Origin of the sequence: Bradyrhizobium canariense (assembly GCF_019402665.1) — a bacterium.
Classification (GTDB): Bacteria; Pseudomonadota; Alphaproteobacteria; order Rhizobiales; family Xanthobacteraceae; genus Bradyrhizobium; species Bradyrhizobium canariense.
Genome location: NZ_VSST01000063.1, coordinates 114,339 through 170,445 on the forward strand (window position 1 = coordinate 114,339; position 56,107 = coordinate 170,445).

Sequence of the window (56,107 nt, forward strand, 5' to 3'; positions counted from 1 at the left end):
CAATTCCGCTTGCTGAGGCGGCTGAATAAGTGAAGATGAACTGCTGATTGACGAGTCCTGACAGATGACACTGGTTTCGGAACATATCGAAGGCGACACCCGGGATCGTATTCTCGAGGTGGCCGAGCGGCTGTTCCGCCAGATCGGCTATCTCAAGACCACGGTCGGGGACATCGCCAAGGAGCTCAAGATGAGCCCCGCCAACGTCTATCGCTTCTTCGAATCGAAGAAGGCGATTCATCAGGCGGTGGCCCGCTCGCTGATGGGCGAGGTCGAGCTGGAAGCGCAGCGGATCGTGGCGAGGCCCGGTCCGGTAACGCCGCGCTTCCGCGAGCTGCTCACCACCATCAATCGCATGAACACCGAACGCTATGTCGGCGACAATAAGCTGCACGAGATGGTCGAGATCGCGATGCAGGAGGACTGGGATGTCTGCGTCAACCACATGGAGTGTATTGCCGGGGTCATCGGCCAGATGATCGCGCAAGGCGTGGCGTCCGGCGAGTTCGAGGCGCCGGACCTGCAACTGGCCGCGCTCTGCGCCTGCACCGCGATGATGCGGTTTTTCCACCCCCAGATGATCGCCCAGTGCGCGACCAAGCCGGGCCCGACCATCGACCAGATGATCGATTTCGTCATCGCGGGATTGTCCCCGCGCCACTGACGCGGCGACGGATTTCCTCCTATAAGCAGGCCCACCGCCCCGGAATGACGGCTGGTGGCTGGCAAGGACGGATTAACACACTCCGTCATTGCGAGCGTCGCGAAGCAATCCAGACTGTCTCTGCGGAAGGATTCTGGATTGCTTCGCTGCGTTCGCAATGACGAGAAGGAAACAGCGCGTGACCGACAAAGACCTGCACTTCTACGAGCCCGCCAAGGGCCACGGCCTCAAGCACGATCCCTTCAACGCCATCGTCGCGCCGCGGCCGATCGGCTGGATTTCGTCGCGCGACACCAAGGGCCACGTCAATCTCGCGCCCTACAGCTTCTTCAACGCGTTCTGCTATGTCCCTCCGATCATCGGCTTCTCCTCCACCAATTGGAAGGACACGGTCGCGAACATCCAGCAGACCGGGGAGTTCGTCTGGAATCTGGCCACCATGGACCTGGCCAGGCACATGAACGCGACTGCCGCGCACGTCGGCCCTGAGGTCGACGAGTTCGAGGTTGCCGGCCTCACTGCCGTGCCCGGCAGACTCGTCAACGTGCCGCGCGTCGGCGAGAGTCCCGTCGCCTTCGAGTGCAAGGTGTCCGACATCGTCCGGCTCAAGGGCGCCAACGGCAAGGAAGCCAATGCCTGGCTGACGCTCGGCGAGGTCGTTGCCGTCCACATCGACAAGGCCATGATCAAGGACGGCGTCTACCAGACCGCCGCCGCCCACCCGATTGTCCGCGCCGGCCGCAGCGGTGATTATTTCGAGATCAAGCCGGAAAACATGTTCGAGATGGTGCGGCCGGATTAAGGCCGCTGCTCTCTCTGTCGTCGTTCCGGGGCGCGCCATTAGGCGCGAGCCCGGAATCCATTCATCGACCAATGCTGGCGCACGATGGATTCCGGGCTCACGCTTCGCGTGCCCCGGAATGACGTGAGGACTGGCGCGGCCAACGGCCCCCTCCCGGAACTGCCACCACGCCTCGGCCGTTATGGCCCTTGGGCGGCTGCCCGGCCGCGTCAATTCGCGTCTTTTCGCAGGTGAAGTGTTCACCTCCGCCGGCCACTTTCCGCTAAAATGCCCGATCACCGCGCCGATGCATGAGGTCCGCCATGAGCTTCCGCCGCGACACCCTGACCAAGCCGATCTTCTCCTGGGCGCGCGGCGTGCTGCCGGCGATGTCGGACACCGAGCGCGAGGCGCTGGAGGCCGGCGACGTCTGGTGGGACGCCGATCTCTTCACCGGCAACCCCGATTGGTCGAAACTGCTGAACGTCCCGCCGGCAACGCTGAGCGAAGAGGAGCGGGCCTTCCTCAACGGCCCGGTCGACGAGCTCTGCGCCATGCTCGACGAGTGGAAGATCTTTTGGGAATGGCGCGACCTGCCGCCCGACGTGTGGCACTTCATCAAGCGCGAAAAATTCTTCGGCATGATCATTCCGAAGGAGTTCGGCGGCCTCGGCTTCTCGCCTTATGCGCATTCGGAAGTGGTGCGCAAGATCTCGACCCGCTCGATTGCCGCCGCGGTGACGGTGATGGTGCCGAACTCGCTCGGCCCCGGCGAACTCCTGATGCACTTCGGCACCAAGGAGCAGCAGCAGCGCTGGCTGCCGCGTCTTGCCGACGGCCGCGACATTCCCTGCTTCGGCCTCACCAGCCCGGAGGCCGGCTCCGACGCCGCCTCGATGGTCGACACCGGCATCATCTGCAAGGGCACCTTCGAGGGCCAGGAGGTGCTGGGCCTGAAGCTCAACTGGCACAAGCGCTACATCACGCTCGGTCCCGTCGCGACGCTGCTTGGCCTCGCCTTCAAGGCCTATGACCCCGATCATCTCGTCGGCGATCAGGAAGAGCTCGGCATCAGCGTGGCGCTGATCCCGACCAACCTTCCCGGCGTGGAAATCGGCAAACGCCATCTGCCGTCGATGCAGGTGTTCCAGAACGGCCCGAATTGGGGCCGCGACGTTTTCATTCCGCTCGATTACGTCATCGGGGGCCAGGCGCGGCTGGGGCAGGGCTGGAAGATGCTGATGACGGCGCTCGCCGCCGGCCGCGGCATCTCGTTGCCGTCGCTCTCCGCCGCCGGCGCCGCCTATGCCGCGCGCACCACCGGCGCCTATGCCCGCATCCGCGAGCAGTTCGGCATTTCCATCTCCAAGTTCGAGGGCGTCGAGGAGCCGCTCGCGCGCATCGTCGCGACCGCCTATCAGCTCGACGCGGCGCGACGGCTGACCTGCGCGGCGTTGAATGCCGGCATCCATCCTGCCGTCATCTCGGGCATCATGAAGCTGCACGCGACCGAGCGGATGCGCACCGCGGTCGACGACGCCATGGACATCCATGGCGGCAAGGCCGTGATCGACGGCCCGCAAAACTATCTCGGCAATCTCCACCGTGCCGTTCCTGTCGGCATCACCGTCGAGGGCGCCAATATCCTCACCCGCAATCTCATCGTGTTCGGGCAGGGCGCCATCCGCGCCCATCCCTATTTGCTCGACGAGATGAATGCGCTTGCCGATGCCGATCGCGAGCGCGGGCTCACCGCCTTCGACAAGGTGTTCTGGAAGCATGTCGGCCACAGCTTCGAGACACTCTTGCGCGCGTTCGGCCGGAGCTGGAGCTTTGGTGTCTTCGCGCTTGCACCCGATGCGGGTGACGCCAGGCCCTTCTATCGTCAGCTCTCGCGCTACTCCGCGGCGTTTGCCCTCTGCGCCGATATGGCGCTGCTGACGCTCGGCGGAGCGCTCAAGCGCAAGGAGATGCTGTCGGCGCGCTTCGGGGACATCCTGTCCGAGCTGTATCTGCTCTCGGCCGCGCTCAAACGCTGGCAGGACGAGGGCCGGCAGAAGGAAGATTTTGCCGCGCTCGAATGGTGCATGGCGACGGGCTTTCGGACCATCGAGAACCGGCTTGCCGAGATTCTCGCCAATCTGCCGAACCGTTTCGTCGCAGGCATCCTCAAGTTCGTGGTCCAGCCCTTCGGGGCTCGCGTGCTGGGTCCCTCCGACCGGGTCGTGCATCAATGCGCAAGCCTCGTGCTGGAGCCGTCGGCCGCGCGCGACCGCCTCACGCCCGATCTCGCTTATGTCGATGACGATGGCGGCTTCGCCCGGCTGGAGCGCGCGTTCAACCTGGTCGCGGCCACGGACGCCATCGCCAGGCGCATGCGCGCGGCGCATCTGAGCGACTGGAAGGATGCGGTCGCCAAGGGTGTGATCACGCAGGCCGAGGGCGAGCAGCTGGCCGCGGCCCGCGAAGCGGTGACAAAGGTGATAGAGGTCGACGATTTTGCGCCGGAGGCGCTGTCGCCGATTTACAAGAAAACCGGCGACGTGCATCAGTTCTTCCAAGAACTCGGTGAACAGAGGGCGGCGAGCTGATGGCACGACCGGTTTTCATCGTCGACGGCAGCCGCACGCCGTTTCTGAAGGCGCGCTCGGGGCCGGGGCCGTTCACGCCGGTCGATCTCGCCGTGCAATGCGGCCGGCCGCTGCTGGCGCGCCAGCCGTTTTCGCCTGATACCTTCGACCAGGTCATCCTTGGCTGCGTCAACGTGATCGCTGACGAAATGAACCCGGCCCGCGTCGCAGCACTCCGGCTCGGCATGGGCGAGGACATGGTCGCCTTCACCGTGCAGATCAATTGCGGCTCCGGCATGCAGTCGATCGACACCGCCTATCGCTACATCCGCGAGGGCCATGCCGACATGATCCTCGCCGGCGGCACCGAGGCCTTGAGCCACGCGCCGCTGGTGTGGCCGAATTCCGGCGTGCGCTGGTTTGCCGGGCTCGCCACCGCCAAGGGCGTCGCCGCGAAGCTTGCCGCGGCCTTCAAGCTGCGGCCGCGCTATCTCAAGCCGATCATCGGCCTTGAGCGCGGGCTGACCGATCCCATTACCGACCTGAACATGGGCCAGACCGCCGAAGTCGTCGGCCATCTCTTCGACATCACCCGCGCGCAGTCCGATGCCTATGCCGCCGAGAGCCATCGCCGGCTCGCGCATGCGCAGGCGGAAGGTTTTCTCAAGGGCGAAGTCGAAACGGCGTTCTCCCGCGACGGAAAATTCTTCGACCATGATGATGGCGTGCGTCCGGACTCGACAGCCGAGACGCTCGCGAAACTGAGGCCGGTGTTCGAGCGTCCCTGGGGCCAGGTCACTGCCGGCAATTCCTCGCAGATCACGGACGGCGCGTCCTGGGTGATCCTGGCTTCCGACGACGCGGTCGCCAAGTACAAGCTGACGCCGAAGGCTGTCATCGTCGACAGCAACTGGGCCGCACTTGATCCTGCTATCATGGGTCTTGGTCCTGTGATGTCGGTGACGCCGCTACTGAAGCGCAACGATCTCACCATCCAGGACATCCAGACCTGGGAGCTCAACGAGGCCTTCGCCACCCAAGTGCTCGGCTGTCTCGCCGCCTGGAATGACGACAAATTCTGCCGCGAGATTTTGGGGCTGGACGGCGCCGCCGGCGAGATCGACCGCGAAAAACTCAATGTCGATGGCGGCGCTATCTCGCTTGGGCATCCCGTCGGCACCTCCGGCAATCGCATCGTGCTGCATCTCGTCAACACGATGAAGCGGCTCGGCACGCGGCGCGGCATTGCCACCGAATGCATCGGCGGCGGGCTTGGCGGCGCCATGCTGATCGAGGCGGTGTGACCATGGATTCCAAGATCATGACCGCGCTCGGCGACCGCGTGCTGGAGCTCGGGCCCAAGCCCGCTGCCGATAGTCCCTACAAGCACTTCAAGCTGACGCGCGACGCCGACGGCGTCGCCTGGCTGCTGTTCGATCGTACTGACGCCAGCGCCAATACGCTGTCCTCTGAAGTGATGGAGGAGTTCGATGCCGTGCTCGCCGCGATCGAGACCGAGCGTCCTGCCGGCCTCGTAATCCGCTCCGCAAAGCCGTCCGGCTTCATCGCGGGCGCCGATGTCAACGAATTCCGTGGCGCCGGCGATGCCGGGATGGTGGAGACGCAGATCCGCGCCGCCCATGCGGTGGTCGATCATCTGGAAGCGCTGAAGCTGCCGACCGTCGCGGTGATCCACGGCTTCTGCCTCGGCGGCGGCCTCGAAGTCGCGCTCGCCTGTCAATCGCGTATCGCGATCGACGGCGCGCGCTTCGGCTTCCCCGAGATGATGCTGGGCTTGCATCCCGGTCTCGGCGGTACCGCGCGTTTCACCGCGCTGGTCAATCCGACCCAGTCGATGGCCTTGATGCTGACCGGCCGCACCATCGATGCCCGCCGCGCCAGATCGCTCGGGCTCGTCGACACGGTGACGCAAGAGCGCCACGTTCGCAATGCGGTCAGGGACGCACTGTTCGGCCGGCTCAAGCGGGCGCGGCCGGGTTTTCTGACGCGTGCGGCGAATTTCGGCCCGGTGCGCGGGCTGCTGGCCCGGCGCATGCGCTCGGAGGCGGCGAAGGCCGCGTCCCGCGAGCATTATCCTGCGCCCTATGCCTTGATCGATCTCTGGGAGACCCATGGCGGCAGCAAGGCCGCGATGCTCAGGGCAGAGCAGGCTTCGTTCGCCAAGCTGATGGTGACGCCCACCGCGCAGAACTTGATCCGCGTGTTCTTCCTGCGCGAGCAGATGAAGAAAGCGGCTGGGAGCGGCAATACGATCAAGCATGTCCACGTCATCGGCGCTGGTGCCATGGGCGGCGACATCGCGGCCTGGTGCGCGGGGCAGGGGCTGCGCGTCTCGCTCGCCGACATGAAGGCGGAGCCGATAGCGGGCGCCGTCAAGCGCGCCGCTGATCTTTTTGGCAAGATCATTCGGAAACCTACCGATGTCCGCGACGCGCTCGATCGCCTGATCCCCGACATGGACGGGGAGGGCGTCCGCAACGCCGATCTCATCATCGAGGCTGTCCCGGAGAAGCTCGAACTCAAGCAGAAGGTCTATGCCGGCCTCGAGCCGCGAATGAAGCAGGGCGCGATTCTCGCGACCAACACCTCGAGCATTCCGCTCCGGGATTTGCGCACCATGCTGGCGCGGCCGGAGCGGCTGGTGGGCCTTCACTTCTTCAATCCGGTGTCGCGGTTGCAACTGGTCGAAGTCGTCAGCCATGACGGTAACGATACGCAGGTGCTGAAGGAGGCACTCGCTTTCGTCGGCGCGATCGATCGGCTGCCGTTGTCGGTGAAGAGCTCGCCGGGGTTCCTCGTCAACCGCGCGCTGACGCCCTACATGCTGGAAGCGATGGTGATGCTGGACGAGAAGATCGACCAGCGCCTGATCGACGCCGCCGCGGAGCAGTTCGGCATGCCGATGGGACCGATCGAACTGGCCGACCAGGTCGGGCTCGACATTTGTCTCGACGTCGGCGACATGCTGCGTAGCAAGTTCGGCGATCTGCTGCCGCCGACGCCGGCCTGGCTGCGGGAGAAGGTCGCCAAGGGCGAACTCGGCCGCAAGACCGGCAAGGGTTTTTACGTCTGGCGCGACGGCAAGGCCGAGAAGGCGCCGTTGCCCGAGACCGGTCCGCGCGTCACCGACCAGATGATCGACCGCCTGGTGCTGCCGATGTCCAATGTCTGCGTTGCGGCGCTTCGCGAGGGTATCGTCGATGACGCCGACATGGTCGACGGCGCCATGATCTTCGGCACCGGTTATGCACCGTTCCGTGGCGGTCCGCTGAATTATGCGCGCACGCGTGGCGTCGATCATGTCGTATCCACCTTGCGCGCGCTGGCCGGGAGATTCGGCGAGCGCTTTGCGCCGGATCCGGGCTGGGATAATTTCAAGTGAGCAATCTTCAAGTGAGCAATCTTCAAGTGAGGGCGGCATGAACGAACAAGCCAATGCCGGGCCGGGCGGCGATCTCTGCATCCGTACGCTGGCGATGCCGGCCGACACCAACGCAAACGGCGACATCTTCGGCGGCTGGTTGCTCAGCCAAATGGACGTCGGCGGCGGCGTGTTTGCGTCAAAGGTCGCGAAGTCGCGCACGGTGACCGTCGCCATCGAGGCGATGAATTTCCGCAAGGCGGTCTATGTCGGCGATCTCGTTTCGGTCTATGCCAATCTCGTCCGCGTGGGCCGCACCTCGATGACCGTGCATCTCGAAGCCTGGGCGCTACGGCGCAGGGAGCTCCAGCCGATCCTGGTGACCGACGGCAATTTCACTTACGTCTCGATCGACGAGGACGGCCGTCCGCAAACGATCCAGAGAAACGATCCACCAATCGCGACGTAATCGCGCGCGACTTTGCGTCCCATCTCAAGTGCGGCGCCGCCAAACGCGGCGCGACTGAGTCACGGCGCCGCGGCTTTGCCAAGAACCAGTCATAAAACGGATGAGGTCCCGGCGTACTCGATCCCGTGTCGATCCGGGGTGGAAACGGCGTCAAAATGCCCAGGAACCTTTGGGCAGAACTGCCGTTATTTGCCCGCACTGAGGAATCCACGGACCATGCCGGACAGCTACATCATCGAAGTCGATTCGCAGACCGCAGGTATCGTCGTTCGTTCCCAGGGAGGCTATTGCTTTTTCGCCTCATCCAACCGCTTTAACCGTCTCGAAGGCCAGCTCTTCCGCAACGCCCGCGAAGCCGAGCGCGCCGCGCGCAAGCTGGTTAACGGTGACGTGAAGGAAGCGGCGTAAGCGCAGCTGTCATTCCGGGGCAGGCGTAGCGTGAGCCCGGAATCCATTTTGCCGCAGAGAACGTCGACGAATGGATTCCGGGTCCGCGCCTTTCGGCGCGTCCCGGAATGACACCTTCAATCACAACTTCGTCGCCGCCCGCGAGAGCAGCTTCCAGTCGTCGCCCTGCTTCTGCCAGTTCATCAGGATGTGAAGGTTGGTCGGCACTTTTTTCCCATCGGCCGCCATCTCCTGTTCCGCCACCCAGTGGAAGCGCACGATCGCAGCCGGGCCGACGACCTTGATGGTCGGGTCCTTGTACTCGATCGACAGGAATTTGGACTTGCCGTCGGTGGCGTTGGCGATGAAGGTCGCCTTGTCCTCGACCTTGCCGCTGGAATGGCTGTAGCTCACTTCGTCGGCGCAGAGCGCGCCGAGCGCCTTGGGATCGGCCGCGATCTGGGCGAGACGGAAGGCCTCGACCTTCTTCGCCACGGCTTCCTCGTCCGCCGTGGCCGCCAGCACCGGTGTTGTGAGCGCTGAAACTGCAAGAGTGGAGACGGCAAGAGCTGGGACTGCAAGAGTCGAGAGAGCCAGATCGCGTCGGTTGATCGTCATCGTTTCCTCCTTTTTGATCTTGCATGGAGTGTTGCAGCCGCGCGCGACTTTGTCGAGTGTCGCGTGGTGGTCATGCACGTGCGTCATTGCGCGATTGGCGCTGTATTGATACGGCTTTCGTATTGATGCGTCATATATCGGGAAAGTACGGACATGATCGAGGCTATCGGCAGGGCGTTGCTGTTCGACATCGACGGTACGCTCGCCAACACCGATCCGCTGCACCTGAAGGCCTTCAACCAGGTGCTCGGCCCTCGCGGCCATGTCTTCGATCACGCGCGCTTCTCCAGGGAGCTGCAAGGCTTCGCGAATATAGCGATCGGCGAGCGCTTTCTGCCCGACGAGGCGCCGGAACGGCGTGCCTTGATCCTCGATGAGAAGGAGGAAGTCTTCCGCGAACTCGTCGCCGGGCAGATCGAACCGCTGCCGGGCCTGATGGCGCTGCTCGACAGGGCGGATGCGGCCGGTATTCCCATGGTTGCCGTGACCAACGCCCCGCGACTCAATGCGGAGCTGCTGCTGTCCGGCCTCGGCATCACGCACCGTTTCAAGGCGCTCGTGATCGGCGCCGAGCTGTTGCACGGAAAGCCGCATCCGCTGCCTTATCAGGAAGGGTTGCGCTTTACCGGCGCCAGCGCGATGGCCTCGATCGCGTTCGAGGACTCCCGCACCGGCGTGCAATCGGCCGCGGCGGCCGGCATTCCGACCATCGGCATCCGGACCAGCCTCAGCCATACTGATCTCGTCGCCGCCGGGGCCATCGCTTCCGCCAGCGCCTTCGACGACCCGGACCTGCTCGCGCGCCTCGCCGCTGCGATGGCGTGGTGAAGACCTCGTCCGTTAACCGTGATCGGCGCGCGCATTGACCGAACGCGCGAACCGCCGCACCATGCAGCTTCCTGACTTGAGGCCATCGCCGTGACCGGACTGACCCATCGCCAAGCCGAAATCCTCAACATCGCGCGCGCCTCGGGCCGCGTCATGGTCGAGGAGCTGGCGCGCCGGTTCGAGGTCTCGGCGCAGACCATCCGCAAGGATCTCAACGATCTCTGCGAGCGCCGCTCGCTGACCCGCATCCATGGCGGCGCCATCATCGCCTCCGGCGTGGAAAACCTCGCTTATGAGGCGCGGCGCTTCGTCGCCGCCGACGAGAAGAAGGCGATTGGAGCCGCGGCCGCCTCGCTGATCCCGAACGGCTGCTCGCTCTTCATCAACATCGGCACCACGACCGAGGAGGTGGCGAGCGCGCTGACCTCGCACGAGGACCTCCTCGTCATCACCAACAATCTGAACGTCGCCATGCTGCTCTACCGCCATCCTCGCATTGAGGTGGTGGTCGCCGGCGGCACGGTACGACGCGCCGACGGTGCGGTGGTCGGCTCGACCGCGACGCAGCTGATCGGCCAGTTCAAGGTCGACTACGCCATCATCGGCGCGTCCGCGATCGACGAGGAGGGCGCGCTGCTCGACTTCGACTATCGCGAGGTGCAGGTGGCGCAGGCCATCATCGCCAATGCCCGCAGCGTCATGCTGGTCGCCGATTCAACCAAACTCCGCCGCAGCGCGCCGGTGCGCATCGCCCATATCAGCCAGATCCAGACCTTCGTCACCGACCAGGAATTGCCTGAGCGCCTCGCCACCATCTGCCACGGCAAGGGCATCGAGGTGATGGCGGCGATGCCGAAGGGGGCGGATGTCGATGAGGCTCAGGCCGATGTGCAGGATGCAGCACCTGAATCGGCGCCGGTGGTGCGGCTGAGGTAGGACTATGGGTCGTCCCACGGGTTCAGCAGCGGCACGCCGAATACCGCGAAATCCTTCACTTTGCGTGTGACGAGCATGAGGTTGTTCGCGAGCGCGGTCGCGGCAAAGAAGCCGTCCATGACAGACAATGCGACGCCGCTTCTGCGGCTCTGAGCCATGAGGTCACCCCAGCGTTCCGCCACCGCGTGGTCGATCGGCAGGGTGCGCCCGGCAAAACGCTCCGGCAGATCGTGGGCAAGCCAGGCGGCCAATGCTGCGCGCCGACGGCCGTCCTCCAGCAATGCGATGCCGCGGCGAAGCTCGGCGATCGATGCCACGCTGATGAACGCACGATCCTCGTCGATCGTATCAAGCCATGACAAGACTTTCGGCGAAGGGGCCGGCCTCTGGACCTCCGACAACACGTTGGTGTCGAGCAGTAGATTCACGGCGTCTCGTCGTGCACGCGTTCAAGCTCGAGGTCGGCGCTGCGCAGCGGCGAAGCCAGCAGGAATTCGGCCAAGGTTCCTTTGCGCGCCGTCTTGCGCGCCCATTCCTCGGCGGAAACGATCACCGCATTGGGCTTGCCGTGTCGGGTGATGATTTGCGGGCCGGCTTGGGCACGGTCGATCACCTCGGAGAGCCGGGCCTTGGCGTTGGCAAGCGTCCACGAGTCAGTCGCCGGTGAGTCTGGTGCAGTGCTGTGTTCTGTCATGCAGATAAAGACCAATATGACTATCGTAACTAATAATGGTCGTCGACGACTATTCAAGAGCAATAATGCTGCGCGAATCCCGTCCCGAACTGCCCATTTCCACACCCATATGCCCACTCGAAAGTTCCGCTTTCACTTCCTTTCTCCCCTCTTTCATCTTGCTTTCGTTTTCTGGTGTGATCTAATCAAAAGCGAAAGTAACCGCTCGCTTGAACGGGCGGTCGCCGGGGGATGCGTCTGTTGGAGCGGATTTTCGACCTCGCCATTATTGGAGGCGGTGTTAACGGCTGCGGCATCGCGCGCGACGCGGTGGGCCGCGGCAACACGGTCTTCCTGTGCGAAATGAACGATCTGGCGAGCGGGACGTCGTCCTGGTCGACCAAGCTGGTGCATGGCGGCCTGCGCTATCTCGAATATTACGAGTTCCGGCTGGTCCGCGAGGCGCTGATCGAGCGCGAGATTCTCTGGGGGATCGCGCCTCACATCATTCGCCCCCTGCGTTTCGTTTTGCCGCACCATGCGGGCTTAAGGCCAGCCTGGCTGCTGCGCCTCGGCCTCTTCCTCTATGACCACATCGGCGGCCGTCATCTGCTGCCGGCGACGCGCTCGGTCGACCTTGGGCGCGACGAGGTCGGCCGCCCGCTGATCCCGAACCGCTACCGCCGCGCGTTCGAATATTCCGACTGCTTCGTCGACGACGCCCGTCTCGTCGTACTCAACGCCCGCGATGCCGCCGACAAGGGCGCCGAGATCCGTACCCGGACCCGCGCAACCGATATTAAACAGACCGACGGCATCTGGACCGTCAGCATGATCGACACGCTGACCGGCGCGCGCTCGTCGATCCGGGCCCGTGCGCTGGTCAATGCCGGCGGGCCCTGGGTCGAGGATGTGCTCGGCCGCGGCGCCGGCGTCAACGCGAAAGCCAAGGTGCGCCTGGTGCAGGGCTCGCACATCGTCGTAAAGAAACTCTACGACCATGACCGTGCCTACATGTTCCAGAATGCCGACGGCCGCATCATCTTCGTCATTCCCTATCAGGACGATTTCACGCTGATCGGCACCACCGACCGCGACTATGACGGCGATCCCGCCAAGGTGAAGGCGACGGCCGGGGAGATCCAGTATCTCTGCACGGCGGCAAGCGAATATCTGGCCAAGCCTGTCACGCCCGATGACGTGGTCTGGACCTATTCCGGCGTGCGTCCGCTCTATGACGACGGCGCCAGCGAAGCCAAGGCCGCGACGCGCGACTATGTGTTCGAGCTCGACACGCCCGGCGGCGTGCCGCTGCTGTCGATCTATGGCGGCAAGATCACGACCTACCGCCGTCTCGCCGAGGAGGCGCTGGAGCGGCTCGCGCCCTATCTTCGCAGTGCGAAAGCGCGCGAAGGCTGGACCGGCAAATGGCCGCTGCCCGGCGGCGACATGGGTGTGTCCGATGTCGACGGCCTGATCGCCGAGCTTCAGCGCGGCTATCCTTTCCTCAGCCACGAGCATGCGCGGCGCCTCGCACGCGCCTATGGCACGAGGGCGATCAAGCTGCTTGGCGATGCGAAATCGGCGGCCGATCTCGGCCAGGCCTTCGGTGCGACGCTGAGCGAGCGCGAAGTCCGCTATCTCATGGCCAACGAATGGGCCGTCACCGCCGACGACGTCGTCTGGCGTCGTTCCAAGCTCGGCCTGCGACTAAGTGCCGACGAGATCGCGGCGCTTGATGACTGGATCAGGACCCACGCCGTGCAGCAAAGTCCCCTGCTGGAAGCGGGAGGACGCTCATGACAGTGGCACTCGATCACGTAACCCGGACTGTCGACGGTATCGAGCACATTCGCGACGTCTCGCTGACGCTCGAGAGCGGCACGCTCAACGTGCTGCTCGGGCCGACGCTGTCGGGCAAGACCTCGATCATGCGGCTGCTCGCTGGCCTGGACAAGCCGACATCGGGCAAGCTGCTGGTCAACGGCAAGGACGTCACCGGCGTCGACGTGCGCCAGCGCTCGGTCGCCATGGTCTATCAGCAGTTCATCAACTACCCCTCGCTGTCGGTCTACGAGAACATCGCTTCGCCCTTGCGCGTGCAGGGCAAGCCGCGCGCCGAGATCGAGGCGCGGGTCGCGGAAGCCGCCCGGCTGCTCAGGCTCGAGCCGTTCCTGAAGCGCACGCCGCTCCAGCTTTCCGGCGGCCAGCAGCAGCGAACCGCGATGGCGCGCGCGCTGGTGAAGGGCGCCGACCTCGTGCTGCTCGACGAGCCGCTCGCCAATCTCGACTACAAGCTGCGCGAGGAGCTGCGCACCGAGCTGCCGCGCATCTTCGAGGCGTCCGGTGCGATCTTCGTTTATGCCACCACGGAGCCGACCGAGGCGCTGCTGCTCGGCGGCAACACGGTGTGCATGTGGGAGGGGAAGGCGCTCCAGATCGGCGAGACGCCAAACGTCTACCGGCGGCCGCAGACCTTGCGCGTCGCGCAGGTGTTCTCCGATCCGCCGCTCAATCTCGTCGGCATCGAGAAAAAGAACGGCTCGGTGCAATATGCGGGCGGCATTGCCGCGCCGGCGTCCGGTCTCTATTCCTCGCTCGCGGACGGCGCCTATCGCGTCGGATTTCGTGCCCATCAGCTCGCGCTTGCCAATGGCGAGACCGACCGCCACGCCTTCCATGCCACGGTAACGGTGACCGAGATCACCGGTTCGGAGAGTTTCGTGCATCTGACCCGCGACGGATCGAACTGGGTGGCGGTGTTGCACGGCGTGCACGAGTTCGAGCCCGGGCAGACCATCGATGCCGTGCTTGATCCCAACGACGTTTTCGTGTTCGACGCTGGCGACCGCCTGGTCGCAGCGCCCGGTCCCATAGCGTTTTCAAGCGAAGTGCCGAGCGGTTCGCGTGAAGAAAACGCGTCAAAGAAACAAGCTTGAGGGGGATGCGACATGGCCCGCATTGACCTCGTCGATCTCGCTCACTCCTACGGTGGCAATGATGCGCCGCAGGACAGCTTTGCTCTCAAGCCTGTCACGATGACCTGGCGACAGGGCGGCGCCTACGCGCTGCTCGGGCCGTCCGGCTGCGGCAAGACCACGCTGCTCAACGTCATCTCGGGCATCATCACCCCGTCGCGCGGGAAAATCCTGTTCGACGGCGAGGACATCACACCGCTGTCAACCCAGAAGCGCAACATCGCCCAGGTGTTCCAGTTTCCGGTGATCTACGACACAATGACGGTGGGGCAGAATTTGGCGTTCCCTCTGAAGAACCGCGGTGTACCGAAGGCCGAGATCGACAAGCGCGTCGCCGAGATCGGCCGCCTGCTCGACCTCGATCCCTATCTGAACCGCAAGGCGACGCGGCTCACGGCTGACGCCAAGCAGAAGATCTCGCTCGGTCGCGGCCTGGTCCGCTCGGACGTCGCCGCGGTGCTGTTCGACGAGCCGCTCACCGTGATCGACCCCGAGCTGAAATGGCAGCTCCGCTCCAAGCTGAAGGCGCTGCATCGCGAGCTCGACCTGACGATGATCTACGTCACCCACGACCAGACCGAAGCGCTGACCTTCGCCGACACCGTGGTGGTCATGCATGACGGCCGCGTGGTGCAGAGCGGCACGCCGGCCGAGTTGTTCGACAAGCCGGCGCACACCTTCGTCGGCTATTTCATTGGCTCGCCCGGCATGAACATTTTGCCGGCCGAGGTAAGGGGCCGCGAGGCCAGGATCGGCGGTCACGTCATCGCGCTCAATCGCAGCTACGACAGCCTTCCGCCAAGCGCGAAGATCGAGATCGGCGTCCGTCCGGAATTCGTCGAGGCCGTCGCGCCTGCGCCTGGCCTGCTCAGTGCAAAGATCGAACGCGTCGACGACCTCGGGCGCATCCGTTTCGCGCGTGCGAGGCTCGGCGACGCAAAACTCGCGGCCCGCGCGCCGGCCGGCTTCACCAGCCCGGATGGCACGGCCGGCCTGAAATTCGACCCGTCGCACGTCCACGTCTATGCCGACAGCCTTCTGGTGGAGGGAGCCGCCTGATGGACAAGACCGTCAACCAAAAAGCCTGGTTCCTGGTGCTGCCGGTGTTCCTGGTCGTCGCCTTCTCGGCGGTGCTGCCGTTGATGACGGTGGTGAACTATTCGATGCAGGACACCTTCGGCAACAACCAGTTCTTCTGGAACGGTGTCGGCTGGTTCAAGGAATTGCTCGATCCCTCGACCGATCTCGGCGGCCGCTTCCTGGCTTCGCTCGGGCGCAATCTGTTCTTCTCGCTGGTGATCCTCGCGATCGAGGTGCCGCTCGGCATCGTCGTCGCGCTGTCGATGCCGCGACAGGGGTGGACGGTTGCGGCCTGCCTCGTCATCCTGGCGCTGCCGCTGCTGATCCCGTGGAACGTGGTCGGCACGATCTGGCAGATCTTTGGCCGCCCCGATATCGGCCTGCTCGGCTATGTTCTCAATGCCATCGGTATCGACTACAATTACGTCTCCAACGATATCGACGCCTGGGTCACCGTCATCGTGATGGATGTCTGGCACTGGACCAGCCTGGTCGCGCTGCTGTGCTACGCCGGCCTGAAGTCGATCCCCGAAGCCTATTATCAGGCGGCGCAGATCGATGGCGCCTCCCGCTGGGCGGTGTTCAAGGCGATCCAGCTGCCGAAGATGAATCGTGTGCTGCTGATCGCGGTGCTGCTGCGCTTCATGGACAGTTTCATGATCTACACCGAACCGTTCGTGGTGACGGGTGGTGGGCCCGGCAACTCGACGACCTTCGTGTCGATCGAGCTGGTCAAGATCGCGCTCGGCCAGTTCGATCTCGGCAAGGCCGCCGCGCTGTCGCTGGTCTACAACCTCATCATCCTGATCGTCTGCTGGATCTTCTACACCGTCATGACCAATGCCGGCGCCGAGCGGAAGCCGCAGGAAGGAGCCGCGTGATGCATTCGATCCCCGGCCGTCGCCTCATCATGGCGCTGTTTTTGATCTTCCTGCTGTTGCCGATCTACTGGCTCGTCAACATGAGCTTCAAGACCAACGCCGAGATCGTCTCGACGATGACGCTGTGGCCACACGCGCCGACGCTCCAGCACTACAAGCGCATCTTCACCGACGAGAGCTGGTATTCCGGCTATATCAACTCGCTGGAATATGTCGTCCTCAACACCATCATCTCGATCTCGGTGGCGCTGCCGGCAGCCTACGCGTTTTCGCGCTACCGCTTCCTCGGCGACAAGCATCTGTTCTTCTGGCTGCTGTCGAACCGCATGGCGCCGGCCGCGGTCTATGCGCTGCCGTTCTTCAATCTCTATTCGGCGATCGGCCTGTTCGATACGCCTTGGGCGGTCGCGCTGGCGCACTGCATCTTCAACGTCCCGCTGGCGGTGTGGATCCTGGAAGGCTTCGTCTCCGGCGTGCCGCGCGAGATCGACGAGACCGCCTTCCTCGACGGCTATTCCTTCCCGCGCTTCTTCATCAAGATTCTGGTGCCGCTGATTGCGAGCGGCATCGGCGTCGCCGCCTTCTTCTGCTTCATGTTCTCCTGGGTCGAGCTGCTGCTGGCGCGCACGCTGACCTCGGTGCAGGCCAAGCCGATCGCGGCGATCATGACGCGCACGGTGTCGGCCGCGGGCATGGACTGGGGCCTGCTGGCTGCGGCCGGCGTGCTGACGATCATCCCGGGCGCGCTCGTGATCTGGTTCGTTCGGAACTACATCGCGAGCGGTTTCGCGCTCGGTCGGGTTTAGGGAGGCATCAATGGAAGCTATTGCATGGATGGCCTGGACGCCGCCGACGGCAATCTTCTTTGTCGCGCTCGCCTGCACGCTCGCCGTGATGACCTGGCTTGGGGTGGCCTATCCCGAAGCCGAGCGCGTCGGCGTGCTGCGCATCCCCACCACGCGCGGCGACCGCCTGTTCATCTCCCTCATCACGGCAGCGGTCATCCACTTGCTGTGGATCGCCTTCGCCGGCACCGACGCCCTCGCCACGCTGCCGATCGGCGAGGACGGAGTTGAAATTTCGCGCCTTTGGATCGCATCAGGAATTTCGCTGGCCACGGCCGTACTCATTTTCCGCACGGTCTAGCCCGCGAAGGAACGGCCAGATCCGGGACCAACCCGGGCCTGTAAAAAGTTTGTCGCTGCAACGGAGGAATAACATGCGGCAGTTTAGGAGAAGGGAACGTCCATTGACCAAGAATAGCTTTCTGACGATGTCCAGCGTCGCCGCCATGGTCGCGGTGTCGTTGGCCGTCTCGGCGCCGGTGCGCGCCGCCGACGACGCCGCGATCCAGAAGTGGATCGCGGAATTCCAGCCCTCGACGCTGTCGAAAGACGAGCAGAAGAAGGAGCTGGAGTGGTTCGCCAAGGCCGCCGAGCCCTTCAAGGGCATGGAGATCAACGTCGTCTCCGAGACCATCACGACCCACGAATACGAGTCGCAGACGCTGGCCAAGGCGTTCTCCGAGCTCACCGGCATCAAGCTCAAGCACGACATCATCCAGGAAGGTGACGTGGTCGAGAAGCTGCAGACCCAGATGCAGTCCGGCAAGAACGTGTACGACGGCTGGATCAACGATTCGGACCTGATCGGCACGCACTTCCGCTACGGCCAGACCATCGCGCTGTCGGATTACATGACCGGCGAGGGCAAGGACGTCACCGATCCCATGCTCGACGTCAACGACTTCATCGGCAAGTCGTTCGGCACGGCGCCGGACGGCAAGCTCTATCAGCTGCCCGACCAGCAGTTCGCGAACCTCTACTGGTTCCGCTACGACTGGTTCACCAACCCCGACTACAAGGCCAAGTTCAAGGCCAAGTACGGCTACGAGCTCGGCGTGCCGGTGAACTGGTCGGCCTATGAAGACATCGCCGAGTTCTTCACCAACGACATAAAGGAGATCAACGGCGTCAAGGTCTACGGCCATATGGACTATGGCAAGAAGGACCCGTCGCTCGGATGGCGTTTCACCGACGCCTGGCTGTCGATGGCCGGTAACGGCGACAAGGGCATCCCGAACGGTCTGCCCGTCGACGAATGGGGCATCCGCATGGAAGGCTGCCGTCCGGTCGGCTCCTCGGTGGAGCGTGGTGGCGACACCAACGGTCCGGCCGCGGTCTACTCGATCACCAAGTACCTCGAGTGGATGAAGAAGTATGCTCCGCCGCAGGCCCAGGGCATGACCTTCTCCGAATCCGGTCCGGTGCCGGCGCAGGGCAATATCGCCCAGCAGATGTTCTGGTACACCGCCTTCACCGCCGACATGGTGAAGCCGGGCATCGCCGTGATGAACGCGGACGGTACGCCGAAATGGCGTATGGCTCCGTCGCCGCACGGTTCGTACTGGAAGGAAGGCATGAAGCTCGGCTACCAGGACGCGGGCTCGGCGACGCTGCTGAAGTCGACTCCCGCTGACCGCCGCAAGGCGGCCTGGCTCTATCTTCAGTTCATCGTCTCCAAGACGGTCAGCTTGAAGAAGAGCCATGTCGGTCTCACGTTCATTCGTGAATCCGACATCTGGGACAAGTCGTTCACCGAGCGTGCGCCGAAGCTCGGCGGCCTGATCGAGTTCTACCGCTCGCCCGCGCGCGTGCAGTGGACCCCGACCGGCAACAACGTGCCCGACTATCCGAAGCTGGCGCAGCTGTGGTGGCAGAATATCGGCGATGCGTCGTCCGGTACGAAGACGCCGCAAGCCGCGATGGACTCCCTTGCCGCCGCCCAGGACTCCGTCATGGAGCGTCTGGAGAAGTCCGGCGTGCAGGGCGCCTGCGGTCCGAAGCTGCACAAGAAGGAGACGGCCGAGTACTGGTTCGCCAAGGCCCAGAAGGACGGCACGATCGCCCCGCAGCGCAAGCTCGCCAACGAGAAGCCGAAGGGCGAGACGGTCGACTACGACACCCTGATCAAGTCGTGGCCGGCACAGCCCCCGAAGCGCGCTTCGCTGCAGTAAGGCACTTCAACATAACGACGAAAGGCCGGGAGCAATCCCGGCCTTTTTCTTTTTATTGTCGTGGATTTTGCTTCCACAACGTCATTGCGAGCGAAGCGAAGCAATCCAGAGTCTTCCCACGGAGGTAGTCTGGATTGCTTCGTCGCTTCGCTCCTCGCAATGACGGAGGGTGGAGCGACGACGACGCCTTACTCAGCCGGCTCAGCCGCCAGCGTCGGGTAATCCGTGTAGCCCTTGGCGCCGCCGCCGTAGAACGTGTTCTTGTCCCAATCGTTCAGCGTCGCGCCCGCCTTCAGGCGCTCGACCAGATCGGGGTTGGAGATGAACGGCTTGCCGAAGGCGATGAGATCAGCCGCGTTCGCGTCCAGCACCTTGGCGGCGAGATCGAAATCATAGCCGTTGTTGGCGATGTAGGCGCCGGGGAAGCGCTTGCGCACGCCCGCATAGTCGAACGGCGCGATGTCGCGCGGACCGCCGGTGGCGCCCTCGACGACATGGAGATAGACGAGCTTCAGCGCCGCGAGACCATCGACGATATGGTCGTACAGGGCTTGCGGGTTCGAATCCGAGATGTCGTTAGCAGGCGTCACCGGCGAGATGCGGATGCCGGTACGATCGGCTCCGGCCTCCGCCACGACGGCCCTGGAGACTTCCAGCATCAGTCGCGCGCGGTTCTCGATCGAGCCGCCATAGGCGTCAGTACGCTTGTTGGTGCCGTCCTTGGCGAACTGCTCGAGCAGATAGCCGTTGGCGCCGTGGATCTCGACGCCGTCGAAGCCGGCTTCGAGCGCATTCTTCGTGGCGCGCTTGAAATCGTCGATGATCCCTGGAATTTCGGAGAGTTCGAGCGCACGGGGCTCAGAGACGTCAGCGAAGCCGCCGTTGACGAAGGTCTTGCCCTTGGCGCGGATCGCGCTCGGTGCCACCGGGGCTGCGCCATTGGCCTGAAGGTCGACATGCGAAATGCGGCCGACATGCCAGAGCTGGATGAAGATCTTGCCGCCGCGCTGGTGCACCTGATCGGTGACCTTGCGCCAGCCGGCAACCTGCTCCTTGGAATAGATGCCGGGGGTGTCCTGGTAGCCTTGGCCCTGCTGCGAGACCTGGCTCGCTTCGGTGATCAGAAGCCCCGCAGAAGCACGCTGGGCGTAATAGTCGGCGGCGAGCGCGCCCGGTACGAAGGTGCCGGGAAAGGCGCGGTTGCGCGTCAGCGGCGCCATCACGAAACGGTTCGCCAGCGTGATCGGGCCGAGCTTGTAGGTCTCAAACAATTTGGTCGAACGGCTCATGAGAATGCTTCCAGGCGGTGAGAGATCCGGAACACTTGTGCATCGCGGCAATCAGCGCAAGGGAGGAGCCATACGGAAACTGCAGGCGAGATGCGCAGCGGGGCTACGCAGCATAAAGCATGTGCAATTTCAGCCGCGGCAGCAGATTCGATCTCCCGCCGCGGCCGCCTGAATCATCGGGTATTAGTTAGCGCCGAGGAAATCGCGTTTGCCGACCTCGACGCCGGCGTGGCGCAGAAGGCCGTGGGCGGTGGCGGCGTGGAAATAGAAGTTGGGCAGCGAGAACGCGCTGAGGAATTGCTGGCCCTTCATGGTGATGGATTTGTCGGGACCGGCCGGGAAGGTGACGTCCTTGGTGTCGGCGCCCTCGAACTGCTCGGGCTTGAACGATTTCACATAGTCGATGGTCTTGGCGAGCCGCTGCTTCAATTCGGCAAAGCTAGTCTCGGTGTCTGCTGTGGAGGGCACTTCGCTATGGGTCAGCCGGGCGCAGCCTTTGGCTGCAAAATCGCTGACCAGCTGGATCTGCTTCGAGAGCGGCAGCATGTCCGGAAACAGGCGGGAGCCCAGCAGGACGGCGGGATCGACCTTCTTGGCCGCGCAATGCGCCTCGGCTTTCGTGAGCAGGCCGGTCAGGCTGTTCAGCATTTGCAAATAGGCGGGAACGACGGCGTCGTGGAAGGACATGTGATGCTCGCTATTGTGGTGGGAAATCTCAGGAGAAACCTGAGCCACTCACATGGGAACCTCATGGAAAAATACAATCGCGGGAGCGGCTTGTGCAGTGCGAAAATTCTACCGGGCGGGCTTGTGGTGCTATCGGCGCCCCCCGCTGTCATCGTCCGGCTTGACCGGACGATCCAGTACTCCGAGGCAGCTGTGATTGAATCGATAGGCCGCGGCGTACTGGATGCCCCGCTTTCGCGGGGCATCCAGTAATTCTAGTGCTTAGCGGATCGTCCCCGCCGGCTGCGCCTGTGCCGTGCCACCGCGCATTCGGGCCAAAAGCTCGGCGGTCGGCCAGGAATCCGCGGGCAGACCGTATTTGATCTGCATCGCCTTCACCGCGGCGCGGCTCTGCTGGCCCAGCACGCCGTCGACCTTGCCGACATTGAAGCCGGCCTGGACCAGAAGCTGCTGCAATTGCTTGAGCTCGTTGAACGGCAGCTGCGCGACCGGTGTGGACGGCTTTCGCATCGGAGCCGCGCCCGCGATGCGGGTAGCGAGATAGCCTGCGGTGGTCGAATAGATCAGCGAGTTATTCCACTCGGTGTAGGCCGCGAAATTCGGGTACGCCATGAAGGCTGGCCCGAAGCGCCCCATCGGCAGCAGCACGGAGGCCGCAAGATTGTCGTTCGGCAGCGGCCTGCCGTCGGGATAGGTCACGCCGAGCTGCGCCCATTTCGAGCGCGGCAGCTGCACCGTGAGGTCGGTCTGATCCCACGGCAGGTTTTGCGGCACCTTGATCTCTTCCAGCCACGGCTCGCCGCGCCGCCACTTCAATCCGTTGGCGATGTAGTTCGCGGTCGAGCCGATCACGTCGTCCTCGCTGCGGAGGAGATCGCGTCGTCCGTCGCCGTCATAGTCGACGGCATAGTTGACGTAATGCACGGGCAGGAACTGGGTCTGTCCGAGCTCGCCGGCCCAGGAGCCGACCATCTCGTCAGGATGCAAATCGCCGCGGTCGATGATCTTCAGCGCGGCAATGGTCTCGTTCACGAACATCTCCGAGCGGCGGCAATCATAGGCCAGCGACACCAGCGATTTCAGCGTCGGCAGATTGCCCATGTTGACGCCGAAATCGCTCTCCAGTCCCCAGAACGCTGCGATCACCGCCGGCGGCACGCCGTATTCCTTTTCCGCGCGCGCGAATGCGGCCGCATGTTGCTTGATGTGCTGCTGGCCGTTCTGCATGCGATAGGGCGCGGCCATGCGGCCGGCAAATTCGGTGAAGAGCTGGCCGAACACGCGCTGGCCGCGATCGCGATTGACGATGCCCTGGTCGTAGACGAGGTAAGGCGCGGCCGCCGCGATCGTCCGCTGCGACACGCCGGCGGCAACGGCCTGTTGTTTCACGTCGGCCAGAAACCGATCGAAGTTCGCGCCGTTATGGCACGCCGCCGCGCGCGGCGACGGCGCGGTCGCCCTGGGGGCTGCTGGTTTTGCGGGCGCTGGCGCGAACTGGGCGGAGGCGGTTGCAGACAGCGCGACAAGAGTGACGGCCGCGATCGCAAATCGGGTCTGGAGCATGAGGTTTCCGGGGGGAGGGCGCGTGGGGAATCTTGCCAAAGCTTAAGGGAATTGAGCGCCTCAAACCATCCTTTCGTCATGGCCGGGCTTGTCCCGGCCATTCACGCTTTCGGCCTTGCGCCGGAGGGAGAACGTGGATGCCCGGGACAAGCCCGGGCATGACGGAAAAGCAATGTTGGTCAATGGCCGCGGCTCCGCGACGCACCTTGAAACCTTGCACGCGGACGGGGGGCATCCCTACCTCATGCTTGCCGGCCTGCAACGCCTCCAGCGGCCACGGCCGGCCTCGGGAGACGGCCATGAACTATCTTCGTACCGCAATGCTGCTTGCAGGCCTCACCGCCCTGTTCATGGGCATCGGCTATCTGATCGGCGGTGCCGGCGGCGCCATGATTGCGCTCGTCATTGCCGCGGCGACCAATCTCTTCACCTACTGGAACTCCGACCGCATGGTGCTGTCCATGTATGGCGCCCATGAGGTCGACCGCAGCAGCGCACCGGAGCTGGTCGGGCTCGTCGCCGAGCTGGCGGGCCGGGCCGGCTTGCCGATGCCGCGCGTGTTCCTGATGGACGAGCCGCAGCCCAACGCGTTTGCCACCGGGCGCAATCCCGAGAATGCCGCGGTTGCGGTCACCACCGGGTTGATGCGCCAGCTCAGCCGCGAGGAGCTCGCCGGCGTGATCGCGCACGAGCTCGCTCATATCAAGCACCACGACACGCTGCTGATGACTGTGACCGCGACCATTGCAGGCGCGATCTCGATGCTGGCGCAGTTCGGCATGTTCTTCGGAGGCAACCGCGACAACAATGGTCCGGGTATCGTCGGCTCGATCCTGATGATGATCCTCGCCCCGATCGGCGCCATGCTGGTGCAGATGGCGATCAGTCGTACGCGCGAATACGCCGCGGACAATCTCGGCGCACGCATCGCGGGTCAGCCGATGTGGCTGGCATCGGCGCTGGTGAAGATCGAAGGCGCTGCGCATCAGGTCCCGAATGTCGAGGCGGAGCGAAATCCCGCCACCGCGCACATGTTCATCATCAATCCGCTGTCGGGCCACGGCGTCGACAATCTGTTCGCCACCCATCCTTCGACGCAGAATCGCATCGCGGCACTTCAGCAGCTCGCAGCCGAGCTCGGTGCGCAGGCCTCGCCGTCGGTCGGCGCCAATGAGAACTATCCGCCGCGGAGCCCATGGGGCCGCTCTTCTTCACGCGGCCCTTGGGGCTGACGCGGAAGCAGCGCGAATTTGCTCGCTTTGTGACCTGTCGCACACAGGGCGGTCCCGGCCGGTGTTAACACCCTGCCGTGACAGTTCCTGCGAAAGGGGATGCGTGGCCGGCCCTCTGCCTGCCACCCTCGAAGATGACCAAAGCTGCAGTACCATTGTTGATTGCCCTGGGCATGCTGATTGGCCTGTCCACGCACACCGTCGTCAATTGCGGGGACGAGGACGAGCCCGACATCTGCTCGGCGGTGATCGGCTTCTCGCCGCTGCGCGGCTCGCTGATCGCTTTCGCCTATGAGGGGCGTGGACGGATCGCGTTGCGCCACGGCGACTGGCGGCGGGCGATCGCGGATTTCGACGAGGCTATCCATCTCAACCCCAACCGCGCCTCGCTCTATCGCGATCGGGCGTTGGCGCGCCGGCAGAACGGCGACCTCGAACTTGCCATCGAGGATTACGACGAGGCGATCGCGCATGATCCCAGGCACGCCGCGCCCTATCACCAGCGCGGTCTCGCGCTCGCGGCCGCCGGCGATCTCGATCGCGCGATCCTGAGCTACAACACCGCGGTCCGCCTCGACCCCTCGGATGCGCAGCCTCGGCTCGACCGCGGCCTCGCCTTCCTCGCCCGGGGCCAGGCGAATGAGGCGCGCGCCGATTTCGAGGCCGCGCTGGCGCTGCCCGCCGGCAAGGACGTCCGCACCCGCGACGCGGCACGCGCAAAGCTCGCCGAACTGGCGAGCGCCGAGCCGACCCGGCTCGTCGCTCCAGGAAAGTGAGCGTCTACTTCGCCTTCTTGGCTTTGGCCTTCTTCGCTTTCTTGGCCGGCTTTTCCTTGGGCGCCTTCTTCTCCACCTTCACGGCGACAGGCGTGCTGGCGGCGATCCGCATCGACCGCGCGTAGCTGTCGGCGACGTTGTCGGCGGACATCTGCAGGCGCTTGGCGGCGGCAATGGCCTGCTCCATGGTGGCCTTGGCCATCATCTTGAAGCGGTCGCCGGTCTCCTTGCCCTTGGCCTTGGCCGCAAGGCCGTTGAATCGGTCCCGCCGCTCCTTGGCGCGGGTCATCAGGCCCGTATGCAGCTGTCTGGCCAGTTGCCGGATCACGACATCCAGGTCGGCTTCCGCCATGTTGTTCTATCCTCTTCGAAAACGGTATCGATGCGGGCGGGACTATGCAGATCGGGCCCCACCTTGGCAATTCCCGGCCACGCGTCATCCGCAGCTTCTGTTGACCAAAACAAAAAAGCCGCGCTGCGCGCGCGGCTCTCTGGCTGGGTTTGGCGCTGTCTGCCTTACTTCAGCGAAGCGACCGGCCCACTTGGTGCTGCCGGATCGGGGTCGAAGCCGAACACGCCGACCAGATATTTATAATAGTCCGGCAACTTCTCCTTGAGCGCCTCGCGCGACTTCGGGTCGTGGAATTCGCTCTTCCCGGCCAGGAAGATGCTGGCGGTTACCGCGAAGAACTCCATGTGATTCTTCAGCGCGTAGGATTCCTTGGGCAGGAGATCCTTGGACTTGGCGTAGGCGTAATAGCCGATCACGCCCTTGTTGGCGTAGCCGTCCGGCAACAGCCGCGCGTGGTAGGCGTGCAGCAGCTCGTGCAGCAGCACGGCTTCCTTTTCGTAACGCATCATGTCCGGCCGCAGCATGATCACGCCAAGGCCGGAATCGACCGCGAGGTCGACGGCGTTCGGATTGCTCCAGCGCTGCTTGTTGGGGTCCCAGACCGTCAGTGTGCGGGGAGCGGTGCGCTGGATGTCAGGCGTGACCCGGCCGTAGCAGGCAGTCGCGGCGCCTTCGTCGAGGCAGGCGAGCTCGCTGGCGATGATCGGGACGGTGCGGAAGAAGCGCAGCACGCGCGGCGAGAGGCCGGCGGCCTCGACCACATCGATCTGGCTCTTCACATTGTCGGTGAGCTTGTCGACATCCTTGCGGTCCGAATTCTCCGACAGGTCGAACATGTAGCCGCGGTAGCTCTGGAAGCCCGGCGGTAGCGCCTGCGCTGCGCCGGCGGACGCATCCAGCGGTCCGGCATGGGACGGATCGGCAAAGAGCGCGCCGACAATGGTCGCGGTCAGCAGCAACCCAATGCGCATGATGAACCCCCTGATGTCACTTCACGCGGCAGAATAAGCCGCCGTTGTTTGCGAAAAGTGAGTGGGGCGAGACTAAGGCAGCGATGTTGAGGCGTGCTTAATCGATGGTTGCAGATCGCGGAAGGGAATTAGTGCCGGATTAACCAAGCGTGGATTGCCCGCGCGCTTCGGCGTAGCATGCGATCCGGGCACCAAGCCCCACACCAGATAGCCGGAAGGGAGGATGCCATGTATGCCGCCATCCGTCAGGCCAAGGCGAAAAGCGGGAGCGCCGAAGAGCTGGCGCGCCGTATCAAGGAAGGCGCTGTTCCGATCATCAGCGACGTCGACGGCTTCCGCGCCTATTACGTCGTCTATGCCGGCGACGACACGGTCACGGCGATATCGATCTTCGACAAGTTCGAGCAGGCGGAGGAGGCGAACAGGCGTGCGATCGCCTGGATCGAGAAGGATCTGGGCTCGCTGCTTGCCGGCGACGCCCGCGCCGCCGCGGGTCCGGTGATCGTGCATACGCTGGCGTAAGTCCTTCGTCATTGCGAGGAGCGAAGCGACGAAGCAATCCAGGCTGTCACTGCGGAGACAGTCTGGATTGCTTCGCTTCGCTCGCAATGACGAGGAGGTAGATGTGCCCCTTCACAACTCCCGCGCATTCGAGAACGCAAAACTCGACACCCGCCGCGTCGTTTCGTCCAGGATCAGCGTGCGCGTGATCGGCGGCTCGGCGCGCTGGGCGCAGTTTTCGCGCTCGCAGAGGCGGCAGTTGACGCCGATCGGCGTGCCCTCCGTTTTCTCCAGATCGATGCCGGCAGCGTAGACGAGGCGCGCGGCGTGACGGATTTCGCAGCCGAGGCCGATGGCGAAGCGCGGCTGCGGCAGCGGGTGCGGCGCGACGGGGCGGCGCACCATCTGCGCAATCGAGAAATAGCGCGTGCCGTCGGGCAGCTCGATCACCTGCTTCAGCAGGCGATCAGGCGTGTCGAAGGTCGAGTGCACGTTCCACAGCGGACAAGTGCCGCCGAATTTCGAGAACGGGAACGTGCCCGATGAAAATCGCTTCGAGACGTTGCCGGCATTGTCGACACGAAGCAGGAAGAACGGGATGCCGCGCGCGTTCGGCCGCTGCAGGGTGGTGAGCCGATGGCAGACCTGCTCGAAGCCGGAATTGAAGCGCTGTGCCAGCAGATGGATGTCGTAGTTCAATGCTTCGGCGGCAGCCAGGAAAGCCGGGTAGGGCATCATCACGGCGGCCGCAAAATAGTTGCCGAGCGTGATCCGGAACAGGCGGCGCGGTGTGTCGTCGAGCGGGCCGGCGCGGCCGATGATGGTCTCCAGATGCTGCGTGCATTCAACGAGACCAAGCTGGAAGGCGAGCTGGAACGCGCGGCCGGGCGGGTCGACCAGCTCGGAGATCAGGAGCTGGCGCCGGTGGCGGTCGAAGCGCCTCAGCGTCTCGCGCATCACGTCCACGGGCATGATGCGGGTCTGGATCGAATGCTTTTCGCGCAGCCGCGCCGCGAGCGCCGCATAAAGCTCTTCGGCCGGCACGTTCAGCTCGTCGCGCAAAGTCTCCGCGGCCTGCTCGAGTTCCGGAAAGTAGTTGCGGTTGGCCTCGATCAGCTCGCGGACGCGCTCGACCGGATTGGCCTCATAGCGGGTGCCGACGTCGCGGTCGGCCATTTGTGCCGCGGCCAGCGTCTCGCCCTGGCGGGCCTCGGTATAGGCGGCATAGAGCCGTTGCAGCGCATGGGTGACGCCCGGGCAGAGCTCGGCGAGGTCGCGCAGTTCCTGCTTGGGAACGTCGATCTGGCGGAACAGCGGGTCGGAGAAAATCTCGTTGAGTTCGGCGAAGAAGCGGTCCTCGTCGGCGGTCGCGAGGTCGCGCAGGTCGAGGTCGTAGGTTTCGGCCAGCCGCAGCAGGATCTGTGCGGTCACCGGACGCTGGTTGCGCTCGATCAGATTGACATAGCTCGGCGAGATCCCGAGCCCCTCGGCGATTTGGGTCTGCGACAGCCCCAATTGCTGTCGGATCCGCCGGAAGCGCGGGCCGACGAAGAGCTTCTTGCTGGAACCGGCGGGCATTCTCAGGTCTCCGGAGGCATCAAGGGCAGGCTTGTTGACCAATTTTATTTACAAGATTTACAAAGTGACATCTATTACAAGTACCGATGTTACATGACATCACCATTCAAATACAAGCCCACTATACGAGCTGAGCTTTCTCGCGTTTAGCTTCTGACACGCATCTCGCAATGCATTGTCAAGAATGTCGATGGCTGGTGGCCATCGTCAGCGAAAGGATCAGGCACATGAATTACCAGCCCCGCGGCATCAGCACCCTCCAGGCCCCCGCCTCGTATCAGAGCGAGGTCGAGGCGGCCCGGTCGCTCCTGGAGACCCAGCCGACCTGGAACGGGGTGTCGGCCGAGGCCGTCGCCCGCATGCGCCTGCAGAATCGCTTCAAGACCGGCCTGGATATCGCCCGCTACACCGCGGCGCTGATGCGAGCCGACATGGCCGCCTATGACGGCGATCCCACCAAGTACACGCAGTCGCTGGGCTGCTGGCACGGCTTCATCGCCCAGCAGAAGCTGATCTCGGTCAAGAAGCACTTTGGCAAGACCGATCGCACCTATTTGTACCTGTCCGGCTGGATGATCGCGGCGCTGCGCTCCGAGTTCGGCCCGCTGCCGGACCAGTCGATGCACGAGAAGACCTCGGTGCCGGCGCTGATCGAAGAACTCTACACCTTCCTGCGTCAGGCCGACTCGCGCGAGCTGAACGATATCTTCCGCAACCTCGATAAGGCCCGCAAGGAAGGCGACAAGACCCGAGAGAAGGAGTTGATCGAGAAGATCGACAACTTCCAGACCCATGTCGTGCCCGTCATCGCCGACATCGACGCCGGCTTCGGCAATGCGGAGGCGACCTATCTGCTCGCCAAGAAGATGATCGAGGCGGGTGCCTGCGCGCTCCAGATCGAGAACCAGGTCTCGGACGAGAAGCAGTGCGGCCACCAGGACGGCAAGGTCACGGTGCCGCACGAGGTGTTCCTCGCCAAGATCCGGGCCTGCCGCCACGCGTTCCTCGAACTCGGCGTCGAAGACGGCATCGTCGTGACCCGTACCGACTCGCTCGGTGCCGGCCTGACCCAGCAGATTGCGGTCAGCCACAAGCCCGGTGACCTCGGCGACCAGTACAACAGCTTCCTGGATTGCGAGGAAGTGACGGCGGAGAACGCCCGCAATGGCGACGTCATCATCAACCGCAACGGCAAGATGATGCGTCCGAAGCGGCTGCCCTCCAATCTCTATCAGTTCCGCCCGGGCACCGGCGAAGACCGCTGCGTGCTGGACTGCATCACCTCGCTGCAGAACGGCGCCGACCTGCTCTGGATCGAGACCGAGAAGCCGCATATCGAGCAGATCGCCAAGATGGTCGACCGGATCCGCAAGGTGGTTCCGAACGCGAAGCTGGCCTACAACAACTCGCCCTCGTTCAACTGGACCCTCAACTTCCGTTGGCAGGTCTACGATGCGATGAAGGAAGCCGGCCAAGACGTCAGCAAGTACAATCGTGCCGAGCTGATGAAGGTGGAATACGACGATACGCCGCTGGCAAAGGAAGCCGACGAGCGCATCCGCACCTTCCAGGCGGATTCGGCTAAGCGTGCCGGCATCTTCCACCACCTGATCACGTTGCCGACCTACCACACGGCGGCGCTCTCGACCGACAATCTGGCGAAGGAATATTTCGGCGACCAGGGCATGCTCGGCTATGTCAAGAACGTCCAGCGCGCCGAGATCCGTCAGGGTATCGCCTGCGCCAAGCATCAGAACATGGCCGGCTCCGACATCGGCGACGACCACAAGGAATACTTCGCCGGCGAGGCTGCCCTGAAGGCGGGCGGCGCCCACAACACGATGAACCAGTTCGGCTAACGCATCACGCTAATCGACAGGAGACTGACAATGACCAACAGCAATTTCTGGGTGATCGGCGGCGAGTTCGGCTCGATGAACTTCCACAAGCTGGTGGAAGGCTCGGCCCAGGTGCAGGGTCCGTTCAAGACCCGCAAGGAGGCCGAGGACGCCTGGCGCTCGGTCTCGGAAGAGAACCGCCACAAGGCGGGCGTCCGCTTCTCGATCGTGGAAGAGCCGTCGCGGGTCTCGGCGTGAGAATCTGAACTAACATGCCAATCTGAATAAGAAGACGTCCAAGGACGGAGGGTCCCATCCGGCGCAAGCCGGGTGGGACCGTCTGTTTTTGGCACAGGTGAATAGCCTGTGGGCTCCGTAAGTAACTGGAATTGTAGGGCCTTTGCGGGCACATTGGTTGCTGATAGGTTAATCCGGCCAAGTGAGGACGAGGCCGCCAATGTCAGAGCCCGAGACCAGCGGGATCCATCCCAGCCAGCCGCGCCCGGTGCGGCTGCGCGATGCACTGTTGCGGGCGCGGATCGAGGCTGCCGACCGGACCGGCGTCGTCGTCGATTTGCGCGATGCCGAGGTGGCACGGCTCGAGATCCTCAACGATTCGCTCGATCCTCTGTTCGCGCAGGTGCCTGACAAGATCGACCTGTTCGACCGCGGTATCAGCCAGGGCGATACGCCCAGGCTCTGGATCGACGTCGTCGCGCACATCGTGATGGGGCGCGACAAGCGGATGTACCGCTTCGTGCAGGACACCCGCTTCGGCCGCATCGTGCTCGCCGAATCGCACGACACCGCTGTCATCGTCGAGGCCGTGACCGATTACGTCGCGCGCCGCATGATCGAGCGCGAGCATGCGATGGTGGTCCCGCCCGAGCCGAAGCCCGAGGTCGCGCAGCCGCAGCGCCGCTCGCGCCTCTGGCCATTCGTGCTGGGGTTCGTGCTCGGTGCCGCCGCACTGTTCGGGGTTGCCGTGCTTGCGGCCCTGCGGAGCTGGTGAGGCGTCGTCATTCCGGGGCGCGCGAAGCGCGAACCCGGAATCCATTTATCAGCACGTATCGCGGCCCGATGGATTCCGGGTTCATGCTTCGCATGCCCCGGAATGACAGCGGTCTAAATCAACTTCACATGCTTGATCTGCCCGATCTGAAGTCCAGCCCCCAGGCTCCGCACCGTCTGCTCGCAACGCCAGCCGGTGTTGTCCTTCTCGATCGTGAACAGATTGTAGGCCGCAGCCGGGGTGTGCCCGTGCGCGAGCGCGGAGGCCGACGGCACGCCGAGCGCCGGAATATTGCCGTTGGGGCCTTCGAACCACATCGTCGAATGAATGTGGTCGTGCCCGTGCAGGATCAGCTCGACGCCGTGGCGTTTCAAGAGCGTCAGCAGCTCGGCCGAGTCGATCATCCGCTTGTGGCGCGCGCCGGACTTCAGTGGATGATGCACCAGCAGCACGCGAAAGACGTCCTCGGCTGCGAACCGCTCGAGCATCTCTTCGAGCGACGCGAGCTGATCGCGTCCGAGCGTGCCTGTCGCCATCAGCGGCAAGGTGGGCACCGCCGTGGACAGGCTGATCAGCGCGAGCGGCCCGCGCCGGCGCAGGCTCGGAAAGCCGATGCGGCCATCGTCACCCGCAAGATAGGGCGCGAAGGTTTCGCCGAAGCGATGAAAGGTGGCGCGGACATAAGCGTCGTGATTGCCGGGAATCGTGGTGACGCGGTCGGGCGGACCGAGGCCCTCGAGCCAGGCGCGCGCCGGCGCGAATTCCGCCTCCAGCGCCAGATTGACGAGATCGCCTGTGACCGCGATGTGGTCGGGACCTTGCGCCTTCATGTCGGCGACGAGTGCGTCGAGCACCTCGCGGCGCTGATACTTGTGACGGTTGCGCGTCCAGTTGACATAGCCGAACGCGCGCTTGCCCGCGAGCTCGATCAGCCGCGGCTTCGGCAGCGGCGGCAGATGCGGGTCCGACAGATGGGCGAGCGTGAAGGGGGCCATTGGGGGCGATTGCCTCGCTATTCGCCCGCTGTAATGGCAAGGTCGCAGGCCAGGTGCAAGCGGGGCATCAAGGGAGCCCGATGGCGGATCGTCTGAACAGCGTCCGACGCAGATTCGAGCCGTTGCTGCGGCAAATCTTCCACGCCTATTTCCTGCTGGTCCGCGGCATGACGCTCGGCGTCCGCGCCGTGGTGCTGGATGCCGACACCAGGGTGTTCCTGGTCAGGCACAGCTACGTCACGGGCTGGTATCTGCCCGGCGGCGGCGTCGATCTCGGCGAGACCATGGAGCAGGCGATGCGCCGCGAGCTCAAGGAGGAGGGCGATATCGATCTCACTGGCGATGCCGTGCTGCACGGCATCTTCCTCAACAGCCACGTGTCCCGCCGCGACCATGTCGCGGTCTACGTCGTCAGGCAGTTCAAGCAGGATCGCCTGCCCGCGCCCAACCACGAGATCGCCGAGTGCGGGTTCTTCGCGGTCACCGCGCTGCCCGAGGGGACCACGCCCGGCACGCGGTTGCGGATCGCGGAAGTCCTGCACGACAGGCCGCGGATTGCGACGTGGCGATGATGGCTGCCTGTGCTAGTAAATCGCCGCACCTGCGGTGTCGGCGCATGGACGAGGGATGAAGATTGTCTGAATCGACGAGGTCATGGCCATTTCGGGTCGCCGTGCTGGTGCCCTGCTACAATGAGGAAGCCGCCGTCGCGACGGTCGTCGCTGATTTCCGCAAGGCCCTGCCTGCGGCCGAGGTCTACGTGTACGACAACAATTCGACCGATCGCACCGCGGCGGTCGCGCGCGAGGCGGGAGCGATCGTGCGCAGCGAACGGCGCCAGGGCAAAGGTCACGTCGTGCGCCGCATGTTCGCGGACATCGAGGCCGACATCTACGTGCTCGTCGATGGCGATGCGACCTACGACGCGCCGAGCGCGTCGCGCATGATCGACGAGCTCCTCGACGAGCATCTGGATATGGTTGTCGGTCTGCGAGTCGATCAATCGCAAGCGGCCTACCGGCGCGGTCATCGCATCGGCAACCGGCTGTTCACCGGTTTCCTGGCATCGACCTTCGGCCACGCCTTCAAGGACATCCTGTCCGGCTACCGCGTGTTCTCGCGCCGCTTCGTCAAATCCTTCCCGGTCCTGTCCGGTGGCTTCGAGATCGAGACCGAGTTCGCGGTCTATGCGCTGGAATTGTCGCTGCCGGTCGCCGAGGTCGAGACGCCCTATTACGCGCGCCCGGAAGGCTCCTTCTCCAAGCTCGATACCTGGCAGGACGGGTTGCGCATCTTCAACACGATGCTGAAGCTCAACCGGTCGGAGCGGCCGCTGCGCTTCTTTTCGGCGATCGGCATCGTGCTCGCGCTGCTGTCGATCGCTTTCGGGCTGCCCGTCGTGATCACCTTCCTCGAAACCGGCCTCGTCCCGCGCCTGCCCACCGCCGTGCTCTCCATGGGTCTGATGATCATGGCGCTGCTTTCGGCTTCGTCGGGGCTCGTGCTCGACACCGTGACGCGCGGGCGGCGGGAAATAAAGATGCTCGCCTACCTGTCCCAGCCGCCGCTCTGGAGGAGCTGAAATTGCCCCCGGGGGCAGGGCGCAATCCCATGGACCGCTGCCCTCCAAGGTGATATCCCGCCGACGCGATGAACGATCTCTCCCTCACCATCCGGTCGGAAGCCGCCGGCGATGCTCAGGCGATCGAGCGGCTGCACGAACGCACCTTCGGACCCGGCCGCTTCGTGCTCAGCGCGTACCGAATCCGCGAGCATGTGGATCATGTGCTCGATCTATCCTTCACCGCCCGCGTCGGTACGTTGCTGGTCGGATCCGTACGGCAATTGCCGATTTGCGTCGGTGACACGCCGGCACTGCTGCTCGGGCCCCTGACGGTCGAGCCTCCGTTCCGCAGCCGCGGCGTCGGCCGGCTGCTGCTCGAGCGCGCACTGACGGATGCGAAGGCGCAGGGCCATCGCCTGGTGCTGCTGGTCGGCGACGAGCCCTATTACAGCCGCGTCGGCTTCAAGCAGGTCGCCAAGGGACGCGTCACCATGCCGGGCCCGGTCGATTACAGCCGGCTCCTCGTCATCGAGCTGGTCGAGGGCGCGTTCGAAGGCGTATCGGGGCCGATCGGCCCGGACTGGAGCAAGACGCGCACCTGACGCCATCGCTTCGAAGCTCACATGAAGGTAGGGCAGTGCCGGTCGATCAGCAATATTACCGGGAAGTGGCGTCCGGGAGCACGGCGGAAAAGCTGCTGATCGCCGCGCGCGACCGCATCTACCAGGATTTCATCGCCCGCATGCAGCCGTCTGCCTTGGACGAGATCCTGGATGTCGGCGTATCCGACGTGATCAACGACGGCGCGAACGTGCTGGAGCGAAGCTACCCGCATCAGCACAAGATCACGGCGTGCGGGCTCGGCGAAGGAATCGGGTTCAAGGCGGCTTTTCCGCTTTGCCGTTACGTGCAGATCGAACCGAATACACGGCTGCCGTTCAACGACAATGCGTTCGATGTCGCGACGTCCAATGCCGTGCTCGAGCATGCCAGTAGCCATGAAAATCAGGTGCTCCTGGTCGAGGAGCTTTGCCGCGTCGCGCGGCGGGTGTTCATCACCGTGCCCAACAGGTTCTTTCCGGTCGAGCACCACACCGCCATCCCGCTGGCGCATTATTTGGACGGCACCTTCAGGATCGCCTGCAGGATCGCCGGCAAGTCGGAATGGACCGACGAGCAGAACCTGATCCTGATGACGCGAAAACGGCTGCTGGGGCTCGCCGCCAAGTCCTCCACCCCTAAGTCCGCGGCCGTGGGCTACACCGGTTTGTCGCTCGGCCCGCTATCGTCCAATCTCTATCTTGCATTCCGCTAAAGCAGCGCCGCCTCCGTCGCATCATGATCCCCGATGAAGAAGATCCACACCAGCAAAGCCGTCTTCGCCGTGTTGTTTCTCGCGGTGCTGGTCGGCCATTTCTGGACCATGATGCGGTGGAATGAGGCGCGCGGCGTCTATGACGACATCTGCTACCTCAGGCAGGCGCATCTGTTCCAGAGGTTCGGGCTGGTGGAGGGCTTCGACACCAACCTCGGCCGCGACGACGATGGCTATCAGAAAGCGAAGCTGAAGGAGATCGGCTACCCGGACTGGAACGATACGACCGCGGCGCCCTGTCACAATCTGATGCCGGCCACGGGGAAGGTCGTCATTCAATATCCGCCGGGTGTCGGCCTCGTGTTGGCGCTGTTTCCGCCAGGTCACCAGGTCGTGCCCATGTACATGCTGGCGACCATTATCGTGCTCGGCTTTGCGCTGTTTGCGCTTTCTCTCGCGCGCAGCATGCGGTCGGTCCTGATGGCCGGGACGTTCGGCTGTCTTGCGATCTACCCGATGGTCAATCCGGTCAAGGCGAGCTATTCGATGGCCCCGACGGTCGTCGTCTGCGCGCTCGCGGGATGTCTCACGGCGCGATGGCTGGCGAGCCCGCGATCTCAACCGAGGATTTGGCCGCTGGCGCCGATCGGTTTCCTGCTCGGACTGACCGTCGATTTCCGGTTGGCCAATCTCTTCCTGGCGTCCGGCTATGGCCTGTTTCTCCTCGTCGCGTTCCTTGCGGAACGGACGTTGTCCCGGTTCTTGCAGGGGCTCGTGTTCGGCCTCGCGTTGCTGGCCGGCGTGATCCCGACCATCGTCTCTTACGCCGTCAACGCCGGCAGTCCGTTCGCGTCGACCTACGGCAACAACCCCGATGTCAGGCCGCTGGATTTTTCGTTCGCGGTGGTCCGGGACTATCTCGCCGACCCGCTCCAGACCTTGCTGATCGTCATCGGAATTGCAGGCTCGATCTGGCTGTTGCGGCAGGCGAACGGCATTCGCCGTGTCGCGCTGCTCACGTTGGCCAATCTGGCGCTCAACCTCGCCTTCTTCTTCACCTATCCGATCGCGACGCCATACTACACGATCCCCATTTCTCTCCTGACATTGTGGACCCTGCTGTTCGCCGTGCTGTTTCGGGAGGCGGCAGAGGCTTCCCCCGATGCAGCCACTCTAGCCGAAGCGCGATGAGCTCCGGCTAGCTATCGCGCTTTCAGAACTTGAAGTTCGCAAACGCCCGCACGCCGATGCCGGGCATCAGCACCTCGTCCTTGGTGTAGGACACCGAGTTGCGGATGTTCTCGTTGAGGAGATTGTTGCCGACGATACCCGTCGTCACCTCGCGCGCACCGAACCAGTTGCGGTCGAGCTTGGTCTTGTAGCTCACCTCGGCTTTCAACAAATTGTAGCCCGGTGTCGGCGTCTCCGCGATCACCGCGACGTTGTTCTGCGCGAAGGCGTGCAACAGATTGACGCGCATCAGCCAGTTGTCGTCGCGCCAGAACACGCCGCCGCCCAGCCGCACCGGCGGAATGCGCGGCACGTTGGTGCCGTCGGTGAAAGTGGCACGGACCACGTCGAACTGGTTCTCGATGCCCCAGATGCCGCCCTGGAATGCTCCGACATCGAGCTGCGACTGGAATTCGCCGCCGCGGAAGTTCGCGTCCCGCTGCGAATAGACCGCCTGGTTCACCTCGGCGCCGGGCGCGCCGCACGAGGCAAAGTCCTCGTCGCACATCACGCCGGTGAGACGGCGATAGATGAAGTTGTTGAAGTGCGTGTAGTAGACGGTCGCCTCGAACCGGAACGGCCCCGTCGCCTTGCGCAGGCCGACCTCGACGGACTTCGCCGTCTCGATGACGAGGTTAGGGTTGCCGATGTCGAAGGTCGCGGTCGCATCATGCGCACCGCGCGAGAACAGCTCCGCCGCCTTCGGCGCGCGCTCGACATATTGCGCGGTGATGCTGCCGACCATGCCACCCGGCAGGTCCTGCAACAGGCCGATGCTGCCGCTTTTCGGCGTGAAGGACGGATTGCGCGAGATCGCCGCCTGCGGCGTGCCATCGGGCAGGAAGTCCGCGGGAAAATCCGGCGTCGTGCCGTGCAGCTCGACATGCTCGATGCGGCCGGCGATCTGCGCCCGCGTCGCGTCCGTGAACTTGAACTCGTTGAAGGCGTAACCGGCAACGCGCGTGCTGTTGTTGGGATCCCACAGGCCGTTGAACAGCGTGCCCGGATTGTCCGGGCTCGGCGCGCTCAATTCCTGATGGCCGACCTGGAAGCCCAGCGCCGTCGTCACCTCGGCGAAGCGCGCGTTGAATGGCATCAGCTGCACCTCGGTGCGGATCTCCTGCTCCTTGTTGGTGAAGGTCTGCCGCACGCCGTCGGTATTGGGATCGGCGGGATCGGCAAGCCCGATCTCGTTGTGCCGGTAGTCGGTCGCGCCGGCCCAGAAGCGAACGACATCGATCGCCGTCGCGTCGGGATGGTACTCGCCCTTGACGTTGATCTTGGTCTGGTGACCGTCGATCCGCGTGTTGTGGTCGGCGCCGTCGATGCCGGGGATGTGGTAGAGCGCATCGTTCTGCGTGATCGCCGCACCGATATAGCCGCCCTGGAAAAAGTAGGAGCCGCCGATCGAGGCGCCGTCCGAGCGCGTCGCCGAATTGGGCTGGCGTCCGTTGACGACGGGCCGGGTCTGGTCGGCGAGGTACGGGTAGCTCGGGATGCTGTAGTCGGTGGTGTTGCGCCCGTAGACGTCGGCATGGAAGGCAAAATTGCCGCCGCCGGTGTCGAGCAGCACGCCGCTTTCAACGCCACGGTCGACCGAGCTGAACGCGCTGCGCGTCTCGGCGATGACGCAAGGCGATGTCGCGGCGCTCGCGAGCGGCGCCTTGGCCGGCATGCCGTAAGCCTGGAACGACGGAGCGCAGTTCGGCAGCGTGTCGGGAATCCGGTTGTTGGTGGCGCTGACGACGCCACCGATCGAGGTCGAGCCGTAGCGCAGCGCAGCCGGCCCGCGCACCACCTCGACCTGGTTGGTCGCGAGCGGATCGATCGGGACGAAGTGATCCTCGCCGAGATCGGAGGCGCCGCCGGCATTGGTGCCGTTCTCGACGATGCCGACGCGGTTGACGTCGAGCCCCCGGATGATCGGCCGGCTGGAAGCGCCCGGCGCGAAGCTCGAGCCGGTGATGCCGGGTTTCGAAAACAGGAGATCGCCGAGCTGGCCGCCGCCCTCGCGGCGAATTTCCTCGTTCGGCACCACCGTGACGGTCGCGAACTGGTTGGTCACGATGGGCAGCACGCCCTGCTGAGATGCGGCGGGCGTGGAGGCTGCCGGCGTGGCGTCCGCCGTGCGTTCCTGGCTGCGTGCCCGCGCGGTTCGCGTGGGGCGGCCCGGATTGCGGGTCGGCACCACCGCCCTGCGTACGATGGGGCTCGGAGCCGTCACGGTGACGGCGGGGATCTCGGTCGATGACTTATCCTCGGCCAGCGCCGAGGTGGCGACGCCGATCAGGAGCAGGCTTGCTCCGCCAAGGCGCTGCGTGCGCCGCAATTTGAATGACATGGTCCTGATTCCAGTCAGGCGCCGTCCGCATGATGATCTGCTGATCGGAGGCGGCCTGCCGTCGCTGCGCGACGGAATTCGACTTCAACTGCTCCCGGGCACGCGCCTGAAAGCGGCGAGCCGAGCGTGATCAAGCGTTGTTGGAAGTCAGGACGCGGGAGGGGCGCGCGGCTGGAATGCCGTGCCGGCCGATTTCAGATGGACGAATTCGGCGTCGGTGGTGCGATAGAGCAGGTCGATCGCCTGCGGCAGCAATAACACAGGCGGCGCCGCGAACATGACGCTGCCGGCCATCGCGACCAATGCGCAGATCGCACAATTGTCCTCGCCCGGCTGTTCCCTGTCGGGAGCCGACGGCGATTGCCTCTCGACCGCGGCACGGTCGATCGACGCAACGCCGTTGCTGTCGTCGGTCTGCTGAAGCGAGGCCTGGGCGAGGGGAGCGGCCTGGGCGAACCAATGGCTGTGGCCGAACGTCAGCGCGAACTGCACCAGCATCGCGAAGATCGCGAGCCGGGCGCCGTGTCTGATATTCGACCGGAACCACTTCATCTGGAAACGCCACCCCCACATCGCGAGGGATCATCCCCTGATCCCGCGACGTTATAATGTAACATCGCCCGATCGGTCAGCGGATGTCAACCGCAGCCGCACCGACCCGAGTGGGCCGGCTCCTCGATGTGTCGTTCGGGCAACTGAAAGATCTCGGCTGAGGACCTATCGAATGGCTTACGGGAACGGCGATTGATTGACTCAGTGCCAGCGCGAGGAGGCGGCATCAGAGCTTTTTGCTCTGGAGCCAGGTGCGGATAGCCTCGATGTGTTCTGCCTTGCGCTCCAGCGGCAGCCAATGCCCTGCGGGCATGCTCGTTACGGTCAAGTCCGGGCAGGCGGAGCGCATCGGGTCACCTTGGCGATTTCCGGTGATGCTGCAGATCTGATCAAAGTCGCCGTTAACGAACAGCACCGGCTGCGACAGGCGGCCGCCACTGGGTGCCTTGCGCGCATAGGCGATGTCGGCGTCGTCGTTCAGGTACCACGCGCAGGATGGGCGGAAGCCATGAGCCTGGAACGACTGCACCAGCACCTCGAAGTCCGCCGGCGGCCAGAGAGCCGGATCAGGCTCAGTCGGCGGGGCGCGGTGCGCGGCGCCAAAGCGCCCTCCATTGCGCGTGACCATCGCATTCGGCGAAACCTTGCCGATGCCGGCGGGGTTGCCTGGCCGAAAGATCGACGCCAGCGATGCGGCCAGATCTGCATCGAGGTCGGCGACCGCCGCCTCGAAGTGCGTGGTGTAGTAACGGTAGTAATCCCATTGGCCGTCCGGATATTGGTCAACCGGATAAATCGTTCGGTCGACCAGCGGGACGACTGTGCGCAGGGCGTGCCCGTCGGGTTGATACGCCAGCGAGGTCAGCACGACGCCGCGGCTGCGCTTGGGCTGATGCGCGACCAACTGACCAACCACAACACAGCCCCAGTCGTGGCCAACCCAGATCGCAGGCTTGCCGCCGAGGTGATCATGGAGTTCGGCCATGTCTGTCACGATTTCCTCGATGGTATAGGCGTCGTTGGCTGCGGGCGTGGAAGAGCCGCCGTAGCCGCGCAGATCGGGAGCGACGCAGTGCCAACCGTCGGCGGCAAACGCGTCCATCTGAGCGCGCCACATCAAACTGATGCTCGGCCAGCCATGGACGAAGATCATCAACGGTCCGTCGGCCGGCCCGCACGCGATGTAGCGCGTTGTCTGACGAGGCGAGCTGAACGTGCGCTGGTGAAGTGTGTCTGTCATGGTCGAGTAACTCCGCTTCTCATCGAACGCTCGCGCTGTTTGGGTGCTGCGAAGGCTCCGTCGAGAACTGCTCTTGTCCGCGGGGAGCGATGCCTGGACAGGGACACGCCTGCCCAGGGCCGAGGAAGAACCGCCCCCAGATTTCACAACGCGCTACATTCGACCGAGTTCGGGGTCGAAGGCGCTATGGAGCTTCCGGCGAAGAAGTGACGATTGGATTTATCCGACTAACGGGAAGCGAAGGGACGCGCGTAAGCCGCCTAGCGCCCTTCACGGACCCACGTCGCAGCAAACGCGCCGAGCAGCAGCAATAGGCCGATCAGGCCGGCAAAGATCGGCAGCACGCCGACGCCCTTCACGACGCTGGCGTCGCGCATCCGCACGCCCATCCAGCCGTCACCATGGAAGACGCTCGCCGAGCGGACCGGCAGAATGCGCGGCAGCTCGACGCTGGCGCCGTCGACCACGCGCACGGCATCACCGCCGGTCGCCTGGGTCAGCGGCTTCAACGTCTCAGTGGTGGAGGTGACTTCCGAAAACTCCTTCGGATTGGTCGGGCCGACATTGATCAGCGCCTTCAGCGTGCCGTCGGTGGCTTGCCACAGGCCGAGCTCGCTCGCCGGCAGGCTGGCGCGCCATTCGCCGGGATCGCCGGCTGCAAGCGTCAGGTCGCGCGACACGCCCGACGGCGAGGTCACGCTCACCGGCTGAACGCTGTCCGCCATGGTCTGGCGCACCACCACGAGATTCTTGCCCTGCACCTGCAGGCGCAACGCTTCCTCGTCCAGATCAGGCTGCTTCATCAGCCAGTGCGACATCCGCCGCAACAGATCGAGATGCGGACCGCCGCCTTCATAGCCGCGCGCCCACAGCCAGATGTGGTCGGAGAGCAGCAGCGCCACGCGGCCCTCGCCGAAACGCGATAGGAACAGCAGCGGCTTGCCGTCGACGCCCGTCATGACGGGCGGGTTGACCGCATTGCGGGTCTCGACGGTGCGGAAGAAGCGGCTCCAGCGCGGCGGCTCGGAGGCCGAGCCCTCGAGGCCGCGCGTGACGGGATGGCGTTTGCCGACGTCGGACAGATGCGCGTAGAACGGCTTTTCCGTCACCCCGACGGGTTCGGCCGGCAGCACCGAATCCAGCGGCGTGCGCCAGATGCTGGTGTTGGACGCGTAATCGGGGCCGGCCGAGACCAGCACTGCGCCGCCGGAACGCACGTAGCGTGCGATGTTGTCGAAATAAGCGATCGGCAGCACGCCCTGGCGGGCATAGCGGTCGAAGATGATCAGCTGGAATTCGTTGATCTTCTGCTGGAACAGCTCGCGGGTCGGAAACGCGATCAGCGACAATTCGTTGATCGGCGTGCCGTCCTGCTTCTCCGGCGGCCGCAGAATGGTGAAGTGGACGAGATCGACGCTGGCGTCGGACTTGAGCAGATTGCGCCAGGTGCGCTCGCCGGAATGCGGCTCACCCGAGACCAGCAGCACGCGCAGCTTGTCGCGCACACCGTCGATGGCGACGACGGCGCGGTTGTTGACCGGCGTCAATTCCCGCTCGAGCGGCGAGGCCTCGATCTCGACGATGTTCGGCCCGGAGTGCTTGATGTCGACCTCGACGCTTGCGGCCTGGCCGCTCGAAAGCGTGCGCTCGTTGATGACCTCGCCGTCTCTGCGGACCGTGACCTTGGCGCGCTCGCCGCTGACGCCCTGGTCGTCGAGGCGGTAGGTGATGGTCTGGGGCTGCCCGACGATGCCGAAGCGCGGCGCCGCGATGACCGCGATACGGCGGTCGCGCTCGTCCTTCTGCCCGGTAATCAGCGCGTGCACCGGCGCCTGGAAGCCGAGCCCGGCGGCGTTGGCCGGAATGTCGTGAACGCGGCCGTCGGTGATCAGGAACGCACCGGCGACGCGGTCGACCGGCACGTCGGATAAGGCCGACGCCAACGCCCCGAACAGCTTGGTGCCGTCGGTCTCGCCGTCGGCCTGTCCGGCATCGACGACGCGGACCTCGAGCCCCTTGATCTTCTTCAGACTGTCGACCAGCGCTTCCTGCGCCTGAGCGGCCTCGCGATTGCGATTACCGAAATTCTGGCTCGGGCTTTTGTCGACGACGATTGCGGCAACCGAGGTGAGGGGATCGCGGTCCTCGCGGGTGAAGGAGGGATTGGCGAGCGCCAGCAGGAACAGCGTCAACGCGGCCACGCGCACGGCAGCGCCGCGCGCACGCGCCAGCAGCAGCACCAGCGCGATGACGACGATCGCGGCCAGCGCGAGCCACAGGACGATCGTGGGAACCAGCGGCGTGAATGCGATGCCGTAATTCATATCGATCCTATTGCCCCAGTCGTTCGATCAGGGCCGGTGCGTGCACCTGGTCGGCCTTGTAGTTGCCGGTCAGCGTGTACATCACGATGTTGGCGCCGGCGCGGTAGGCGAATTCGCGCTGGCGGGGGTCGCCGCCGGTCACCGGCAGCATGGCCTGTCCGTCGGGCCGCACGGCCCAGGCGCCGGCAAGGTCGTTCGAGGTGATGATGATCGGTGAGACGCCGTCGCCGCCGCGTGCCGGCCGTTGCGCGCTGTCGTCGTCGTCTTCCCGCGGCAAGGTCTCGACCCAGGTCTGGCCGGTGGTGAAGCGGCCGGGGAAGTCGCGCAATAGAAAGAAGGTTTTGGTCAGCACGTGCTCGCGCGGCACCGGCTCCAGCTCGGGCACGTCGAGCGAGGACAGGATCTCGCGGAGCGTCTGCATGGCGGGGGTCTGCGCGGCGCCGTTCGCGCCGGGCGGCGCTTCGACCGCGTCGCGGGTGTCGAACAGCACGGTGCCGCCCTGCTTCATGTAGGCGTCGATTTTGTTGATGGCGTCCCGCGACGGCTTGGGCGCGCCCGGCACGATCGGCCAATAGATCAGCGGGAAGAAAGCGAGTTCGTCGCGCGCCGGGTCGATGCCGACGGGATCGCCGGCCTCAAGCGCGGTGCGCTGCGCCAGGAACAGCGTCAATCCTGATAGTCCGGCCCTGACGATGGAATCGACGTCGGCATTGCCGGTCACGACATAGGCGAGGCGGGTCTGCGACACCGCCTTCATCGCGAACTCGTCGGACGCGCTGTCCGCGTGCGACGGTGTTGGCATGAACGAGGCGAGGCTTGCGAGAACCAGTCCGAAGACGATCATCGCGGGCGCGGCGCGGCGGCGCAGCAGCGCGGCAAGACCGCCGCCGAGCACCGCGACGATGATGGCGTCGATCAGGAACAGCGCGAGCGCCGTCGACAACAGCCAGCCGCGCAAGTCCTGCGGCTCGGCATTGGTGTAGGTGGCGTGCCGCGCGCGCAGGCTCGCGGTGTTCAGGGCTGCGATACGGTCGGCGCTGGCAAGCGTGTTCACGGCGAGCGGTCCTTCTGCCGGACCATAGAAGCCCGGCGGATGATCGGGTGTGGCGCGGTCGCGATAATCCGCGGGCAGCGGCTTGGCGGCGGCCGGCGGCGGACCGAAGGCGCCGAAGCCGTCGAGGATATGCAGCGGCGCCACCGTCTCGGCGCTCGCCTCAGTGGCGACGCCTGCGCCCGGTTTGGCGGTATAGCCGGACATGTCGACGACGCGCCGCAGGATTTCGACGAAGGTGCCCGACATCGGCAGATCCGACCAACGCATGTCGGCGCTGACGTGGAACAGGCTGACGACGCCCTTGCCGCGATGCTCGCCCGTCACCAGCGGCGTGCCGTCTTCCAGCGAGGCCCAGCTTTTGGTGGCGAGCACGGCGTCGGGCTCGGCCAGCACCTGGCGGCTGATGGTGACGTCCTTGGGGACCACCACGCCGGCAAAAGGACCGTCGGCGGCAAAAGAGGCCAGATGTTGCGGCTTTTCCCAGGTCAGGCTGCCGCCGAGCGTCCGGCCGCCCTTGCGCAGCTTGACCGGGACGAGATCGTCCTCGGCCTGCGCCAGCCGCGGACCGGCGAACCGCACCAGCACGCCGCCCTGGTCGATCCAGGCATTGAGACGCTCGCGGATTTCAGGGGCGATGGTGCCGACATCGGCAAGGATGATCATCGGCAGCTTCTGGTCGAGGAACTGCGTGATGCCCTGCTGCGGCGAGCCCTTGTCGGCGAGCCGCACGTCGGCGAACGGCGCCAGCGCGCGGGTGAGATAGAAGGTCGGCGCCAGCAGCGGCTGCGCGGTCTCGCTGGTAGAGCCCGAGACGATGCCGATGGCGCGGCGGCGCCAGCGCTTGTCGAGCAGCTGCACTGCGCCTGCGGAGCGCTCACCGGCAATTTCCAGCCGCGTGATGTCATTGCGCAGCTCGACCGGCAGATCGAACGACGCTTCGGTTTCCTTGTCCTGCGGGCCGAACGAATAACGCGCTTCGCCGATCGGCGAGGCCTTCTGGTCCAGCGCGCGTACGGTGCCGATCGCGATGCCGCTGTCGGTGCGCAGCACCTTCACCGTCATTTTGGCTGCGGCGTTCTCGGCCGCGACCAGGGCCAGCGGCGACGAGGTACCGCCTTCGAACACGGTCAGGCTGCGATCGCCGATGGTCTTGCCGAGGCCCGCCACGAATTCCTCGCCGCGACCGGTGTCGACGCTGTCGGAGAGCCAGGCGATCTCGCAGTCGCCGGTCGCTTTCAGGAAGCGATCGATTGCGGTCAGGGTCTCGACGCGGTCGATGGAATACGGCTTTGGCGTCAGCTGCCGCAACGCGACGCGCGCGGCGCCCGCCGGCATCAGGGTGATATCGCGGTTCGGCTCCGACAGCGGCACCAGCGCAATCGCGCGGCGGTCGTTCTCGGCACTGGCGATCAATTCGTCGGCGGCCCTGATCCTGATGTCCCAGTTGGACGCCGCGCTCCAGCCGTCGTCGAACATGATCATCAGCGGCGCCTTGCTGGCGGCCGCGCCTGTTTGCGGATTCCAGATCGGGCCGGCGGCGGCGAAAATGACCAGCGCCGCGGCCAGCAGCCGCAATGCGGTCAGCCACCACGGCGTCCGCGACGGGGTCTCTTCGCGCGGTGCGATGTCGAACAGCAGGCGCGTCGGCGGAAACTCGATCCGGCGCGGCCGCGGCGGCATCACCCGCAACAGCCACCACAGCACCGGCAGGCTGACGAGGCCGATCAGGAGCAGCGGTTCGGTGAAGGCGAGCGGCAGTCCCATCATGCTGCCGGCCCCGCCTTGATCGTCGTGGTGCGGGCGCCCGACTTGCTCACCTGCATGCCGGCATGGAGGAACAGCAGGAGCTCGGCGGCCGAGCGGTCGGTCGCATGTGTCGTGAACAGCCAGTCGAGCTTGTTGGTCTCGGCGCGGATCTGGTCGCGGTGCAGCGCGAGCCGCGCGGTGTAATCCTGCGCCCAGCTCTCGGCGCGGCCGGCGGTGATCACGCCGAACCCTTCTGGCTCGACGAACTCGACGCGGCCGGAATAGGGGAATGATTCCTCGGCGGGATCGACGACCTGCACGAGCGTGCCATGCGCACCGGAGCCGGACAGGCCGCCGAGCGTGGTCCTGATCTCGGAGATCGGCGACCAGAAGTCCGACAGCACGATCGTCTCGGCCAGCGCCGCGGGCACGAAGGACGGCGGCAGGCTCAAGCGGTCGGCATCGTCATGCAGCATCGCCTGCGCCATCTTGTCGATGACGCTGCGGCTCGCGGTCGGTGCCATCAGCCCGGGAATGCCGACGCGTTCGCCGCCGGAGACGAGCAACTCGGCCAGCGCGAAGGCGACGATCAGCGTCCGCTCGAGCTTGGATTCGCGCGCCTGTTTTGAAGCGAAGGCCATCGAGGGCGAGCGGTCGGGCCAGATCCAGACCGTGTGCGAGGCTTCCCATTCGAGCTCGCGGACATAGAGCAGATCGTCGCGCGCCGATCGCCGCCAGTCGACGTTCTGCGACGGCTCGCCGGAGACGAAGCGGCGGTACTGCCAGAAATTTTCGCCGGAGCCGGCGCGACGGCGGCCGTGCAGGCCGTGAATGACGTTGGCGGCGATACGGCGGGCCTCGAGCACCAGGCGCGGCAAGGAAGCTGCGAGCGTGCGGCTTTCGCCATCGGCACGTCGGATCGCGATGATTTCCTTTGCTGCGTGCCCGTTCTCCGCCGCCATCAACCGATCCGTGTCTTCAATTGCCGGATCACGTCCGGAATCGTGCGGCCTTCGGCGCGCGCCTGGAACGTCAGCGCCATGCGGTGCTTCAGCACGGGCTCGGCGAGGTCGAGCACGTCGTCGATCGAAGGCGCGAGGCGTCCGTCGATCAGCGCGCGTGCGCGCACCGCGAGCATCAGCGATTGGCTGGCGCGCGGGCCCGGGCCCCAGGCGATGAATTTGCTGGTGTCGCCGCCGTCCGGACCCGGACGGGCCGCGCGCACCAGCGACAGGATCGCCTCGACCACGGAATCGCCGACCGGCAGGCGCCGGATCAGTCGCTGCGCGGTGATGAGTGCGTCAGGTGTCATCGTGCCCTTCGCCAGCGTCTCGTCGGCGCCGGTGGTTTCGAACAGGATGCGGCGCTCGGCGTCGCGGTCGGGATAGTCGACGTCGATCTCCATCAGGAAACGGTCGAGCTGGGCTTCAGGCAGCGGATAGGTGCCTTCCTGCTCCAGCGGATTTTGCGTGGCGAGCACGTGGAACGGCTTCGGCAGGTCGTGACGCGCGCCGGCGACGGTGATGTGCTGCTCCTGCATCGCCTGCAGCAGCGCCGACTGCGTGCGCGGGCTGGCGCGGTTGATCTCGTCGGCCATCAGCAGTTGCGCGAACACGGGGCCGGAGATGAAGCGGAAGGCACGCTTGCCGGAGGTGCTCTCGTCGAGCACTTCGGCGCCGAGAATGTCCGACGGCATCAGGTCGGGCGTGAACTGGATGCGCTTGGCATCGAGGCCGAGGGTGATGCCGAGCGTCTCGACCAGCTTGGTCTTGGCGAGGCCGGGGACGCCGATCAACAGCGCATGGCCGCCGGAGAGGATCGTGACCAGCGTGTTCTCGATCACGCGATCCTGACCGAAGATGACGGAGCCGATCGCCTCTTTCGCCGCGCGAATCTGGCTCGACACCTGCTCGGCCGAACGGACGATTCCGTCTTCGAGCTTCTCGACACTCTCCGCCATCCGTTAGCTCCTTCAGCCTGCCATGCAGCTCGCTTGCGTCGTCATGTCGTCACGTCCTCAACTCAAGACGTGGGCCCTATGCTAGACTTGCAGGAAGGCCATGTATTCGTTGAATTAACCTATCCCCACCTTATCGGCTTAGGGATATGTAGGGCATCACGAAGTGGCGACCTCCACACCGGATGAATCCGGGGTGGAACCGTGCACCGGCATACAACGTAGACTTACAATTCAGACTTGCACCGATCGTGCCAAATGACAAAGTCAGGGCAAACCATGGCGAACCAAGGGCAGAGCGCCGATCGCGGTCTTGAGGGGCTGACTGCCGCTGCCAAAACTGCTGCCGATGCCGAAGGCGCCAAAAAGGGCCTGCCTCCGGTGCATTTGTGGAATCCGCCGTTCTGCGGCGATCTCGACATGCGAATCGCGTCCGATGGTACTTGGTTCTATTTGGGGACGCCAATCGGCCGTCATGCCTTGGTTCGCCTGTTCTCGACCATCCTCAAGCGCGAAGGCGACAAGCATTTCCTCGTCACTCCGGTGGAGAAGGTCGGGATTCGCGTCGACGACGCGCCGTTCATGGCGGTCGAGATGCAGAAGGACGGCGAGGCCAACCATCGCGTGCTCCGCTTCCGCACCAATGTCGACGACTGGGTCACCTGCGATGCGGCGCACCGGCTGCGCTTCGAGCAGGCCAGAGACGGCGGGCTGACGCCCTATCTGCACGTCCGCGCCGAGCTCTGGGCCAAGGTCACCCGCGCGCTCTATTACGATCTTGTTGACATGGGTGAGGAGCGGATGGTCGATGGCCAGCCGATGTTCGGTGTCGAATCGGCCGGCGAATTCTTTGCCATGGCCGATGCGGAGCAGGTGAGGGCCGCGCTTTGAACAAGCCTATCTCCAGGAACGATCCCGCCGTGATCGGTGCGGCCGATTTCTTCGCCCGCTCCTCCGCGCGGCTCGGCTTCGACGTTCCGCCCGGTCTCTACGATCCCAACATCATTCCTGCCTCGGGCGATCCCGGTACCGACAAGATGCTCGAGATCATCGCGCGCGAGCAGCCGGTGCGGCCGGCGGCGGTCCTGATCGCGGTGGTCGATCATCCCGAGCCGACCATCCTCCTGACGCAGCGGTCGGCGCATCTGAACGACCATGCCGGCCAGATCGCCTTTCCCGGCGGCAAGATCGACGCGACCGACCGCTCGCCGCTCGATGCGGCGCTGCGCGAGGCCGAGGAGGAGGTCGGGCTGTCCAGAGACTTCGTCGAGCCGATCGGCTATCTCGATCTCTACGGCACCGGCTTCGGCTTCCGCATCCTGCCGACGGTTGCCAGGGTGCGCCCAGGTTTTGAGCTGACGATCAACCATTCCGAGGTTGATGATGCGTTCGAAGTGCCGCTATCCTTCCTGATGAACCCGGCCAACCACCAGGTGCACAGCAAGGAATTCCGCGGCATGGAGCGGTCCTACTACGCGATGCCGTTTGCCGAACGCTACATCTGGGGCGCGACGGCCGGCATGCTGCGTGTGCTCTACGAGCGGATCTATTCGTCATGATCCGGCCGATCCTGACCGAGATCGGAATCTTCCTCGTTCCCTTTGCCGTCTATGCGCTGTTCCTGGCCGCCACGCGTTCCGGCCTGTTCGTGCAATCGTCCTGGCCGACCACCATCGTCGCGCGTCTCATGCTGGCGGCGCTCGTGCTGGTGATCGCGGGGCTGATCGGCTTTGCGCATTACTCCGGCGCTGCGCCGGATTCGACCTATGTCCCCGCCCATGTCGAGAACGGCAAGCTCGTGCCGGGCGTGGAAAGATAGGGCCGGCCGATGAGCGCGGTGCCCATGCTCGCCGATGCGCCCTGGCTGATTTCGGGCGGGACCGCGCGCGTCCTGCAATTGCTCAATGCGGATGGCGAGGAGGCGCGGGTTGTCGGCGGCGCCGTGCGCAACGCGCTGCTCGGCCTCGTGCCCGGCGACATCGACATCGCGACCACGGCGCTCCCGCACGAGGTGATGCGGCGCGCCAAGAGCGCCGGCATCAAGGCCGTGCCGACCGGCATCGACCACGGCACGGTCACCCTCGTCATCGACAGCCAGCCTTACGAAGTCACGACGCTGCGCGAGGATACCGAGACGTTCGGCCGCAAGGCCAAGGTTGCGTTCGGCCGCGACTGGGTGAAGGACGCCGAGCGCCGCGACTTCACGATGAACGGGCTCTCGGTCGATGCTGACGGCGTCGTCCACGATTATGTCGGAGGCATCGCGGATGCGGCCGCGCGGCGCGTGCGCTTCATCGGCGATCCCGACCAGCGCATCGCCGAGGATTTCCTGCGCATTCTGCGCTTCTTCCGCATCCACGCCGCCTTCGGTGCCGGCGATCCCGACCGCGACGGCTATCTCGCCTGCATCCGCGGCCGCGCCGGACTTGCCAGCCTCTCGGCCGAGCGGCTGCGCATGGAGACGCTGAAGCTGCTGGTCGCCGGCGGCGCCTCTGCCGCCGCGCTCGCCATGGCGGACGGCGGATTGCTGCAGGCGCTGACCGGCGGCGTCGTCTATACCGGGCCGCTCTCGGCGATGATCGCGATCGAGCGCGAGCTTGGCCTCACCGCAAGCAGCACGCGGCGGCTCGCCGCGCTGACGGTCGCGGTGACCGAAGACGCCAAGCGCGTCGCCACGCGCCTGAGACTCTCCAATGCGGAAACCAAGGCGCTGGATTCGATGGGGCATCGCTGGTGGCGCCTGGCCACCAAGGGGGAAGCCGATGCGCGGCGGCTGCTCTACCGGCTCGGTGCGGAGCGCTATCACGATCGCGTGTTGCTGGGCTGGGCGCGAGCCGGCGGTGACGTCGGCTCGTCTGGATGGCGTGCGCTCGCCGAGCTGCCGCAGCGCTGGATTGCGCCGAAATTTCCGCTTCGCGCCGCCGACTTCATCGCGCGCGGCATGGCGGAAGGACCCGCGCTCGGACATGTCTTGACGCTCGCCGAGGACGCTTGGCTCGCGGCAGATTTTCCCCTAGATGAAGCCGCACTCGCTTCCATCGCCGATCAAGCTGCGGCACGAATCAGCCGCGATGAGAGAACGTGACCATCGTCTCAGGCTTCGCCGACATCTCGATTTTTCAGCTCCTGCTGGTCGCGTTGATGGCGTTGTTTGCTTCGATCATCGGTGGTCTCGCCGGCTACGGCACCGGCGCCTTGATGCCGCTGGTGCTGGTCCCTCTCGTTGGCGCCGAGCCGGTGGTGCCGATCATCGCGATCTCCGCGATCTTTACCAATTCCAGCCGCGCGGCCGCCTATCTCCGCCATGCCGATCGCCGCCGCGCGCTGATCGTGCTGGCCTGCGCGGCACTGACGACCGCCCTTGGTGCCTACGGCTATACGCGGCTGACCAATGCCGGCGCGGCACTCGTGATCGGCTCCATGCTGATCCTGAGCGTGCCGCTGCGCCGGGTGCTCCGCCGCCGCCAGGTCAAGATCGGCGACACTGGGCTTGCGGCCGGCTCGGTCGGCTATGGCGTGCTGGTCGGCGGCACCTCCGGCTCCGGCGTGGTCCTGCTGTCGCTGCTGATGGCCGCCGGCCTCGAAGGCGCTGCCGTGATCGCGACCGATGCCATGATCTCGCTCGGCACCGGCCTCATCAAGATCTCGGTGTTTGGGCTGGCCGGCGCCGTGACCGCTCAGGTGCTCGCCTTTGCACTTCTGATCGGCGCCATCGCGATTCCCGGCGCGTTCTTGGCCAAGGCCTTTGTCGAGCGGATGCCGGTGCACATCCACACCGCGATCCTCGATGTCGCGGTGATCACGGGCGGGCTGGTGATGATTTCGGCAGCGGCGAGGCAGCTCATCTAACGCCGCCAGGTGTCCCGCTGCGGGTTGGGTTACGCCGCAGGTCTAGTGTGAGGGACTGCAGTCCAGTTCCTTGATCCTGCCGGCGGCGTCAAACGCCAAAAGTGCACTCATCACACCAGCACTGGTGATGTACGAGATAATGGTGCGGTCGTTCTGCGAGGGATTGAGATCATCCAACGTGCTTGCCGGATATTTTCGGAGGCGATCGACCCAATAGGCACGAAGTGCCTCGCGGCCGGTAATGGTTTGGACACCGGCGCAGCCGCAGTGCACAACGGCATCTTCGGCATATAGCTCCAAGATCGCCTCGATATCGCCCGCGCGATAGGCATCAAGCCAGTCAACCGCAACGGCCATCGGGTCAAAGGACATATTTTTCACTCGCATGCCGTCCAAATCTGCTTCAGGCTCTGGAACTGCCGAGCCTTTTTTGATTTTAATATCCCACCCGGGCACGGCCATATGGCGAACGACATAGAGGACCGGGCCGAGGGCAAGATCGATGTTGGACGCGTCCGCCAGGCAGGGGATACTCAAGCCCATCCGGCTTGTGATCGTCGATCCACAGCCGATCGTTTTGCAGGGACTGAGGTCGGTTCTCGGGACGCAGCCGGACTTCGACGTTGTCGCATCGTCCAGCGATCGGACAAGCTGCCTCGAAGCAATTCGAAAGCTGACACCCGACGTCGCGCTTCTTGCCGACAAGGTGCCGGATCTGACGGCCCCCGAGATCCTCGCGATCGTGAAAGCTGAGAAGCTCTCCACGCGCCTGGTGTTCTTCACCGAGTCCGACACCGACCACGATCTGACGTCCGCCATCGCAGCCGGCGCCTGCAGCGCAATTTCCAAGTATGCCTCTCCCGCCACGATGCTGCGATCGCTGCGGCTGATGACGAAGAGCGGTGTGGCACTGGCGAAGTCCGATCTCTCGGCAGCCGGCAAGGAGGTGGACGGCGACGGCAAAGTCGAAAAGATGCTGGAGCTGTTGACGCAACGGGAACGTCAAATTGCACGGCTGGTGTCGGAAGGACTGTCGAACAAGGAGATCGCGCGTAAGCTCAACGTCTCCGACGGGACGGTCAAAGTCCACCTGTACAATATTTTCCAGAAGCTTGAGATCACCAACAGAACTGTGCTCGCGACCATCGCATTGCTGCAGCGCCCCTCCGGCCTGGCCGCGCTCTCCCTGGCGTTTCTGGCGTTGGCAATTGCGGACGAACTCAAGGCGTCCGAAGCGAACGGCAGCTTTCCGGATCAGAACGGCGTCGGCCATCCGGACGAGCACGCCGCGTACGAGCCCTGGAAAAAAGGCATTCTCCGGCACCTCATCGCCTGGGAATCCGGCGAGACGCCCACGCTCGCCCAGAGAGACTTGTTCGCCAAGGCCGCCCAAATCACCAACCCGGCGACGGCAATGGAAGCGCTGCGCGCGGCCGAGCAATCCGGAGGCGCGAAAGCCTGGACACACTACGGTCCTGCTGGATCGAGCACGCCCGATCTTTCTGGGCTCTTGCCGCGAGCAGCAAACGACATACAGGTCGGAGTTGACCCGGCCCCGGAACATCAATTCCCGCGGCTTCTTTCAAATGCGATGTCGATGCAGGGCGGGTATGGCAACTTCGCTATTCTCGCCGGTGCGTTGATCTACGCACTGCAGGATCCCCATCTCGCCGCGCAGGCGCATGACCTCCGTGAAGCGTCGATCGACAGCATCCTGGCCGTTACTGAAGAGAGTGCGACCACAAAACTGGCCGCGATCACCCATGCTGCCGCCAATCATGACGACAATTCAGCCCCGGGTTTCCTGTCGCACGATGTCCGCCTGTCTTCCGCCGTTGCGACCGCTGGACACGACGACGTCGCGGAAGGCGCTCTGGGCCAAAAGGGCCCGGGCGATGCGAGTGACAACCTCCATAAACCCGTTGGCGCGGACCTTGGTCACGATGCCAGTATCGGCTTGGGCGGCAACGTTGAAAAAATTGTTTATCGCTCCCCGATCGATTCCGTGTCTAACGATTCCAAGTCGACCGCTTCCGACACCGTGTTCGATTTCGCATCTGGGTCGAGCAGGATCAATCTTGCGGCTTTCGGAGCGCTTGCTTGGCTGCATATGACGGCGGCAAGCAAGTCTATACCGCCACATACACTCGCCTGGGTCTACGACTCCGCAAGCAACGAAACGATCGTCTATGTGAATGCGACCGATCGTATCCTTGATATCGGCGATCGCGGCTTGCTGGAAATTCATCTGGAGGGAATTGTAGCCGTTGCGGAGGCGGATGTCGTCTCCGAGCCAGATGGCGCGGCTGTCGCGACCACTTTGGAGCAGCTCGAAGCCGTGCTGATACCGGCGACCGCACCCGATGAGGCTGTTTCGAGCAAGGACCATGTCCAGACCAGTATCGAGGGGGGCGAGAGCACGCTCGGGACGGCCGGAGCCTGGGCCCTTCTGGCCAATAACGGCTCGGGTTTCCATTTCGGGCAGACCCGGACCGGCTTGGGAACGCCGTCGAAGTTCGAAACCTCCACGGACCCGTCCGCGGATGCAACGGAAGAGAGCGATGGTGCGTCTGCCGCGTCGGCTCACGGATCATCCATCGAGCTTGCTCATAGTGCCACAGCGCCGGCAGTCGCAAATGTCACGTCGCACAGTGGCCCGACCGACACGGGCACCGGCGTTTCGTCGATTGCACCCAACGAGATCGGCCAACCGAGCGTCGTAACTGCCGACAACGCGGGGCACGGCAACTCGCAGCACGCTTCAGAGCCAGGGTCTGCAAAGGATGCAGCTACCGAATCGACTGAAGCTGGCTCCAAACCGGGCAAGGGCGACGACAATGGCGCCGAGCATCACGCATCGGCTTCGGAAGCTCCGGGAGGGGCAACGCAGAAGGCAGAACCAGCGGGCGCGGAACACGGCAAATCCGGGCACTCAACCGCTGCAAGCCCGCCGGACGGAGCAGAGATCGATCCGGGCGTCGCAACGGCCGCCGGCGCGGGCCACGACAACTCGCAGCACGCATCGGAGCCAGGGTCTGCAAAGGCGGCAGCTACCGAATCAACTGAAGCTGGCTCCAAACAGGGCAATGATGGCGGCCATGGCGGCGATCATCATCACGCTTCGGCTTCTGACGCTGCGCAACCACCAGCGACGACGGCAGAACCAAGCGGCGCGGAACACGGAAAATCCGGGCACTCAGCCGCTGCAAGCCCGCCGGACGGAGCAGAGATCGATCCGGCCGCCGCAACGCCCGCCAGCGCGGGCCACGGCAACTCGCAACACGCTTCGGAGCCAGGATCTGCAAAGGCGGCAAGCACGGGATCGACAGAAGATGGGGGCAAACCGGGCAACGGCACCGGCGATGGCGTCGAGCATCACGCTTCGGCTTCTGAAGCCGCGCAAGCGCCAGCGACGACGGCTGAACCAGGCGGCGCGGAACACGGCAAATCCGGGCACTCAGCCGCTGCAAGCCCGCCGGACGGAGCAGAGATCGATCCGGCCGCCGCAACGCCCGCCAGCGCGGACCACGGCAACTCGCAACACGCTTCGGAGCCAGGATCTGCAAAGGCGGCAAGCACGGGATCGACAGAGAATGGGGGCAAACCGGGCAACGGCGCCGGCGATGGCGCCGAGCATCACGCTTCGGCTTCGGATGCTGCGGGGACCATGAAGACGGCAGAACCAGCCACCGTGGACCACGGTAACTCGCAGCACGCTGCGCAATCTGCAGCAATCGCATCAGACGACGCACACCCGGCCAAGGCTGCGTTCGAAATCGGCGGCGCAGACCAAGGACCGGTGTTCCGGTTCGATAGCGGACCAACTCCTTCTCTCGTCGCGATAGTTGAGGTTAAAGGGTTCAATGATCCGCTCGATGGGCACGTTCCGCCCAGTCAGGAAGAGAGCCTCGGGTTCAACGCCAAGCTCGTCCCTCATGCACTGAACGGACACGCGGACGATCACGGCAATAACGGCGCGCATCAAGCCATTGTCCCTGCGCATCATGATCTGCTGATTTGAACCGCTGCATCGTCATTGACCGAAAATGGCAACTGTCACCGCAGTACAGGTCTCAGGAACACGACGCCGGATCGGCCTCATTGAGCGGAATTGTTCAGGGTTGCAGCCGTGAGAGCAGACGTTGCCGATCCTGATCGCGACGTCGCTGCTCCATCCGCATCCGTTCGAGTTCGCCTTCCGCCTTGGCTGTGTCCGCGTTCTGGCGCTTCATTTCAATGATCAGCGCCTCCTGCTCTGCGAGCCGGCGTTCTCCTTCGACGACGTCGCGCTCGATCTGCCTCAGCTCATCGTATATCGCCGTCGTGTACATCGCGGTCCTCGCGCGGCCGTGCCGCGAAGCACGCCGCAGAGTAGCTTTCGCCTCTTCCAGAGCCTTATCCGGGCCGCGCGGTGCGGCCATGACCGCAGCGCGACGCGCATGACTTTTAACTCAGCCAGCTTCGTGAACGTTCCGGCTGATGCCATTTTTTCCCGGGCTTTGATCGGTCGCACGAGGGGCGGCGTTGTAATCATTTTGGCGGAAGCGGCTCACCTAACACGCGACTGCCTGGAACGGATCTCGTCACGGCGAAAATGCGCTCAGCTCACGGCGGCGCTTTAGCCAAGTTGCAAACAAGTGGTCGGCACAATATCGTCGATCGTCCGCCCCCACGTCTTCCGCCCCCATGTCTGACGTCCAATCTCTTCGGGAGCCAACACTATGAATTTGGTCTCAGTGCCCGGCGGGATTCATCGCCCTCCGGGGAAGGTCGATATCCCGTCTGCCTGGCAGGGAGCTGAGATGAAAGCCAATCCTGATCGATGGTTGATATCGCTTGCGGCCGGCGAGATCGCCGAGCTTGAGGGCGCGGCCGAAA

At 64.6% G+C, this 56,107-nt stretch carries 54 protein-coding genes (2 of these 54 only partly in view); 35 read left to right on the top strand and 19 right to left on the bottom strand.

What is annotated here, in order from left to right; all coding sequences use genetic code 11:
- The 8 genes from FXB41_RS30920 to FXB41_RS30955 all read left to right on the top strand — a co-directional run.
- Positions 1-29, top strand: the end of a protein-coding gene (locus FXB41_RS30920; RefSeq protein ID WP_219684467.1) for an efflux RND transporter permease subunit. The gene continues 3,109 nt to the left of window position 1, outside the view; the window shows 29 of its 3,138 coding nt (coding positions 3,110-3,138); its start codon lies off the left edge, out of view; it ends in the stop codon at positions 27-29.
- A gap of 35 nt (positions 30-64) precedes the next feature.
- Positions 65-664: a TetR/AcrR family transcriptional regulator gene (locus tag FXB41_RS30925; protein ID WP_007595185.1), complete on the top strand. Its 600-nt coding sequence runs from the start codon at positions 65-67 to the stop codon at positions 662-664.
- Positions 665-842: 178 nt separating this feature from the next.
- The gene (locus FXB41_RS30930; protein ID WP_219684468.1) at positions 843-1,466 is read left to right on the top strand and encodes a flavin reductase family protein; all 624 of its coding nucleotides are present in this window, start codon (positions 843-845) and stop codon (positions 1,464-1,466) included.
- A 302-nt stretch (positions 1,467-1,768) separates the two neighbouring features.
- The gene (locus tag FXB41_RS30935) at positions 1,769-4,036 is read left to right on the top strand and encodes an acyl-CoA dehydrogenase (RefSeq protein ID WP_219684469.1); all 2,268 of its coding nucleotides are present in this window, start codon (positions 1,769-1,771) and stop codon (positions 4,034-4,036) included.
- Positions 4,036-5,319 carry an acetyl-CoA C-acetyltransferase gene (locus tag FXB41_RS30940; RefSeq protein WP_219684470.1) on the top strand — a complete coding sequence of 428 codons (1,284 nt, stop codon included), beginning with the start codon at positions 4,036-4,038 and terminating at the stop codon, positions 5,317-5,319. The genes FXB41_RS30935 and FXB41_RS30940 overlap by 1 nt, the downstream gene beginning before the upstream one ends.
- A gap of 2 nt (positions 5,320-5,321) precedes the next feature.
- The gene (locus FXB41_RS30945) at positions 5,322-7,418 is read left to right on the top strand and encodes a 3-hydroxyacyl-CoA dehydrogenase NAD-binding domain-containing protein (RefSeq protein WP_219684471.1); all 2,097 of its coding nucleotides are present in this window, start codon (positions 5,322-5,324) and stop codon (positions 7,416-7,418) included.
- Between the two features lie 37 nt (positions 7,419-7,455).
- Entirely contained in the window at positions 7,456-7,866 is a 411-nt protein-coding gene (locus FXB41_RS30950; RefSeq protein WP_007595177.1) for an acyl-CoA thioesterase, read from the top strand.
- Between the two features lie 216 nt (positions 7,867-8,082).
- On the top strand, positions 8,083-8,274 hold the full coding sequence (locus FXB41_RS30955) for a hypothetical protein (protein ID WP_007595173.1): 192 nt from the start codon (positions 8,083-8,085) through the stop codon (positions 8,272-8,274).
- Between the two features lie 120 nt (positions 8,275-8,394).
- Here FXB41_RS30955 and FXB41_RS30960 read toward each other — a convergent pair whose 3' ends face one another.
- Positions 8,395-8,871, bottom strand: coding sequence for a nuclear transport factor 2 family protein (locus tag FXB41_RS30960; RefSeq protein ID WP_007595170.1), 477 nt, complete (start codon positions 8,869-8,871; stop codon positions 8,395-8,397).
- A gap of 153 nt (positions 8,872-9,024) precedes the next feature.
- On the opposite strand from FXB41_RS30960, the gene FXB41_RS30965 reads away from it, so the two are divergent.
- On the top strand, positions 9,025-9,699 hold the full coding sequence (locus FXB41_RS30965; RefSeq protein WP_007595168.1) for an HAD family hydrolase: 675 nt from the start codon (positions 9,025-9,027) through the stop codon (positions 9,697-9,699).
- Between the two features lie 90 nt (positions 9,700-9,789).
- On the top strand, positions 9,790-10,635 hold the full coding sequence (locus tag FXB41_RS30970; protein WP_007595163.1) for a DeoR/GlpR family DNA-binding transcription regulator: 846 nt from the start codon (positions 9,790-9,792) through the stop codon (positions 10,633-10,635).
- Between the two features lie 2 nt (positions 10,636-10,637).
- Here the strand turns inward: FXB41_RS30970 and FXB41_RS30975 are convergent, their stop codons facing one another.
- Both FXB41_RS30975 and FXB41_RS30980 read right to left on the bottom strand, forming a co-directional pair.
- On the bottom strand, positions 10,638-11,063 hold the full coding sequence (locus tag FXB41_RS30975) for a type II toxin-antitoxin system VapC family toxin (protein ID WP_219684472.1): 426 nt from the start codon (positions 11,061-11,063) through the stop codon (positions 10,638-10,640).
- Entirely contained in the window at positions 11,060-11,329 is a 270-nt protein-coding gene (locus tag FXB41_RS30980; protein WP_007595159.1) for a type II toxin-antitoxin system Phd/YefM family antitoxin, read from the bottom strand. Before FXB41_RS30980 ends, FXB41_RS30975 begins: the two co-directional genes overlap by 4 nt.
- A 231-nt stretch (positions 11,330-11,560) precedes the next feature.
- Between FXB41_RS30980 and glpD the strand changes: the two genes are divergently transcribed.
- From glpD to FXB41_RS31015, 7 genes are all read left to right on the top strand, one after another.
- The gene (gene glpD / locus FXB41_RS30985; RefSeq protein WP_219684473.1) at positions 11,561-13,111 is read left to right on the top strand and encodes a glycerol-3-phosphate dehydrogenase; all 1,551 of its coding nucleotides are present in this window, start codon (positions 11,561-11,563) and stop codon (positions 13,109-13,111) included.
- Complete coding sequence (locus tag FXB41_RS30990) at positions 13,108-14,247, top strand: ABC transporter ATP-binding protein (RefSeq protein WP_007595155.1); 1,140 nt, start codon at positions 13,108-13,110, stop codon at positions 14,245-14,247. The genes glpD and FXB41_RS30990 overlap by 4 nt, the downstream gene beginning before the upstream one ends.
- 12 nt (positions 14,248-14,259) lie before the next feature.
- On the top strand, positions 14,260-15,345 hold the full coding sequence (locus FXB41_RS30995) for an ABC transporter ATP-binding protein (RefSeq protein WP_007595153.1): 1,086 nt from the start codon (positions 14,260-14,262) through the stop codon (positions 15,343-15,345).
- Entirely contained in the window at positions 15,345-16,247 is a 903-nt protein-coding gene (locus FXB41_RS31000; protein WP_219684474.1) for a carbohydrate ABC transporter permease, read from the top strand. Before FXB41_RS30995 ends, FXB41_RS31000 begins: the two co-directional genes overlap by 1 nt.
- Positions 16,247-17,053, top strand: coding sequence for a carbohydrate ABC transporter permease (locus FXB41_RS31005; protein WP_007606994.1), 807 nt, complete (start codon positions 16,247-16,249; stop codon positions 17,051-17,053). Before FXB41_RS31000 ends, FXB41_RS31005 begins: the two co-directional genes overlap by 1 nt.
- Positions 17,054-17,063: 10 nt before the next feature.
- Positions 17,064-17,393 carry a DUF2160 domain-containing protein gene (locus tag FXB41_RS31010; protein WP_007595147.1) on the top strand — a complete coding sequence of 110 codons (330 nt, stop codon included), beginning with the start codon at positions 17,064-17,066 and terminating at the stop codon, positions 17,391-17,393.
- A 127-nt stretch (positions 17,394-17,520) separates the two neighbouring features.
- On the top strand, positions 17,521-19,263 hold the full coding sequence (locus FXB41_RS31015) for an ABC transporter substrate-binding protein (RefSeq protein WP_035993295.1): 1,743 nt from the start codon (positions 17,521-17,523) through the stop codon (positions 19,261-19,263).
- Positions 19,264-19,451: 188 nt separating this feature from the next.
- On the opposite strand, the gene FXB41_RS31020 is transcribed toward FXB41_RS31015, so the two are convergent.
- From FXB41_RS31020 to FXB41_RS31030, 3 genes are all read right to left on the bottom strand, one after another.
- Positions 19,452-20,552 carry an alkene reductase gene (locus FXB41_RS31020; RefSeq protein ID WP_007595144.1) on the bottom strand — a complete coding sequence of 367 codons (1,101 nt, stop codon included), beginning with the start codon at positions 20,550-20,552 and terminating at the stop codon, positions 19,452-19,454.
- Positions 20,553-20,735: 183 nt separating this feature from the next.
- Positions 20,736-21,239 (bottom strand): DUF1993 domain-containing protein, encoded by a 504-nt coding sequence (locus tag FXB41_RS31025; protein WP_007595142.1) that lies wholly within the window; start codon positions 21,237-21,239, stop codon positions 20,736-20,738.
- 261 nt (positions 21,240-21,500) lie between these two features.
- Complete coding sequence (locus tag FXB41_RS31030) at positions 21,501-22,802, bottom strand: lytic murein transglycosylase (RefSeq protein WP_219684475.1); 1,302 nt, start codon at positions 22,800-22,802, stop codon at positions 21,501-21,503.
- Between the two features lie 299 nt (positions 22,803-23,101).
- Here FXB41_RS31030 and htpX point away from each other — a divergent pair, with 299 nt between their 5' ends.
- The gene (gene htpX, locus FXB41_RS31035) at positions 23,102-24,034 is read left to right on the top strand and encodes a zinc metalloprotease HtpX (protein ID WP_007595138.1); all 933 of its coding nucleotides are present in this window, start codon (positions 23,102-23,104) and stop codon (positions 24,032-24,034) included.
- 134 nt (positions 24,035-24,168) lie between these two features.
- Positions 24,169-24,810 carry a tetratricopeptide repeat protein gene (locus FXB41_RS31040; RefSeq protein WP_007595137.1) on the top strand — a complete coding sequence of 214 codons (642 nt, stop codon included), beginning with the start codon at positions 24,169-24,171 and terminating at the stop codon, positions 24,808-24,810.
- A gap of 4 nt (positions 24,811-24,814) precedes the next feature.
- Here the strand turns inward: FXB41_RS31040 and FXB41_RS31045 are convergent, their stop codons facing one another.
- Together FXB41_RS31045 and FXB41_RS31050 are read right to left on the bottom strand one after the other, a co-directional pair.
- Positions 24,815-25,162, bottom strand: a complete 348-nt coding sequence (locus tag FXB41_RS31045) for a hypothetical protein (RefSeq protein WP_007595135.1) — start codon at positions 25,160-25,162, stop codon at positions 24,815-24,817.
- A gap of 164 nt (positions 25,163-25,326) precedes the next feature.
- On the bottom strand, positions 25,327-26,133 hold the full coding sequence (locus FXB41_RS31050; RefSeq protein ID WP_219684476.1) for a hypothetical protein: 807 nt from the start codon (positions 26,131-26,133) through the stop codon (positions 25,327-25,329).
- 228 nt (positions 26,134-26,361) lie between these two features.
- Here FXB41_RS31050 and FXB41_RS31055 point away from each other — a divergent pair, with 228 nt between their 5' ends.
- Complete coding sequence (locus tag FXB41_RS31055) at positions 26,362-26,655, top strand: antibiotic biosynthesis monooxygenase (protein ID WP_007595131.1); 294 nt, start codon at positions 26,362-26,364, stop codon at positions 26,653-26,655.
- 111 nt (positions 26,656-26,766) lie between these two features.
- Here FXB41_RS31055 and FXB41_RS31060 read toward each other — a convergent pair whose 3' ends face one another.
- Positions 26,767-28,212 (bottom strand): helix-turn-helix domain-containing protein, encoded by a 1,446-nt coding sequence (locus FXB41_RS31060; protein ID WP_219684477.1) that lies wholly within the window; start codon positions 28,210-28,212, stop codon positions 26,767-26,769.
- Between the two features lie 227 nt (positions 28,213-28,439).
- On the opposite strand from FXB41_RS31060, the gene FXB41_RS31065 reads away from it, so the two are divergent.
- From FXB41_RS31065 to FXB41_RS31075, 3 genes are all read left to right on the top strand, one after another.
- On the top strand, positions 28,440-30,071 hold the full coding sequence (locus tag FXB41_RS31065; RefSeq protein WP_219684478.1) for an isocitrate lyase: 1,632 nt from the start codon (positions 28,440-28,442) through the stop codon (positions 30,069-30,071).
- Positions 30,072-30,101: 30 nt separating this feature from the next.
- Positions 30,102-30,308: a DUF4170 domain-containing protein gene (locus FXB41_RS31070; protein WP_007595122.1), complete on the top strand. Its 207-nt coding sequence runs from the start codon at positions 30,102-30,104 to the stop codon at positions 30,306-30,308.
- 199 nt (positions 30,309-30,507) lie between these two features.
- Positions 30,508-31,062: a hypothetical protein gene (locus FXB41_RS31075; RefSeq protein WP_219684479.1), complete on the top strand. Its 555-nt coding sequence runs from the start codon at positions 30,508-30,510 to the stop codon at positions 31,060-31,062.
- Between the two features lie 113 nt (positions 31,063-31,175).
- Here FXB41_RS31075 and FXB41_RS31080 read toward each other — a convergent pair whose 3' ends face one another.
- A complete protein-coding gene (locus FXB41_RS31080) occupies positions 31,176-32,057 on the bottom strand; it encodes a metallophosphoesterase family protein (RefSeq protein ID WP_219684480.1) in 882 nt (293 codons plus the stop codon).
- A gap of 80 nt (positions 32,058-32,137) precedes the next feature.
- Between FXB41_RS31080 and FXB41_RS31085 the strand changes: the two genes are divergently transcribed.
- The 5 genes from FXB41_RS31085 (at position 32,138) to FXB41_RS31105 (ending at position 36,127) form a co-directional block, all read left to right on the top strand.
- Positions 32,138-32,629: an NUDIX domain-containing protein gene (locus FXB41_RS31085; protein WP_219684481.1), complete on the top strand. Its 492-nt coding sequence runs from the start codon at positions 32,138-32,140 to the stop codon at positions 32,627-32,629.
- A 62-nt stretch (positions 32,630-32,691) separates the two neighbouring features.
- A complete protein-coding gene (locus tag FXB41_RS31090) occupies positions 32,692-33,639 on the top strand; it encodes a glycosyltransferase family 2 protein (protein ID WP_219684482.1) in 948 nt (315 codons plus the stop codon).
- A gap of 68 nt (positions 33,640-33,707) precedes the next feature.
- Positions 33,708-34,223, top strand: a complete 516-nt coding sequence (locus FXB41_RS31095; protein WP_219684483.1) for a GNAT family N-acetyltransferase — start codon at positions 33,708-33,710, stop codon at positions 34,221-34,223.
- 35 nt (positions 34,224-34,258) lie between these two features.
- Positions 34,259-34,936, top strand: a complete 678-nt coding sequence (locus FXB41_RS31100) for a methyltransferase domain-containing protein (protein WP_219684484.1) — start codon at positions 34,259-34,261, stop codon at positions 34,934-34,936.
- 33 nt (positions 34,937-34,969) lie between these two features.
- Positions 34,970-36,127 carry a hypothetical protein gene (locus FXB41_RS31105; protein WP_219684485.1) on the top strand — a complete coding sequence of 386 codons (1,158 nt, stop codon included), beginning with the start codon at positions 34,970-34,972 and terminating at the stop codon, positions 36,125-36,127.
- 22 nt (positions 36,128-36,149) lie between these two features.
- Here FXB41_RS31105 and FXB41_RS31110 read toward each other — a convergent pair whose 3' ends face one another.
- The 7 genes from FXB41_RS31110 to FXB41_RS31140 form a co-directional block, all read right to left on the bottom strand.
- Positions 36,150-38,507: a TonB-dependent receptor gene (locus FXB41_RS31110; RefSeq protein WP_219684486.1), complete on the bottom strand. Its 2,358-nt coding sequence runs from the start codon at positions 38,505-38,507 to the stop codon at positions 36,150-36,152.
- A 147-nt stretch (positions 38,508-38,654) separates the two neighbouring features.
- Entirely contained in the window at positions 38,655-39,059 is a 405-nt protein-coding gene (locus tag FXB41_RS31115) for a DUF2946 domain-containing protein (protein ID WP_219684487.1), read from the bottom strand.
- A gap of 226 nt (positions 39,060-39,285) precedes the next feature.
- Positions 39,286-40,299, bottom strand: coding sequence for an alpha/beta fold hydrolase (locus FXB41_RS31120; RefSeq protein ID WP_219684488.1), 1,014 nt, complete (start codon positions 40,297-40,299; stop codon positions 39,286-39,288).
- 260 nt (positions 40,300-40,559) lie between these two features.
- Positions 40,560-42,623: a hypothetical protein gene (locus FXB41_RS31125; RefSeq protein ID WP_219684489.1), complete on the bottom strand. Its 2,064-nt coding sequence runs from the start codon at positions 42,621-42,623 to the stop codon at positions 40,560-40,562.
- 7 nt (positions 42,624-42,630) lie between these two features.
- Positions 42,631-45,444, bottom strand: coding sequence for a DUF4159 domain-containing protein (locus FXB41_RS31130; protein WP_219684490.1), 2,814 nt, complete (start codon positions 45,442-45,444; stop codon positions 42,631-42,633).
- Positions 45,441-46,385 carry a DUF58 domain-containing protein gene (locus FXB41_RS31135; protein ID WP_007595084.1) on the bottom strand — a complete coding sequence of 315 codons (945 nt, stop codon included), beginning with the start codon at positions 46,383-46,385 and terminating at the stop codon, positions 45,441-45,443. Before FXB41_RS31135 ends, FXB41_RS31130 begins: the two co-directional genes overlap by 4 nt.
- Positions 46,385-47,383: an AAA family ATPase gene (locus tag FXB41_RS31140; protein WP_219684491.1), complete on the bottom strand. Its 999-nt coding sequence runs from the start codon at positions 47,381-47,383 to the stop codon at positions 46,385-46,387. Before FXB41_RS31140 ends, FXB41_RS31135 begins: the two co-directional genes overlap by 1 nt.
- 276 nt (positions 47,384-47,659) lie before the next feature.
- On the opposite strand from FXB41_RS31140, the gene FXB41_RS31145 reads away from it, so the two are divergent.
- The 5 genes from FXB41_RS31145 to FXB41_RS31165 are packed head-to-tail and all read left to right on the top strand — an operon-like array spanning position 47,660 to position 51,229.
- Positions 47,660-48,271 (top strand): DUF1285 domain-containing protein, encoded by a 612-nt coding sequence (locus FXB41_RS31145; RefSeq protein WP_219684492.1) that lies wholly within the window; start codon positions 47,660-47,662, stop codon positions 48,269-48,271.
- The gene (locus FXB41_RS31150) at positions 48,268-48,939 is read left to right on the top strand and encodes a CoA pyrophosphatase (protein WP_007595081.1); all 672 of its coding nucleotides are present in this window, start codon (positions 48,268-48,270) and stop codon (positions 48,937-48,939) included. Before FXB41_RS31145 ends, FXB41_RS31150 begins: the two co-directional genes overlap by 4 nt.
- Positions 48,936-49,199, top strand: coding sequence for a DUF6111 family protein (locus FXB41_RS31155; protein WP_007595079.1), 264 nt, complete (start codon positions 48,936-48,938; stop codon positions 49,197-49,199). Before FXB41_RS31150 ends, FXB41_RS31155 begins: the two co-directional genes overlap by 4 nt.
- Before the next feature lie 9 nt (positions 49,200-49,208).
- Positions 49,209-50,465, top strand: a complete 1,257-nt coding sequence (locus FXB41_RS31160; RefSeq protein WP_007595072.1) for a CCA tRNA nucleotidyltransferase — start codon at positions 49,209-49,211, stop codon at positions 50,463-50,465.
- Positions 50,462-51,229, top strand: coding sequence for a sulfite exporter TauE/SafE family protein (locus FXB41_RS31165; protein WP_219684493.1), 768 nt, complete (start codon positions 50,462-50,464; stop codon positions 51,227-51,229). The genes FXB41_RS31160 and FXB41_RS31165 overlap by 4 nt, the downstream gene beginning before the upstream one ends.
- Positions 51,230-51,271: 42 nt before the next feature.
- Here the strand turns inward: FXB41_RS31165 and FXB41_RS31170 are convergent, their stop codons facing one another.
- On the bottom strand, positions 51,272-51,772 hold the full coding sequence (locus tag FXB41_RS31170) for a nuclear transport factor 2 family protein (protein ID WP_246649359.1): 501 nt from the start codon (positions 51,770-51,772) through the stop codon (positions 51,272-51,274).
- On the opposite strand from FXB41_RS31170, the gene FXB41_RS31175 reads away from it, so the two are divergent.
- Positions 51,732-55,250 (top strand): LuxR C-terminal-related transcriptional regulator, encoded by a 3,519-nt coding sequence (locus FXB41_RS31175; protein WP_219684494.1) that lies wholly within the window; start codon positions 51,732-51,734, stop codon positions 55,248-55,250. The two genes, FXB41_RS31170 and FXB41_RS31175, sit on opposite strands and share 41 nt — an antisense overlap.
- Positions 55,251-55,344: 94 nt before the next feature.
- Here FXB41_RS31175 and FXB41_RS31180 read toward each other — a convergent pair whose 3' ends face one another.
- Positions 55,345-55,560, bottom strand: a complete 216-nt coding sequence (locus tag FXB41_RS31180) for a hypothetical protein (protein ID WP_219684495.1) — start codon at positions 55,558-55,560, stop codon at positions 55,345-55,347.
- 390 nt (positions 55,561-55,950) lie between these two features.
- Here FXB41_RS31180 and FXB41_RS31185 point away from each other — a divergent pair, with 390 nt between their 5' ends.
- Positions 55,951-56,107: the 5' end (the start) of a TauD/TfdA family dioxygenase gene (locus FXB41_RS31185; RefSeq protein WP_219684496.1), read on the top strand. 917 nt of this gene lie beyond the right edge of the window; 157 of the gene's 1,074 nt are visible here — the first part of the coding sequence; its start codon is at positions 55,951-55,953; the stop codon falls past the right edge of the window.

Excerpts from the sequence above, each read along its gene's own strand:
- FXB41_RS30925 (WP_007595185.1), top strand. The coding sequence starts at position 65 with ATGACACTGGTTTCGGAACATATCGAAGGCGACACCCGGGATCGTATT.
- FXB41_RS30935 (WP_219684469.1), top strand. The coding sequence starts at position 1,769 with ATGAGCTTCCGCCGCGACACCCTGACCAAGCCGATCTTCTCCTGGGCG.
- FXB41_RS30940 (WP_219684470.1), top strand. The coding sequence starts at position 4,036 with ATGGCACGACCGGTTTTCATCGTCGACGGCAGCCGCACGCCGTTTCTG.
- FXB41_RS30945 (WP_219684471.1), top strand. The coding sequence starts at position 5,322 with ATGGATTCCAAGATCATGACCGCGCTCGGCGACCGCGTGCTGGAGCTC.
- FXB41_RS30950 (WP_007595177.1), top strand. The coding sequence starts at position 7,456 with ATGAACGAACAAGCCAATGCCGGGCCGGGCGGCGATCTCTGCATCCGT.
- FXB41_RS30955 (WP_007595173.1), top strand. The coding sequence starts at position 8,083 with ATGCCGGACAGCTACATCATCGAAGTCGATTCGCAGACCGCAGGTATC.
- FXB41_RS30960 (WP_007595170.1), bottom strand. The coding sequence starts at position 8,871 with ATGACGATCAACCGACGCGATCTGGCTCTCTCGACTCTTGCAGTCCCA.
- FXB41_RS30965 (WP_007595168.1), top strand. The coding sequence starts at position 9,025 with ATGATCGAGGCTATCGGCAGGGCGTTGCTGTTCGACATCGACGGTACG.
- FXB41_RS30980 (WP_007595159.1), bottom strand. The coding sequence starts at position 11,329 with ATGACAGAACACAGCACTGCACCAGACTCACCGGCGACTGACTCGTGG.
- glpD (WP_219684473.1), top strand. The coding sequence starts at position 11,561 with ATGCGTCTGTTGGAGCGGATTTTCGACCTCGCCATTATTGGAGGCGGT.
- FXB41_RS30990 (WP_007595155.1), top strand. The coding sequence starts at position 13,108 with ATGACAGTGGCACTCGATCACGTAACCCGGACTGTCGACGGTATCGAG.
- FXB41_RS30995 (WP_007595153.1), top strand. The coding sequence starts at position 14,260 with ATGGCCCGCATTGACCTCGTCGATCTCGCTCACTCCTACGGTGGCAAT.
- FXB41_RS31000 (WP_219684474.1), top strand. The coding sequence starts at position 15,345 with ATGGACAAGACCGTCAACCAAAAAGCCTGGTTCCTGGTGCTGCCGGTG.
- FXB41_RS31005 (WP_007606994.1), top strand. The coding sequence starts at position 16,247 with ATGCATTCGATCCCCGGCCGTCGCCTCATCATGGCGCTGTTTTTGATC.
- FXB41_RS31010 (WP_007595147.1), top strand. The coding sequence starts at position 17,064 with ATGGAAGCTATTGCATGGATGGCCTGGACGCCGCCGACGGCAATCTTC.
- FXB41_RS31015 (WP_035993295.1), top strand. The coding sequence starts at position 17,521 with ATGTCCAGCGTCGCCGCCATGGTCGCGGTGTCGTTGGCCGTCTCGGCG.
- FXB41_RS31020 (WP_007595144.1), bottom strand. The coding sequence starts at position 20,552 with ATGAGCCGTTCGACCAAATTGTTTGAGACCTACAAGCTCGGCCCGATC.
- FXB41_RS31025 (WP_007595142.1), bottom strand. The coding sequence starts at position 21,239 with ATGTCCTTCCACGACGCCGTCGTTCCCGCCTATTTGCAAATGCTGAAC.
- FXB41_RS31030 (WP_219684475.1), bottom strand. The coding sequence starts at position 22,802 with ATGCTCCAGACCCGATTTGCGATCGCGGCCGTCACTCTTGTCGCGCTG.
- htpX (WP_007595138.1), top strand. The coding sequence starts at position 23,102 with ATGAACTATCTTCGTACCGCAATGCTGCTTGCAGGCCTCACCGCCCTG.
- FXB41_RS31040 (WP_007595137.1), top strand. The coding sequence starts at position 24,169 with ATGACCAAAGCTGCAGTACCATTGTTGATTGCCCTGGGCATGCTGATT.
- FXB41_RS31045 (WP_007595135.1), bottom strand. The coding sequence starts at position 25,162 with ATGGCGGAAGCCGACCTGGATGTCGTGATCCGGCAACTGGCCAGACAG.
- FXB41_RS31050 (WP_219684476.1), bottom strand. The coding sequence starts at position 26,133 with ATGCGCATTGGGTTGCTGCTGACCGCGACCATTGTCGGCGCGCTCTTT.
- FXB41_RS31055 (WP_007595131.1), top strand. The coding sequence starts at position 26,362 with ATGTATGCCGCCATCCGTCAGGCCAAGGCGAAAAGCGGGAGCGCCGAA.
- FXB41_RS31060 (WP_219684477.1), bottom strand. The coding sequence starts at position 28,212 with ATGCCCGCCGGTTCCAGCAAGAAGCTCTTCGTCGGCCCGCGCTTCCGG.
- FXB41_RS31065 (WP_219684478.1), top strand. The coding sequence starts at position 28,440 with ATGAATTACCAGCCCCGCGGCATCAGCACCCTCCAGGCCCCCGCCTCG.
- FXB41_RS31070 (WP_007595122.1), top strand. The coding sequence starts at position 30,102 with ATGACCAACAGCAATTTCTGGGTGATCGGCGGCGAGTTCGGCTCGATG.
- FXB41_RS31075 (WP_219684479.1), top strand. The coding sequence starts at position 30,508 with ATGTCAGAGCCCGAGACCAGCGGGATCCATCCCAGCCAGCCGCGCCCG.
- FXB41_RS31080 (WP_219684480.1), bottom strand. The coding sequence starts at position 32,057 with ATGGCCCCCTTCACGCTCGCCCATCTGTCGGACCCGCATCTGCCGCCG.
- FXB41_RS31085 (WP_219684481.1), top strand. The coding sequence starts at position 32,138 with ATGGCGGATCGTCTGAACAGCGTCCGACGCAGATTCGAGCCGTTGCTG.
- FXB41_RS31095 (WP_219684483.1), top strand. The coding sequence starts at position 33,708 with ATGAACGATCTCTCCCTCACCATCCGGTCGGAAGCCGCCGGCGATGCT.
- FXB41_RS31105 (WP_219684485.1), top strand. The coding sequence starts at position 34,970 with ATGAAGAAGATCCACACCAGCAAAGCCGTCTTCGCCGTGTTGTTTCTC.
- FXB41_RS31110 (WP_219684486.1), bottom strand. The coding sequence starts at position 38,507 with ATGTCATTCAAATTGCGGCGCACGCAGCGCCTTGGCGGAGCAAGCCTG.
- FXB41_RS31115 (WP_219684487.1), bottom strand. The coding sequence starts at position 39,059 with ATGAAGTGGTTCCGGTCGAATATCAGACACGGCGCCCGGCTCGCGATC.
- FXB41_RS31120 (WP_219684488.1), bottom strand. The coding sequence starts at position 40,299 with ATGACAGACACACTTCACCAGCGCACGTTCAGCTCGCCTCGTCAGACA.
- FXB41_RS31125 (WP_219684489.1), bottom strand. The coding sequence starts at position 42,623 with ATGAATTACGGCATCGCATTCACGCCGCTGGTTCCCACGATCGTCCTG.
- FXB41_RS31130 (WP_219684490.1), bottom strand. The coding sequence starts at position 45,444 with ATGATGGGACTGCCGCTCGCCTTCACCGAACCGCTGCTCCTGATCGGC.
- FXB41_RS31135 (WP_007595084.1), bottom strand. The coding sequence starts at position 46,385 with ATGGCGGCGGAGAACGGGCACGCAGCAAAGGAAATCATCGCGATCCGA.
- FXB41_RS31140 (WP_219684491.1), bottom strand. The coding sequence starts at position 47,383 with ATGGCGGAGAGTGTCGAGAAGCTCGAAGACGGAATCGTCCGTTCGGCC.
- FXB41_RS31145 (WP_219684492.1), top strand. The coding sequence starts at position 47,660 with ATGGCGAACCAAGGGCAGAGCGCCGATCGCGGTCTTGAGGGGCTGACT.
- FXB41_RS31155 (WP_007595079.1), top strand. The coding sequence starts at position 48,936 with ATGATCCGGCCGATCCTGACCGAGATCGGAATCTTCCTCGTTCCCTTT.
- FXB41_RS31160 (WP_007595072.1), top strand. The coding sequence starts at position 49,209 with ATGAGCGCGGTGCCCATGCTCGCCGATGCGCCCTGGCTGATTTCGGGC.
- FXB41_RS31175 (WP_219684494.1), top strand. The coding sequence starts at position 51,732 with ATGTTGGACGCGTCCGCCAGGCAGGGGATACTCAAGCCCATCCGGCTT.
- FXB41_RS31170 (WP_246649359.1), bottom strand. The coding sequence starts at position 51,772 with ATGGGCTTGAGTATCCCCTGCCTGGCGGACGCGTCCAACATCGATCTT.
- FXB41_RS31180 (WP_219684495.1), bottom strand. The coding sequence starts at position 55,560 with ATGTACACGACGGCGATATACGATGAGCTGAGGCAGATCGAGCGCGAC.